Source organism: Candidatus Solincola tengchongensis, from assembly GCF_015711935.1.
Classification (GTDB): Bacteria; Actinomycetota; Geothermincolia; order Geothermincolales; family RBG-13-55-18; genus Solincola_A; species Solincola_A tengchongensis.
The window spans coordinates 100484-158154 of record NZ_MU158678.1; the positions used below are offsets into that span (position 1 = coordinate 100484).

General features: G+C 63.1%; 49 protein-coding genes and 1 pseudogene. 29 read left to right on the top strand and 21 right to left on the bottom strand.

Going from position 1 to position 57671, the window contains the following annotated elements:
- The coding region (locus H7007_RS12640) for a hypothetical protein (RefSeq protein WP_287155677.1) at positions 1–928 on the top strand (928 nt) is incomplete at its 5' end.
- A 109-nt stretch (positions 929–1037) separates the two neighbouring features.
- Here the strand turns inward: H7007_RS12640 and H7007_RS12645 are convergent.
- From H7007_RS12645 to H7007_RS12660, 4 genes are all read right to left on the bottom strand, one after another.
- Positions 1038–3140, bottom strand: a complete 2103-nt coding sequence (locus H7007_RS12645; RefSeq protein WP_287155678.1) for a hypothetical protein — start codon at positions 3138–3140, stop codon at positions 1038–1040.
- A gap of 12 nt (positions 3141–3152) precedes the next feature.
- Positions 3153–3707: a DUF1097 family protein gene (locus H7007_RS12650; RefSeq protein WP_287155679.1), complete on the bottom strand. Its 555-nt coding sequence runs from the start codon at positions 3705–3707 to the stop codon at positions 3153–3155.
- Positions 3708–4029: 322 nt separating this feature from the next.
- Positions 4030–4680 (bottom strand): class II aldolase/adducin family protein, encoded by a 651-nt coding sequence (locus H7007_RS12655; protein ID WP_287155681.1) that lies wholly within the window; start codon positions 4678–4680, stop codon positions 4030–4032.
- A 245-nt stretch (positions 4681–4925) separates the two neighbouring features.
- Complete coding sequence (locus H7007_RS12660; RefSeq protein ID WP_287155682.1) at positions 4926–5402, bottom strand: hypothetical protein; 477 nt, start codon at positions 5400–5402, stop codon at positions 4926–4928.
- A gap of 123 nt (positions 5403–5525) precedes the next feature.
- Here H7007_RS12660 and uppS point away from each other — a divergent pair, with 123 nt between their 5' ends.
- The 4 genes from uppS (at position 5526) to H7007_RS12680 (ending at position 8192) form a co-directional block, all read left to right on the top strand.
- Positions 5526–6257: a polyprenyl diphosphate synthase gene (gene uppS, locus H7007_RS12665; RefSeq protein WP_287155683.1), complete on the top strand. Its 732-nt coding sequence runs from the start codon at positions 5526–5528 to the stop codon at positions 6255–6257.
- A gap of 595 nt (positions 6258–6852) precedes the next feature.
- A complete protein-coding gene (locus H7007_RS12670) occupies positions 6853–7074 on the top strand; it encodes a hypothetical protein (RefSeq protein WP_287155684.1) in 222 nt (73 codons plus the stop codon).
- Positions 7075–7164: 90 nt separating this feature from the next.
- The gene (locus tag H7007_RS12675; RefSeq protein WP_287155685.1) at positions 7165–7569 is read left to right on the top strand and encodes a response regulator; all 405 of its coding nucleotides are present in this window, start codon (positions 7165–7167) and stop codon (positions 7567–7569) included.
- 23 nt (positions 7570–7592) lie between these two features.
- On the top strand, positions 7593–8192 hold the full coding sequence (locus tag H7007_RS12680; protein WP_287155686.1) for a nitroreductase family protein: 600 nt from the start codon (positions 7593–7595) through the stop codon (positions 8190–8192).
- A gap of 155 nt (positions 8193–8347) precedes the next feature.
- Here H7007_RS12680 and H7007_RS12685 read toward each other — a convergent pair whose 3' ends face one another.
- The 4 genes from H7007_RS12685 to H7007_RS12700 form a co-directional block, all read right to left on the bottom strand.
- Positions 8348–9310: a PP-loop family protein gene (locus H7007_RS12685; RefSeq protein ID WP_287155687.1), complete on the bottom strand. Its 963-nt coding sequence runs from the start codon at positions 9308–9310 to the stop codon at positions 8348–8350.
- 293 nt (positions 9311–9603) lie between these two features.
- Positions 9604–10878 (bottom strand): sensor histidine kinase, encoded by a 1275-nt coding sequence (locus H7007_RS12690; protein WP_287155688.1) that lies wholly within the window; start codon positions 10876–10878, stop codon positions 9604–9606.
- 119 nt (positions 10879–10997) lie between these two features.
- The gene (locus H7007_RS12695) at positions 10998–12254 is read right to left on the bottom strand and encodes a sensor histidine kinase (RefSeq protein WP_287155690.1); all 1257 of its coding nucleotides are present in this window, start codon (positions 12252–12254) and stop codon (positions 10998–11000) included.
- A gap of 220 nt (positions 12255–12474) precedes the next feature.
- Positions 12475–13194: a hypothetical protein gene (locus H7007_RS12700; RefSeq protein ID WP_287155691.1), complete on the bottom strand. Its 720-nt coding sequence runs from the start codon at positions 13192–13194 to the stop codon at positions 12475–12477.
- 739 nt (positions 13195–13933) lie between these two features.
- On the opposite strand from H7007_RS12700, the gene H7007_RS12705 reads away from it, so the two are divergent.
- The 6 genes from H7007_RS12705 (at position 13934) to H7007_RS12730 (ending at position 18998) form a co-directional block, all read left to right on the top strand.
- On the top strand, positions 13934–14347 hold the full coding sequence (locus tag H7007_RS12705) for an STAS domain-containing protein (protein WP_350340659.1): 414 nt from the start codon (positions 13934–13936) through the stop codon (positions 14345–14347).
- 16 nt (positions 14348–14363) lie between these two features.
- A complete protein-coding gene (locus tag H7007_RS12710) occupies positions 14364–14732 on the top strand; it encodes an STAS domain-containing protein (RefSeq protein ID WP_287155693.1) in 369 nt (122 codons plus the stop codon).
- Positions 14733–14912: 180 nt separating this feature from the next.
- On the top strand, positions 14913–15305 hold the full coding sequence (locus H7007_RS12715) for an ATP-binding protein (protein WP_287155694.1): 393 nt from the start codon (positions 14913–14915) through the stop codon (positions 15303–15305).
- The gene (locus H7007_RS12720; protein WP_287155695.1) at positions 15295–16905 is read left to right on the top strand and encodes a sensor histidine kinase; all 1611 of its coding nucleotides are present in this window, start codon (positions 15295–15297) and stop codon (positions 16903–16905) included. The genes H7007_RS12715 and H7007_RS12720 overlap by 11 nt, the downstream gene beginning before the upstream one ends.
- A gap of 3 nt (positions 16906–16908) precedes the next feature.
- A complete protein-coding gene (locus H7007_RS12725; RefSeq protein ID WP_287155696.1) occupies positions 16909–17274 on the top strand; it encodes a response regulator in 366 nt (121 codons plus the stop codon).
- A 68-nt stretch (positions 17275–17342) separates the two neighbouring features.
- Complete coding sequence (locus H7007_RS12730) at positions 17343–18998, top strand: ATP-binding protein (protein ID WP_287155698.1); 1656 nt, start codon at positions 17343–17345, stop codon at positions 18996–18998.
- Positions 18999–19207: 209 nt separating this feature from the next.
- Here H7007_RS12730 and H7007_RS12735 read toward each other — a convergent pair whose 3' ends face one another.
- Complete coding sequence (locus tag H7007_RS12735; RefSeq protein ID WP_287155700.1) at positions 19208–21922, bottom strand: DEAD/DEAH box helicase; 2715 nt, start codon at positions 21920–21922, stop codon at positions 19208–19210.
- Between the two features lie 395 nt (positions 21923–22317).
- Between H7007_RS12735 and H7007_RS12740 the strand changes: the two genes are divergently transcribed.
- From H7007_RS12740 to H7007_RS12750, 3 genes are all read left to right on the top strand, one after another.
- Complete coding sequence (locus H7007_RS12740) at positions 22318–23184, top strand: GNAT family N-acetyltransferase (RefSeq protein ID WP_287155701.1); 867 nt, start codon at positions 22318–22320, stop codon at positions 23182–23184.
- 113 nt (positions 23185–23297) lie between these two features.
- Positions 23298–23576, top strand: a complete 279-nt coding sequence (locus H7007_RS12745) for an ATP-binding protein (RefSeq protein WP_287155702.1) — start codon at positions 23298–23300, stop codon at positions 23574–23576.
- 31 nt (positions 23577–23607) lie between these two features.
- Complete coding sequence (locus tag H7007_RS12750; RefSeq protein WP_287155703.1) at positions 23608–24942, top strand: NAD(P)/FAD-dependent oxidoreductase; 1335 nt, start codon at positions 23608–23610, stop codon at positions 24940–24942.
- A gap of 209 nt (positions 24943–25151) precedes the next feature.
- On the opposite strand, the gene H7007_RS12755 is transcribed toward H7007_RS12750, so the two are convergent.
- Positions 25152–26081: a 4Fe-4S binding protein gene (locus tag H7007_RS12755; RefSeq protein WP_287155704.1), complete on the bottom strand. Its 930-nt coding sequence runs from the start codon at positions 26079–26081 to the stop codon at positions 25152–25154.
- Between the two features lie 483 nt (positions 26082–26564).
- Here H7007_RS12755 and H7007_RS12760 point away from each other — a divergent pair, with 483 nt between their 5' ends.
- Both H7007_RS12760 and H7007_RS12765 read left to right on the top strand, forming a co-directional pair.
- Entirely contained in the window at positions 26565–27887 is a 1323-nt protein-coding gene (locus H7007_RS12760; RefSeq protein ID WP_287155705.1) for a phenylacetate--CoA ligase family protein, read from the top strand.
- Positions 27884–28318 (top strand): ACT domain-containing protein, encoded by a 435-nt coding sequence (locus H7007_RS12765; protein WP_287155706.1) that lies wholly within the window; start codon positions 27884–27886, stop codon positions 28316–28318. Before H7007_RS12760 ends, H7007_RS12765 begins: the two co-directional genes overlap by 4 nt.
- 15 nt (positions 28319–28333) lie before the next feature.
- On the opposite strand, the gene H7007_RS12770 is transcribed toward H7007_RS12765, so the two are convergent.
- The 3 genes from H7007_RS12770 to H7007_RS12780 all read right to left on the bottom strand — a co-directional run bounded on the left by H7007_RS12770 (position 28334) and on the right by H7007_RS12780 (position 30690).
- The gene (locus H7007_RS12770; RefSeq protein ID WP_287155707.1) at positions 28334–29389 is read right to left on the bottom strand and encodes an HD-GYP domain-containing protein; all 1056 of its coding nucleotides are present in this window, start codon (positions 29387–29389) and stop codon (positions 28334–28336) included.
- Positions 29390–29656: 267 nt separating this feature from the next.
- Positions 29657–30160 carry a DUF488 domain-containing protein gene (locus tag H7007_RS12775; RefSeq protein WP_287155708.1) on the bottom strand — a complete coding sequence of 168 codons (504 nt, stop codon included), beginning with the start codon at positions 30158–30160 and terminating at the stop codon, positions 29657–29659.
- A 53-nt stretch (positions 30161–30213) separates the two neighbouring features.
- On the bottom strand, positions 30214–30690 hold the full coding sequence (locus tag H7007_RS12780; RefSeq protein WP_287155709.1) for an NUDIX hydrolase: 477 nt from the start codon (positions 30688–30690) through the stop codon (positions 30214–30216).
- 374 nt (positions 30691–31064) lie between these two features.
- Here H7007_RS12780 and H7007_RS12785 point away from each other — a divergent pair, with 374 nt between their 5' ends.
- From H7007_RS12785 to rpoD, 9 genes are all read left to right on the top strand, one after another.
- Complete coding sequence (locus H7007_RS12785) at positions 31065–31931, top strand: hypothetical protein (protein WP_287155710.1); 867 nt, start codon at positions 31065–31067, stop codon at positions 31929–31931.
- A gap of 18 nt (positions 31932–31949) precedes the next feature.
- Positions 31950–32771, top strand: coding sequence for a hypothetical protein (locus tag H7007_RS12790; RefSeq protein WP_287155711.1), 822 nt, complete (start codon positions 31950–31952; stop codon positions 32769–32771).
- Positions 32772–33001: 230 nt separating this feature from the next.
- Positions 33002–33877, top strand: a complete 876-nt coding sequence (gene glyQ, locus H7007_RS12795) for a glycine--tRNA ligase subunit alpha (RefSeq protein ID WP_287155712.1) — start codon at positions 33002–33004, stop codon at positions 33875–33877.
- Positions 33878–35965 (top strand): glycine--tRNA ligase subunit beta, encoded by a 2088-nt coding sequence (gene glyS, locus H7007_RS12800; RefSeq protein ID WP_287155713.1) that lies wholly within the window; start codon positions 33878–33880, stop codon positions 35963–35965.
- A gap of 192 nt (positions 35966–36157) precedes the next feature.
- Positions 36158–38809, top strand: coding sequence for a pyruvate, phosphate dikinase (gene ppdK / locus H7007_RS12805; RefSeq protein ID WP_350340661.1), 2652 nt, complete (start codon positions 36158–36160; stop codon positions 38807–38809).
- Positions 38810–39140: 331 nt separating this feature from the next.
- On the top strand, positions 39141–39731 hold the full coding sequence (locus H7007_RS12810; protein WP_287155717.1) for a flavodoxin family protein: 591 nt from the start codon (positions 39141–39143) through the stop codon (positions 39729–39731).
- 265 nt (positions 39732–39996) lie between these two features.
- Entirely contained in the window at positions 39997–41001 is a 1005-nt protein-coding gene (locus H7007_RS12815) for a deoxyguanosinetriphosphate triphosphohydrolase (protein ID WP_287155718.1), read from the top strand.
- Between the two features lie 10 nt (positions 41002–41011).
- Positions 41012–42844, top strand: a complete 1833-nt coding sequence (gene dnaG / locus H7007_RS12820; protein ID WP_287155719.1) for a DNA primase — start codon at positions 41012–41014, stop codon at positions 42842–42844.
- A 57-nt stretch (positions 42845–42901) separates the two neighbouring features.
- Positions 42902–44095: an RNA polymerase sigma factor RpoD gene (rpoD, locus tag H7007_RS12825; protein WP_287155721.1), complete on the top strand. Its 1194-nt coding sequence runs from the start codon at positions 42902–42904 to the stop codon at positions 44093–44095.
- A 27-nt stretch (positions 44096–44122) separates the two neighbouring features.
- On the opposite strand, the gene H7007_RS12830 is transcribed toward rpoD, so the two are convergent.
- The gene (locus H7007_RS12830; protein WP_287155723.1) at positions 44123–45076 is read right to left on the bottom strand and encodes a YncE family protein; all 954 of its coding nucleotides are present in this window, start codon (positions 45074–45076) and stop codon (positions 44123–44125) included.
- 914 nt (positions 45077–45990) lie between these two features.
- Entirely contained in the window at positions 45991–47079 is a 1089-nt protein-coding gene (locus H7007_RS12835; protein WP_287155725.1) for an NAD(P)/FAD-dependent oxidoreductase, read from the bottom strand.
- A gap of 647 nt (positions 47080–47726) precedes the next feature.
- Here H7007_RS12835 and H7007_RS12840 point away from each other — a divergent pair.
- Positions 47727–48272: a hypothetical protein gene (locus H7007_RS12840; RefSeq protein WP_287155727.1), complete on the top strand. Its 546-nt coding sequence runs from the start codon at positions 47727–47729 to the stop codon at positions 48270–48272.
- A 484-nt stretch (positions 48273–48756) separates the two neighbouring features.
- Positions 48757–49332 carry an RDD family protein gene (locus H7007_RS12845; protein WP_287155729.1) on the top strand — a complete coding sequence of 192 codons (576 nt, stop codon included), beginning with the start codon at positions 48757–48759 and terminating at the stop codon, positions 49330–49332.
- A gap of 127 nt (positions 49333–49459) precedes the next feature.
- On the opposite strand, the gene H7007_RS12850 is transcribed toward H7007_RS12845, so the two are convergent.
- The 4 genes from H7007_RS12850 to H7007_RS12865 form a co-directional block, all read right to left on the bottom strand.
- On the bottom strand, positions 49460–50392 hold the full coding sequence (locus H7007_RS12850) for an NAD(P)/FAD-dependent oxidoreductase (protein WP_287155730.1): 933 nt from the start codon (positions 50390–50392) through the stop codon (positions 49460–49462).
- A 194-nt stretch (positions 50393–50586) separates the two neighbouring features.
- The gene (ftsH, locus tag H7007_RS12855; RefSeq protein WP_287155731.1) at positions 50587–52476 is read right to left on the bottom strand and encodes an ATP-dependent zinc metalloprotease FtsH; all 1890 of its coding nucleotides are present in this window, start codon (positions 52474–52476) and stop codon (positions 50587–50589) included.
- A gap of 364 nt (positions 52477–52840) precedes the next feature.
- Positions 52841–53698: an ATP-binding protein gene (locus H7007_RS12860; protein WP_287155732.1), complete on the bottom strand. Its 858-nt coding sequence runs from the start codon at positions 53696–53698 to the stop codon at positions 52841–52843.
- A 6-nt stretch (positions 53699–53704) separates the two neighbouring features.
- On the bottom strand, positions 53705–54295 hold the full coding sequence (locus H7007_RS12865) for an RrF2 family transcriptional regulator (protein WP_287155733.1): 591 nt from the start codon (positions 54293–54295) through the stop codon (positions 53705–53707).
- 683 nt (positions 54296–54978) lie between these two features.
- Here H7007_RS12865 and H7007_RS12870 point away from each other — a divergent pair.
- Entirely contained in the window at positions 54979–55260 is a 282-nt protein-coding gene (locus H7007_RS12870; protein ID WP_287155734.1) for a ferritin family protein, read from the top strand.
- A 305-nt stretch (positions 55261–55565) separates the two neighbouring features.
- Positions 55566–56156 (top strand): annotated as a pseudogene (gene prxU / locus H7007_RS12875) (thioredoxin-dependent peroxiredoxin); the annotation flags it as partial.
- Between the two features lie 302 nt (positions 56157–56458).
- On the opposite strand, the gene H7007_RS12880 reads toward prxU, so the two are convergent.
- The gene (locus tag H7007_RS12880; RefSeq protein ID WP_287155735.1) at positions 56459–56836 is read right to left on the bottom strand and encodes a desulfoferrodoxin; all 378 of its coding nucleotides are present in this window, start codon (positions 56834–56836) and stop codon (positions 56459–56461) included.
- A 215-nt stretch (positions 56837–57051) separates the two neighbouring features.
- The gene (locus H7007_RS12885; protein WP_287155737.1) at positions 57052–57555 is read right to left on the bottom strand and encodes a rubrerythrin family protein; all 504 of its coding nucleotides are present in this window, start codon (positions 57553–57555) and stop codon (positions 57052–57054) included.
- Positions 57556–57671 lie beyond the last annotated feature (116 nt).

Genomic DNA, 57671 nt, shown 5'->3' on the forward strand with positions numbered 1-57671 from the left:
CTGGGAGAGGACCTTCGGCGGTGAGGGATGGGATAGGGGGTATTCGTTGGCGATCACCGCCGACGGCGGGTATCTCCTTGCCGGAGACACCGACTCCTCCGGGGCCGGCCTGTGCGATGTTTATCTGGTGAAGGTGGATGCGGACGGAAACCGGTTGTGGTCGGAGACTTACGGGGGGAGCGGGTACGACTGGGCCTATTCCGTGCAGGAGACCACGGACGGCAGCTTTCTCCTGGCGGGCCAGACGGAATCCCTCGGGTCGCCCTCCGGAATCTATCTGCTGAAAACCGATGCCCAGGGGACATTGCTCTGGCAGAAGAAGGTAGACCTTGGGGGGACCTCACTGGCCAACGGCGTGGAAGCAGCTCCGGATGGGGGCTATGTCCTTTGCGGCTGGGTCGTGAGGCAAGGAAAGAAGGATATGGACGCCTGCCTGGTAAAAGTTGACAGAGACGGGAATGTCCTCTGGCAGAGGTTTTTCGGGGGAGGCGGGGACGACTGGTGGTCCTCCGTCAAGGCGGTCCCCGGAGCGGGATATGTGCTCGCGGGAGGAACCACCTCCAGGGGGTCGGGAAAGTACGATGCCTATCTGGTCATGACGGATGAGCAGGGGGAGCTCTTGTGGGAAAGGACTTTTGGCGGTGAGGGGGACGACTACGCCCATGGAGTCTGCGTGTTGGAGGGCGGAGGTTTCGCGCTCGCCGGGAGCGTCTGGTCGGCGGCCTCCGGCGATGATGCGTACCTGGCGATAACCGACGAAGAAGGGAATGCTCTGCTGGAGAGGACGTACGGAGGCGGGGGCGGAGACTGGGCTTATTCCGTCATCCCCGTGCCTGATGGAGGCCTGGTCCTCGTCGGGGGATGTGCCTTGACACCCGACAGGGGGGAGGACGTGTTCCTGGTCAAAGTATCCGCTGGTGAGGTCTGATCTCTTCTAAAGATTGTGCAAGGGTTCCGGGGCAAAACAGGGGGAAGAGTGCAACGAGGTCAGGGAAAGGGCGCCCGCGAGGGGCGCCCTTCTTTACGATTGCAGCCCGTCATGCGGCGGCGCGGCGGGAGAGCATTATACCTCCGGCCACCAGGATGAGGGCGAAGACGATGGAGAGCACGATGGCCACGACCCAGCTGGCCTTGGAACCGGCCTTGTAGTTGTATGTGGGCTTGGCCTGATAGACGAAGCGCACCTGGTTGGTGGCGTCCTCGGCGCGGCCCAGCAGGTGGTCGAACTCCTCGGCGCGTTTGGCGATGGCCTTCAGCTCCGCCTCCGTGGTGTTGAGCATCACCAGGTTCTTGTACAGCCCGTCCACCATCTGCTGCGTGCCGCCCCCCACCTGGGTGAGGCCCTCCTTGATGGCGTTGGTGCCGTAGAGCAGGGTGTCCGGCGTCCCGGCGCTGCCCAGTCCGGCTATGGCGTCGGCAAGCCCCGCGGAAAGCAACTCCAGGCCCTCCAGGAGGCCGGGGTTGTTCGGGTCGCCCGTGGACATCCCCGCCTTGAGCTGATGCAGGCCCCCTTGGATGGCGGCCATGGCGTAGAGCAAGGTTTTATCCGTGGTCTCCGTGCCGATTCCCGCTTTCATGGCGTTCAATCCGCCGATCACTTTGTCCACCGCGTACATTAAGGTCTTCGCCTGCGGGTCGCTGCTCTTGATCCCGTTCTGGATGGCCATGAGCCCGGCCATTACAAGGTGCACCCCATAGATCAGGGTCTTCTCGGTGTATTGGTTGCCCACCCCGTTTATGATCCCCTGTGCGTAGCCCTGGATGGTGGCCTTTAGGACGGGGTCGGTTATCCCCTCCGCCGCGGCGAATATGAGCTGCGCTACCTGTTTGATACCCGGTTTGGGCACGCCGGAGGGGTTGTCCAACCCGAGCTCCAGTGAGCGCATGCCGAAAAGGAGCGTCTCGTCGGTAGCCGTGTCGCCTATCCCTTCGTATATCCCCTCAAGACCTTCCTTCATGGCGTTCATGGCGTAGAGCAGGGTCTCGTCTTCGGTCTCCGAACCTATCCCCGCCAGCATTCCGTACAGCCCGCCGATCACCGCGTTCGCGGCATAGAGGAGGGTTTGGGGGGTTCTCTCCGAGCCGATGCCCGCCGCCGCCTCTTCCACACCCGGGATCATCGCGGAGTCTATGTTGGACTTGGCGTACGGCAGGCCCTCCTGGGCGTCGGCCATCTGCTTCAGGCCGTTATCTACGGCGGTGATACCGTAGAGAAGGGTATCCTCCTTGGAGGGGTCCCCTACACCCTCGTTGATCTGCTTGACGCCCCCGTAGAGCTGTTCCAGTCCGGCCTTGAAGAGGGCCGTGGGATCCACCTGGTTGGTCTCCGGGAAGACGAAGGCCACGGCCAGGGTCAGGGGCGGGAGCTGGAAGTCTTTCACGTCGGCCTTGATCCAGATGGTATGGCTTTCCTCAGTGGCCGGCGGGAAGAGGGGGATGCTCCACCCCACGTTGTAGAAATCGGGCATGGGCACAACGAGCCCCGTGGGGTCGGCCTCCAGGTTGTAGAATATGCGGTTGTCGAAGTACCAGTCGTAGGGCTGGATGACCAGGGGGAGGTAGGTCTCCACCTCGGTCTCCTTCAATTCTCCTGTGTCCGGGTCCTTGTACTCCACGCGGGTCTTCTCCTTGCTGGTGTTCTTGAAGGTCACCTCCATCTCGAAGCGCCCGCTCTTTCCGGTGATCTCGTCAAGGTCGGTGACCGGCACCCCGTCGAACTTGTACTTGAAGCGCACGTCGAGGGGGATGCGGGTCCTGGCTTCCTCCACCATGGCCTCGGAGAGCTTGGTGGCGGCGATGTAGCTGGCGTTGTCCTTGGACTTCAGCCCCTCCCAGACAAGGTAATCGCCCTCCACCTTGGGCTTCTTGAAGCCCTTCACCCCCTGCCACCCGGTATTCTCACCGAAGGCTTTCTTCTCCCGGACGTCGAAGGTCCCGTCGCCTTTGAGGGAGAGGATCTCGAAGACCTGCACCTCCTCGATCTCCCCGGACCAGTCCATGGTGCAGAAGACGAACTCCGAGTCCACCACGTCCTTTTTATCCGTTTTCTCCGTGGTCGCCCCCGCAGGTATCGCCGTTGTCAGGGTGATCACCATGCCAAGGGCGAGGAGCGGCACCAGGATCTTCTTTATGCGTCTCATCGCCGCCACCTCCTACTCGCCACCGGATCCCGACGTCTCCACCGCCTCCTTGCGGCGCGGGGAGATGATCAGGGCGTCCAGAACCGCGGCCAGGAGCATCCCGAAGAGGAGGGAGAGTACGGTGCCGAAGAGGGTGGTCAAGGCCCTGGGGAGGGCCTCCACGGGTTTTTCCATGAGAAGGTAATCGAACCTAGAGACGGCTCCCAGAAAGACCCCCCAGCCCACCAGGTACATGGGGAGCATCTCCCGCATCTTGGGGATGGAGACCAGTCCGGCTATGAGGACGAAGATGGCACCGGCGATGGCCACCGAGAGCCCGTAGTAGAGCGGGAAGACCAGCATGTAGAGGACGAAGCTGAGCAGTCCCGCCAGCACCCCAAGTACCGAACCCAGGGTCATCCAGGGAAGGGAGCGCATGAGGGTAGGTCCGTATGCCATGCACACCCCGAAGGCCACCAGCGCCGCCCAGTAAGCCTTGGCTCCCAGCCAGTCGAAGAGCCAGATCCAGAAGAAAGCCGCCACGGCCAGCACCAGAGCCAGGATGGCGTTGCGTTTGAGGTTTTCCATACCTATCCCCCCTCTTATACGCGAAAGACCGCCGACTGTTCTAAACGGAGGTGTGCTCACCATCTGCGATGGAGAGGAAGATCCGCTGACGGCAATGGGGCATCACCTCCTCCATCCGAGCCGCTCCCCGCTTAAATCGATTATCGGCCAGACCTGGCTGGTCAAGCAACACAAAACATCCCAAAATGTATCCTTTCAGGCCCTCTTCGGGTCCTTCACGTAAATTTTTTCCACTTTCACATCGGTTATACCTTTTATGCGTTCGTTACCCGCCGTTCTACACGGTGAGAGCTGTCTTTTCTCCGTCTTAGACCCGCAGCCTTCATCCTCCCTTTCCCTTCATCATCCTCCGCAGGGCAAGAAGGTTGGCCTTGGGTTCGGGCGGGAGTTCCCTGGCCCCGCCCAGTATCTGAGAGTAAAGGGTGACGGCGGCGCAGAACTCGAGGGTCTCCAGGCGGTGGTAGGCCTGTTCCACGTCGCTTCCCCAGCAGAGCGCTCCGTGGTTCTCGAGGAGCACCGCGTCGTAGTCCTCCAGGTAGGGAACGACCGCTTCGGCCAGCTCCGGGCTACCCGGCGGGCGGAAGGGCACCAGGGGCACCTCGCCCAGAAAGATCACAGCTTCCGGTATGAGGTGCAGGTCCAGAGGCTTCCCGGCAACGGCGAAGGCCGTGGCCATTGGAGGATGGGCGTGCACCACCCCTCCTATATCCGCCCTTTCCCGGTATACCCGCAGGTGCATGGGGGTCTCCGTGGTGGGGTGGCCCTCGCCGCGCAGGACCTTTCCGTCCAGGTCCACCGCGAGTACCTGCTCAGGGCGCATGAAGCCCTTGCTCACCAGGGTAGGAGTGATTAGGATTGTTTCCTCGTCCAGGCGGGCGGAGATGTTGCCGGAGTTGGCCGAGGCCATGCCCCTCTGCCAGACGCGGCGCCCTATCTCGCATATCAGTTCCCGGAGATGCGTCTCGTCGCTCAATTCCCCTCCCCTTCCCGCCCGATGCCTTTAAAGGCGGTTCGGCTTTGCCGACCCTCATGGGGGCGCATCACGGCGTCCCCTCCGGATCCCTCATCCGTTCCCGCCGGCGCCCAGCCTTCACGGGTCCTGGCTATCAGGCTGGCCCTGCGGCTCTTCGCCGCCTTCACGCACGTCGCCTGCGGTTGGCGCCCAACGCCCTTAGCCCCCATGCGTGTCTGCCGGCGGCAACGGATGCCTTTTCGCCGTCAAAAGATCCTCTTCTCCCACCAGCGCTCCTTGCCACCCTCCCCTTTGCGGTAGGTGCGCACGTTTATCTTCTGCTTGGCCGCGGGAGTCTCAAGCGGTTGTTCCACCTCCAGAGGGTCTTCCATCTCCATCACTTTCTCCTCGTGGTGCAGCACGAGGGCACCCACCACCTTGATGGGAGAATCCTTCAATCGTCCCAGCATCTCTTCCCATCCCTGCCGGGGGTTGCCCATGGCCTGATACACCTCCAAGAGATAGTCGGCGAAGACGAAGGCCAGGGGCTTCAGTTCCGCCTCGTAGAGTTCCCGGTCCTCGGGGGTGAACTCCTCGGAGGGCACGTCCATGAGGTTCAAGAGGTGTTGAGGCGCCTGCAGGCCCTTCTCTTCGAACTTACGCTCCAGCTTCCGGGTGAAGAAGCTTCGGTTCACCTTCCGCGGGCTTGACGTCTTGGGGGACTGTTCCGAGATCCCTTCCACTACTCTCACCTCGACCTTAACTTTTCCTCCCGTGCAGTTCACTTTCATTATATCGGAAGGATGCGCCTTACCTTGAACTGATTTATAATACCTTTGCGCCGGACCTGATCGGGGAGGGGCGATTTGAAGGACATCCTGCCGGCTCACATCGGCATCATCATGGACGGCAACGGCCGCTGGGCCAAGATGCGGGGCCTTCCGCGCATCGAGGGGCACAGACAGGGCGAGGAATCCATCATGGAGGCGGTGAGGTTCTGTGCCGCCAAAGGCATAAGAGCCCTCTCCCTCTTCGCCTTCTCCACAGAGAACTGGGAACGCCCCCCGGAGGAAGTACGTTTTCTGGTCAACATGAGCCGGGACGTCCTCCGCAAGAGGCTGGAGGAGTTCATGGAACTGGGAGTGCGCCTGAGGCACTTGGGAAGGAGGGACCGCATACCGGAGAAGATACTGGCATGGTTCGACCTGGCGGCTGCGGCGACCGCCGGGAACCGGGGTTTGAACCTGAACATCAATTTCAATTACGGGGGGAGGCGGGAGATACTCGATGCCTCCCTGCGTGTCGCCGAAGCGGTCAGGAGGGGAGAGCTGTCTCCCGACGGAATAGACGAGAACAGTTTGAGAGAGTTTTTCTACGCGCCAGACCTCCCAGATATTGACCTCCTCATTCGGACGGCGGGAGAGATGCGCATAAGCAACTTCATGCTCTGGCACCTGGCAAAGGCCGAGATACTGGTCACCCCAGTGCTGTGGCCGGATTTCGGATGGAAGGAACTGGAAGACGCCCTTGAGGAGTACAGGCGCCGGAAACTCGACGAAAAGAGCGATTACCATGCGCCGGAGAGGGACTGGTCCTGAGATTCCCCCTTGACTCTTACGCCTCTTTCCGGAAAGGTCGGGAGAGGACACCGCAGTCCTTCCCCTCCCGCTCTAATCCCGCCAGGGCATCCGGGTACCGGACGAAACCGCATCTGGAGAAGGCATCATCGTCTTTTCCATCCCCTTCCAATCCGTCCGCGGAAAGCCGGCGACGAAAAATCCTCCGTCGACTCTTGAGAGGCATACGATCCTTCAGGAAAGCGATTCTTCCTTCACGATCTCGGGAATGTCCGAACGCCCATAAGAAGACCCGTTTGTGGCGGAGGTCTTTTCTTTGCCTATAGGGCCGATGCGGCGGAATTCCCTCATCCTGAAAACCGGCTTTTCATCTATCCGCTATGCATCAAGGTCCTTGCCATCCGTTGTGGTGTTTTTCATCTCGTGAGGTTGAAAAGATACCGTAAAGCTTGATGTAAAGCCCAGTTTTTTGGCTTATGGATTCTCGAATTGCGACGTCCAGGAAAGTTCAGGGAAATGCTTTCGGCTGCCGAAAAATAGGTTAACCGAGGAGAAGGAAAATTTATCCCGGAGAAGAAAATTGGGTAGAGATCAATTCGTGGAAAGGAGTGAGGAGATGGCTACCAAACCAGCGAAGAAGACCGCGGCGAAGAAGACGGCGGCCAAGAAGACCGCAGCCAAGAAGCCGGCCGCCAAGAAGACCGCAGCCAAGAAGCCGGCCGCCAAGAAGACCGCAGCCAAGAAGCCGGCCGCCAAGAAGACCGCGGCCAAGAAGACGGCGGCCAAGAAGACCGCAGCCAAGAAGCCGGCCGCCAAGAAGACCGCGGCGAAGAAGTAGCCACATTCTTATCACCGGGCAGCTCCCCGGCCAATCCTTTGCCCGAGGTCCACGGAGGGGACCGGGAAAAGAAGCGGGGAGCTTGTCTTTTTGACCGTTCTTTCACCGACATCTATACTCATAGGCATGGGGAGCAAGACGGTTCTGGTGATCGAGGACGATCACTCCATCGCCAGGCTTATCGAGATAGTGCTCAGCGGCAAAGGGTTTCACACCCATATCTGTCTCGACGCCTCGAGTGCGCTGGAGATCTTCAGCCGCGTGCGTCCCGACCTGGTAATCCTTGACATCCACATGCCGCGCCGAAGCGGCTTCAGTGTCTTGAAGCGCCTACGGCAGGAAGACGCGACTCAGAACACGCCCATAGTGGTCTTCTCCGTCCTCACCCGCGGAAAGAGCGTGGATCAGCTGGTGAGGATGGGGGCCAGCGATTTCGTGTCCAAGAGCGAGGGCGTGGATGCGCTGGTGGAGAAGGTCATGTCCATCCTGTCCTGAGGCCGTCGAAGAGGGCGGTGAAGATGGAGGTACTGGAGGCCATAAAGAGGAGGAGGAGCATACGCAGGTTTGAGGACCGGCCGGTTCCCGAGGAATGCATCCGAGAGATCCTGGAGGCCGCAAGGCTGGCCCCTTCGGCCAGCAACCTTCAGACCTGGAAATTCAAGGTGGTGACCGATCCCGAGATCCGTAAATCATTGCGCGAGGCGGCGTTCGACCAGAAGTTCGTGGAGCGGGCCCCCGTGGTCATCGTGGCCTGTATCGATTTCACCGCTTTCGGGGAGCGCTCCAGGAGGACGTTGGAGCTTCTGCGCTCGGGAGCCATCAGGCCGAGCCTGGAGATGCTCCTGCGCTATTTACGGGGGGAGAAGGGCGCGGAACAGGAGGAGAGGAACCTGATCAGCGCCTGCATCAACGTGAGCATCGCCGTCCAGAACATGGTGCTTGCGGCGACCTCCCTCGGCCTGGGCACCTGCTGGGTGCGGGCCTTCGACCCTCAGAGGGTGGCGGAGATACTCGAACTTCCTCCCGAATGCCCGCCCCTCATCCTCCTCCCCTTGGGTTACCCGCGGGAGGATCCCGAGCCACGGAGCCGCAAGTCCCTCTCGGATATCCTCCTGTGAGGCGCGAGCGAGGGACGGCTTTTAAGGATCCTAAGGCCGGTTCTTCCTTTGACCATCTCACATCCATGCATTGGGTAGGGACTCACGCCCTCGCCGCCTCTCGAGGTGGTTTTCCTCCGTGGAGGTCCCGCCCGGGCCGTGGGCTGGGGGAGCGCTCAATCCTCCGGCGCCGGTATGGTGATCTCGGCGTTTGAGGTCCGGCCGGCGAACCAGTCTGCCAGGCGGCATATGGTGCACGGGTCTTGGGCGGCGAGCTCACCGCATCGGGAGCAGGGCTCGATGGGGTTGAGGGAATCCGGTTCCCGGGACGGCAGTATCTCTCGCAGGGAGAGGGCGAGCTGCAGCTTGCTGGAAGGGATCACCTTCTCCATTTGCTCGAAGACGTCCTTGAGGGCATGACCGCGCGGACTCCAGGTGGGACACTTTTCCTCGAAGACGGGAAGTCCGCGCAGGCGGCAGTAGAGCAGGTTAAGCCTCTCCGGCATGTAATAGAGTGGCTTTATCTTACGCACCAGACCATTCTCCGGGGGGAGCACGGGGGGCGGGAGCTGGTACTTCCGGGAGAGCAGGTTCTTGAAGGCGAAGAGGAGGATGTCCTCCAGGGTGTGCGCGGTGGCCACCGCGTTCGCTCCCAGCCTGGCCGCCTCGCGGTTGAAGAGGGCCCGTTTGATGGCTCCGCAAACGGCACAGGGGTGCCATCCCTTGATGCGCTGCACCCGCAGGCCCATGTCGCCGATACGGAGCACCCGAAGTTCGACCTGTGCCAGCGCGCACTGTTCCTCGACCAGGCGCAGGTTGCGGTCGGAGAAGTCCCCCATGGCGAGGTGGAAATGGAGGGCCGTGAGGTCGAAACCCATGACCACTCCCAGGCGCTTCAAGGCGTAGAGGAGGGCGACCGAGTCCTTGCCGCCCGAAAGGGCCAGCACCACCCTCTCGCCTTCCCGTATCATGTCGTGCTTTTCCAGGGCCCGCCTGATGCGCCTCTCGAAAAAGCGCAGGTAGCAGGGCGAGCACAACTTGAGGTTGAACTCCGTCAGGCGCAGCACTCGAGTCCGCGCCCCGCATATGCGGCAGCGACCGTCCACCTCCGGTACGGGAAGACCTTTCGCCTCTTCCATGGGAACAATTTAACAAAAGCGAATGGTTATTTTGAACCGTGGCGGTAGTTTCGGGAGATGATGCGGGCCGCACGGCGCGAGACATTGGGCCACACCTTTCGCATCGGGTGACGAGCGAGGACTCGATGGGCGGCGGCGGTGCCGCGGCGGACCCCTGGTGGGAGGGGGAGGGCCTCAGCCCGGTTTGAGGGCCGAAGTGACATCGCGCCCCCTGTTCCGGCCCGGCAGGGACCCAAAGTGGAAGGTGGCCCGCGGCATGACCGGGAGGTTCTGGCTGCATGCCGCCGCGTCGGTCAGCCCCCTTCGCCGGCTGTGGGTGGGGTGGCGGATCGGGCTTCCTGCCCTTCCGAGCCGGGGGCCAGTGGGAGGCGTGTGACCATGGTCAGCCAGCCGCCCGAAGCCCTGATGACGCTGAAGAGGCCACCGTGCGCGGCGATGATGCGGCGGGCGATGGCCAGGTCCAGGTCGCCCTCGCTGGCGTCCCAGTGGGCCATGGGATGGAGCTTGGGGTTCTCTCCCAGAAAGGTCGCCTGCCGGTTCCTCACGTTTACCGTGTACACCAGCTCCTCTCCCTCCGCCTTCATGGAGACGCGCACTTCCGACCCGCTGCCGAAGCGGCGGGAGATGAAGTCGAACATGCCGTTGATAGCCCGGCTCATCCTCTTCACGTCCACCGTCACCCGAGGGAGGCCGGGCGGAAAGGCGCAAACCACCTCCCGTTGGTCGCATGCGTGCTCCAGGGCCGGCAACGCGGCCCGTACCAGCTCCTCCAGCGGGTAGGCCTCGCGCTGCAGGGGAACCTTGCCCGATTCCAGCCGCGATACGTCCAGCAGGTCCTCCACCAGCCTGCCGAGGTTCTCCGCCTCACGGCGAATGATGGAAAGATATTCCATCTCCGTCTTGTGATCCAGAGGCTTGGAGACCAGCATCTCGCTGAAACCCTGGAGGGAGGTCAAGGGAGTGCGCATCTCGAAACTAACCGCCGATACGAATCCCGATGCGGCGCGGTTCATATCGGCGAGCTTGCGCAGTTCCTCCATGGAGCGCGACCTCTCCCGATGCTGACGTCGTGCCTCCGCGCTCAGGCGTTCGAAGAGGAGGGAGACGAATATCAGGAAGAAGGCCTGCGAACATATGAGCTGGGTCTCTCCGGCCGACGCGCGGTGGAAGAGCGTGGAGGCCGAAAGGTGTGCGGCCAGGGACAGGGTCACAAGGACGGCGGACAAGCCCGGTGAGGAGAGCAGGCCGCACCCGAAGGCGGTCACGAGGAGCAACAGGGGGAAGAGTGGACTTCGGGCCCCACCGCTCAGGGAAATGGAGGCCGCCAACAGGGAGAGGTCCGCCAGCAGAAGGAGGAAGACCAGAGGGGCCAGGGAACGTCTGAGGGCGCTCTCCCGGTAGGGAAGTACGAGGGTCACGGTGTTGACCACCAGCACGCCCAGCAGGGGGAGAAGCACCGCGAAGAGGTTCATATCCACCTCGTGAGGGAGCAGGAGCAGCGCGGCGACCAGAGGGACGGACACCCAGACGAAATTGCCGAAGGTGCGGGCCATGTTCCCTCTGAACATTACGCCGTCACTCCCCTATTCTCGGTCTTCCGCGAGCCGGCGAACCGTGTCCGGAACCCCCTCGTCCCCTTCCCGTGGGGGCGAAGCGGGATGCATTTCCCGATGAACGGCATCTTCCCTCATCGGTTCTCCCCTCCCCTGATGGGCAGGTACACGGTGAAGGTGCTTCCCTTTCCCGGCTCGCTCCTGGCGGTTATCTTCCCGCCGTGCAGGTCCACGAGGTGCTTGACGATGGTCAGGCCCAAGCCGGTACCGCTGATGCCCGTGACCTCCTCCCTCTCGAGCCTGCTGAACCTCTCGAAGATGCGGGGCAGGTCCTCGGGAGGGATGCCTATCCCCTCGTCGCGCACGGATATGGTCACGTACTTTCCCTCCAGTCCCGTCGTCACCTCCACCTTCCCCCCCGCGGGGGAGTATTTGATGGCGTTGCTCAGCAGGTTCTGGATCACCTGCCGTAGGCGCTCCGGATCGGCATAGACGGTGGGGATGGCGCGGGAGCCCGAGTATTCCAGGCTGTGGATATCCGTCTGGGAACGGAAGAAATCCAGCTCACCGTTTATAAGCTCCGGGATGTTCACCGGCACGCGGTTCAACTCCAGCCCGGCCTCAATCCTCGAGAGGTTGAGCAGGTTGGTGACCAGCCGGGACAGGCGCTCCGATTCGGAGAGGATGATGCGGTAGTATTCCATCCGTTTCTCGGGCGGGGTGTCAGCGGAGGACGCCATCTCGCTGAAGCCCTGGATGGAGGTGAGCGGGGTGCGGATCTCGTGGGCCACCATGGAGACGTACTCCGATTTGGCTTTCTCCAGTCTGCGTATGAAATCGCCGAGGCTGGACACCTCCCGGCGGGATTCTTCGAGGCGCCGCAGTTCCATGGCGATCTGGGTGGAGAGGAAGCAGGCCAGGTAGAGGTAGAGGATGTTGAGGAAAAGGGTTTGTGAACCCTGGGCCGTGAAGGGCCGGGAGGTGAGGGCGGCGAGGAGGTACATGGCGGCCAAGACGGAAGTGCTCGCCACCGCGAGCCCCGCGTCGAAGAAGGCACCGGCGATGACCGGTCCCGGGAGGAGGGCGTAATAGAGGGGGCTTTTAGGCCCGTCACTGAAGAAGACGGCGGCGCAGGCCGTGGCGTAATAGAGGGTCAGCCCCAGAAAGAAGGGCGGTATACGGGGCAAGATCTTGCCTTGCCTGCTCGGGTAGAGGAGGACGAGGTGATGGGCGAGCACCAAGACCGCCAGGGCGGCGAGGAACACGTAGAGCATGGAGTGGTCCATCTTCTGTTCGTGAGGAAGGTGTATGATGAACGCCGTGGCCGTGATGCCCACGACCGCAAACAGGGTCAGTTGCTCGGCGAGTCTCCTGCGGAAGTCCGTCTCCATGGCTCGTCCCGATCACCCGTTCGGTCTCCGGCTATCCCTTCATCTCGGCGCTCGCACGGATCGGTGCCCCTCCCCTCCGTTCGAGTCCGGGGCTCCGCTCTCCGGGATGCCATCCGCGATCCCGTAATCTCATTCTATCCCTTCCCCGCCGTCCCTCTCACTCCTCCCATAGACGACGAAAGGGCGGGCTTGCGCCCGCCCTGAGAACGCATATCAGCGATCAATATTCCAGGATCTGGGAGAGGGGTATGTCCGCCAGGTGGGTGGTGGTGAAATAGGAGCTGCCGTCCCGGGCCCAACCCAGATCCTGCGCGTACCCGTAACGGTTCACATGGTAGGTGTACAGCTTGCTCGGCAGGCCCCAGTCCCAGGTCTCGAGCAGCCCGTTGACCTCGATGTAGGCGGTGTTGGGGTCTATGGCCGCGCCGTTGGTGTCGAAGGTGAAGAAGAGGCGCACGCTGCCGCCCAGGTGGTCGGGATAGCGGGCTCCGAGGTCGTTGTGGGTGTGGTTCCCCCTCCTCCAGAGGTAGGAACTGGCGCTGGAACCTTTGCCGTATAGGATGTAGGAACGGCCCCCGCTGTGCAGGATGAGCTGCAGTGGCATGTAGTCCAGGGAGCGGTCGTTGGTCAGCCACTCCACGGTGATGTACAGGTGCACGTAGTTGGCGCCGCTCCAGGCGGCGTTGTGCGCTCCCGGAGAGTGGACGTTGATGATGCCGCTCTGGGGGTCCACGTCCTCGGAGGGTACGGCGTTGCGGAAGATATAGCGGTAATCCCCCCAGGTCACATGGGGCTTGGTGGGTTCCTGGGGCGCCTGTTCCTCCTTCGCCGTGCCGGCCTGGGTTTCTCCTCCCGCCTTCTCCTCCTGCGCCCATGACCAGCCCATGAGCATGAGCAGGAGGAGGGAACAGAGCAGAACTATGAATATCATCCTCTTCATTCCCGGACCCCCTTCACATCCCACACCTTTCCGGAAAAAGGAAATAGTTTTCCAAGCTCCTCAATTTTATCATATCGGCATGCTCCTCAGCCGTCTTGACACGCAGTTTGAACACCATTTCCTGCGCTCGGGAACTTTAACGCCTGTTGTCCGCTTTTCGGTCGTATGCCTTAAGTAATGCATTGCGCTTTGCGAGAGCGAGAAACGAGTTTACCGAATACCGCGTACCGATATACACGGCTCTCTTGAGCACGTCCATGTAATACAGATGAAGAACTACCGAGCCTACTCGCAGGCGGGGGTCGAGCCATCGGTATTGATGCGACGGCTTTGATTTAGGAACGCGGCTTCACAATACGGAAAACTTCATCAGGTATAAGGGATTACTTGTTCCGCTGGAATATACGGCGGCGCAGTTGGCGGCGGCGTTTTCGCCGGGCTTTCTTATACCGGAAGACGTCCGTGCCCTTCACCGCCGCAACACAGGAGGATATGGGACGAACAGGGAGGATCCGGCTGTGCTCAAGCGGAAGGTCGGTGGTTATGCGGGTCTCCGAGAAGGATGAGAATTTTTAACTTCAGGCCTATAATAAAATCGTTGAAACGGGGAATAAGGGTGACGCGGCCGTTATTGCACCATCGATCAGGAACCTTTCGCAGCCACTACTTTACCGCTCTGACCATAGATTATCTTTGTGCGAACACCGCCATTCACCGGTATGGACGAGAGGAGGGGGAGATGGTGGAGAGAAAGATCCTCGACGAGGAGCTATTGCGCACACCCGTAAATCTGGTGTGGGATCACGTGCTCATGCTTCCCATCGTCGGCTTGTTGGATTCCATGCGTACCCAGAATATCATGGAGATCGCTCTGGCCAAGATCCAGGAAACCCGCGCCCGGGTCCTGATCATCGACATCATGGGAGTGGCGGTGATGGACGAAGCCGTGGCGGAGCACATCATCAAGATAACCCGTGCGGCGAAACTGATGGGTTGCGAGTGCATCCTCACCGGGGTTTCCCCGGATATCGCACGGAACATCGTGAGCCGGGGCCTGGATCTGGGCGACCTTCGTACCCATGCCACCATACGCGACGGATTGGAGATGGCCTTTCGCGTGCTTGGCTTGGAGGTGAGGAAGTCCGAGGGTTGACCATGGAGCGGGAAACATGGACGGCTACCTGTTGGAAGGAGACAGGATTTACGTCCTGCTGCGGGAAGAGCCGGACGACGAGTACCTCGCTTCCCTTCAAGTGACCATCCCGGAAGTTGTCTACCGTATGGGAGTCCGCGGAATGATCGTGGACCTCGCGGCTCTTCCTTTTCTGGACGGGTCCACCGTCCGTGCCCTCTGTGAACTGGCCCGCACGGTCGAACTCATGGGGGCACCCACCGTCGTTTGCGGGATTGGGCCGGGTACCGCCGCTTCCCTCGCTAACCTGGGGCTTGACCTGGACGGGTTACCTGTGGCGGCGGACAAGGAAAGGGCGGAGAAACTTCTCGAGGTGATGCGGGAAGGGGTTTGGAGAGGAGGATGAGTGCCCCCTTCCGGGGGGTGTGGGGAGGAAGGGGCAAAAGGGCATCGGGGGGAGGATCTGCAAGCGCAGGCCCGGCATAGGCCGGAGACGGAATAAAGGCTCGGGAATGTCTTAGGTGGCGGAATAGAGGGTGCATGTGTGACCCCGAGGATGGAAACTCAGGGTTTGGAGAGATGCTCGATGCGTGAGCTGTCGCTGAGGGAATGGGAAGACGCGTGGGCGGTCCCCGGAGTTGTTGGAGAGGCTGCTGAAGAGGCGGGGTTGGGAAGGTTGGAGGCCATGTCCTTGGCCACGGCGGCTGTGGAGCTGGCCAACAACGTGCTGGTGCACGCGGGGTCCGGCTTCCTGCGCGTGCGCGTCGTGAGGAATGAATCTGGTACGGGTGTGGAGGTGACCGTAACGGACTCCGGCCCGGGCATAGCCGATCAAGATGCGGCGCTGTCGGAGGGCGCCAGCACCGCCGGAGGTCTGGGAGTGGGCCTTCCAGGGGTGCGCAGGCTGGTGGACGAGTTTTACCTGTTCTCCGAGAAGGGGGTGGGCACCACTGTAGTGGTGCGGAAATATGTCCGCTGAACGTGAGGTTTCCGAGGTCTCTTGCGGTGCGGGAAGCGTGGAGCTCGGCGTGATAGAGCTGGATCCCGAAACCGCTCCCTTCCGTATAGGAAACAAGATCAGGATGCTGGCCGAGGAGCTGCGCCTGGGCAAGACGGTCTCCGCTTGCCTGGGGGCGGCGACCGCCGAGGCCGTCCGCTCCATCCTGGCCGGAGGAGGGGAGAGGCGGCTGGAGGTGGGCATGGAGCTCGGCGACCCGACGCCGTGCCTGGTGATGTGCGTCGAACTGCCCGAGGGCGAGAGTGATGATGTGGTTTCCCTGGCGAGCCCGTCCTTCGACCTTGTGGAGGTAACGGATGGGACGGAGGGAAGGCGGAGGCTGAGAATGTGCAAGGAGCTTCCTCCGGCTGCCGGGTCGATGGACGGGGAATCTCGGGGACGGATGAAGGCCTTACTGGAACGCCATTCCGAAAAGGAGCTTCTCAGGTTACTGGGAAGGGAGAGGAATTTCCTGGAGAACACCCTTCAAGCCCTGCTCGACGTATTTCTGGTATTCGAGCCGGGAGGCCGCCTGCTGAAGTGGAACAGGAGGCTCAACGAACTCAGCGGATTGGAGGATGCCGATATCGCGGAAATCGGTGTCTACGGGTTGCTAGAGGGGAGAGGCTTCTCCTTGAAGGAGGAGGTAGGGGGGCTTTTATCCCGTGGGGCAGAGGGATCGCGTTCCCTTAAGGTATGGCTGATGGGATGTGGTGGGAAACGGATACCCTGCGAGATGGCGATCTCGTCCTTCATGGAACCCTCGGGGGGACGGGGAGGCTTTTGCGCCGTGGTGAGGGACATGACCTCGCACGAGCTCTTGGAGGAGGAGCTCAGGAGAACGGCCCGGGAGATGGAGGAGGCCAGAGACAGGGCAGAGTCCGCTGACCGGCTCAAGTCGGCCTTCCTGGCCACCATGTCCCACGAGCTGCGCACCCCCCTGAACTCCATCATCGGGTTCACCGGCATACTCCTGCAGGGACTGGCCGGGCCCCTCAACGATGAGCAGGCCAAGCAACTGAGCATGGTGAAGCAAAGCGCCTCTCATCTCCTGGACCTCATCAACGACATCCTGGACCTCTCCAAGATCGAGGCGGGCCAGCTGGAGATTCACCCCGAACTTCTGGACCTGGGGGAGCTGCTGGCGGAGGTGGAGAACACCATCCGCCCCATGGCTGAGGCTAAGGGATTGCTTTTCTCGATGGTATGCCCTGAGGAGACCGAGTTCGTGGAGGCGGACCGCAAACGCCTGAAGCAGGTGCTCCTGAACCTTCTCAGCAACGCCGTCAAGTTCACCGATGAGGGCAGCGTAACCCTGGAATGCGCGAGGGAAGGGGAAAAATGGCTCTTTTCGGTCCTTGATACGGGTCCGGGGATAAAAAGAGAGGATCTGGGCAAGCTCTTCAAGCCGTTCCAGCAGCTGGACATGTCCGCCGCACGCGTCAAGGAGGGGACTGGACTGGGGCTCTCCATCTGCCGCCGACTCGTGGAGATGATGGGAGGGGAGATAGGAGTGGAGAGCGAGTACGGGAAGGGAAGCCGTTTCTACTTCTATATACCGGCTTTGGGCAGGGGGTCTTGACCTATGGCGAGGATCCTGTACATCGAGGACAACGAACAGAACCTGTATTTGGTCACCTTCATCTTGGAGAAAGCCGGGCACCAGGTCATCCAAGCCCGCGACGGATGGGCGGGATTGGACCTGGCGGAATCCGCGGCTCCGGACATGGTGCTCCTCGATTTTCAGCTTCCGGGGATGGACGGCATGGAAGTCTTGAGGCGCCTCAAAGCCTCTCCGTTCACGCGGGAAATACCGGTCCTGGCGGTTACCTCTTACGCCATGGTAGGGGACAGGGAGAGGCTCCTGCAGGCGGGGTGCAGCGGATACATCGAGAAGCCGATCAATCCGGAGACCTTCCTTCAACAGGTGGAGAGGTTCCTTTCCGCCTGAGGACGGGGAGATGCTTCACCGGGACGCGAGGTCCGCAAAGGAATCGGGTGAAAGGAGCGCGGTACGGGATGAAGGGCACGGTGCTCATCGTGGACGATAACGAGGAAAACCTCTATATGTTGCGCGCCCTGCTGCAGGGTCACGGATATCACGTCGAGGAGGCGCGCAACGGAGAGGAGGCCCTTGCCAAGGCCAGGTCATCTCCCCCCGACCTGTTGATCACCGACATCCTCATGCCGGTCATGGACGGGTTCACCCTCTGCCGGGAATGGAAGAAAGACGAAAAACTCAAATCTAAGCCTTTCATCTTCTACACCGCGACCTATACCGACCCCAAGGACGAGGAGTTCGCACTCAGCTTGGGTGCCGAGCGCTTCATCGTCAAGCCGGCCGACCCGGTGGATTTCATGCTTTTGATCGAGGAGGTGCTCAAGGCCGCGGAGGCGGGAAGGATCACGCCGCGGGAGCTCCCTCCTCAGGACGAAGCCTGCGTTCTCAAGCGATACAATCAGCGCCTTATCCAGAAACTGGAAAAGAAGATGTTGGACCTGGAAAGGGAGAGCGCTCTGCGCCGAAAGAGCGAACAGAGGCTGGCCATGCTGGTCGACCTTTTCCTCCGGTTGAGCACCAACTACCGTTCCAACATGGTCCGCATAATCCGCATGGGCAAGCAGGTGTTGGAGGTGCCCATGGCCGTCTATCTGCGCCGTGGTGATGAATCCACTGAACTGATAACCTGCGGAATGGAGGAGGGTTCCCGCCGCCGGGAGGGCGTCGAGGGTAGGTTCCTTGAGCGGTTGATGGAGGAAGCGGAGGGCTCCATCGTGATCGAGCCCCTGAGCGGCGAGCCGGATGCCGGGGATGACCTTCTGGTCATGGGTTATGGCTTCGATTCCCTTCTGGGGTGTCCGGTAAGGCTTGGCGATACAAAGATCGGGTTCCTGGCATTCTTGCGCCCGTCCACCGGGCTCTGGTCGCCCGAGGAACGGGATATCGCCGGCATGCTGGCGCGCGCCGTGGAGATCGAGGAGGAAAGGCTGGACCACGAGGAGAGGATAAAGAATTTCATCGACGTGGCCTCGCATGAGATCCGGCACCCGGTAACTATCATAGCGGGATACGCCCAGACCCTGAGGGAACAATGGGAGAGATTGGGCGATGAGGAGAGGCGGCAGATGCTCGGCTATATTCAGGGGGGTACGGAGAGGCTGGAAAAGTTATCGCAGCGTTTGCTTGACGTTTCCTCCATCCAGAGGGACGTTTTCCGGATGAGCATGGAAACCGTCGAATTGGAGAATGTCATTCGTGATTGGTTTGAGCTCGAGGTCGGAGGAGGCTTGGGAGAAAGACTTCGTCTCAAACTGGTCAACGATCTTGACGTAGGACATCTCGACCCCGTGAGATTGGGAGAATTGCTCTCCATCCTCGTGGACAACGCCGTTAAGTTTTCCCCTCCCGCATCCCCCGTAGAGGTGGAAGTAGAGAGAAGCGGGGGCCGGCTTGATGTAGCGGTGAAGGATAGAGGACACGGCGTCCCTTCGGGGATGGAGGGGCGCATCTTCGAGCCTTTCGTGCAAGCCGAGGACGCCCTGCACCACTCATCGGAGGGCATGGGCGTAGGGCTGTACGTCGCCAGCGAGATCGTCCGAAGGCACGGCGGCGCTTTGTGGCATGAGCCCCGGGAGGGAGGTGGGTCGGTATTCCGTTTCTCGATAAAGGTGTGAGGGGATCAGGGCGAATAACCACTGTTTTTTCAAGGGGGAAGGCGTCTTTGCCGATGAGGCGATTGGCCATGCTTGCCGAGAATAGAGATCTTGCTTGATAAGGCTTGAAATTTTTCCTTTAACATGGCAATCAACGGTACGTCGACGGTATCTTATCAATTCCTATCAAACTCGGGTTCACTTCCAGGAGTTTTCCTCTTTGTCGCGCTCTAGCGGCCGGGGATGCCGCTTTCCAGCTCCTCCTCCATCACGTCCACCACACTGGTGTAGGCCACTATGCTGCGGTGGATGCGGTCCATGGCCCCGGAGAACTTCTCCGAAAGGAGCGGGTCCTCGGTCACCTCCTTCATCTGGCGCAGGATGTCCAGGACCTGTTTCATGGAGCGGACAAAATCCCCCGCCGAGTACTGGGGGTAAGTCGACGATATGTAGGCGAGGTCCTCGCCCGTCGCCCAGTCGTAGACGACGGGCACGAAACCCGGGTCCAGAGGCCGCACGAGGTCCAGCCCTTCCCGCCTCTCCAGGGCCTTGATCCTCCCCTCCAGACTGCGGGCCTCGAGTATGGCCTCCTGCAGCGCGGGAGTGGGGACCGTGGGGCCCTGCGCCGGTTCCCGGTAAGGCCTTCCCCCTCTGCGGCGGGGGGTAGGACCCTCCCGTGTCTCGAAGACGAAGACCGAGGCCAGGGCCGCAGTCTCCGCCTCGTCCAGGGGGAGGAACAACCCCTCTTCGAGGCACTCCACCAGGATGAGGTCGCACTCGTTGTAGATGCGGGAGAGGACGATGCCCTTGGGGGTGGGTTTCTCCCCTTCCAGGTAGCCCAGGCGTTCCAGCACCCGCATGACGTTGGCCAGTTTCCGGGAGGAGACGTCGCTGCGCGCTTCCATCTGCCGCTGCACGCGTTCCATCTCCGTCTGCAGGTTCCTGATGCTCCGGCAGGTCTCGAGGCAGGCCTCACGTCTCTCGCAGGTGTGGCACGGGCTGCCCTCCAGCTCTTCCCGGAGGCCTATCAGTTCCTCGCGGTGGGGGAGGTGGAATTCCTCTTCCCATTCCTGGGGCGGCGGGACTCGGAAACCGGCCAGGGCCTGCCGCAACTTCTTTTCCTCCGCCCTGCTCCTGGCGGGAATGAAGGGTTTACCCAGGTGACCTATGACCTGAGGGGGATATGGAAAGTTCTGGTAGGAAACTTTGAGGAGCCGCCCCCGGTCGTCCAGGGCCGTCAGGCGCGGGTCGCCGTGTTTGTCCTCGGAGATGGAGAGTACCACCGCCGCCCGACGGGAGCCCCTGCGGTGCAGAACCAGCACGTCGCCGGGGACCAGTTCCTCGAGCTCCCGGTTGATCAGCTCGCGCCTGCGCCGCCGGCGCTCGGCGGCCATCTCCTTCTCCAGGCGCGAGATCTCGCTCCGGGCGGCGAGATAGGCCATGGGATCGCCGCGTTGGCATTCTATCTTCCGGCGATGGGCCTGGATGCGCATGGCCAGGCGGGAACGGGAACGTTCCAGGCGCACCACCTCGCGGTCGGCGTGGAACTGGGCGAAGCTGGAGTTGAGCATGTGCACCGTGGTCTCCACATCGTAATAGTGCAGCAGGTTCACCACCATGTTGTAGGAAAGGGAAAAACTGGAAGTAATAGGGAGGCTTTCCATCTCCGCCAGCCTGCGTACCTGGGAGAAGGGTACCATGGGGTTGTAGAGCGTTATGGCGTTGCCCACCTTGTCTATGCCCCGGCGGCCGGCGCGTCCGGTGAACTGGGTATACTCCGTGGGGGTGAGGAATTCGTGGGATTCCCCGGTGAACTTGAACAGGGACTCGATGACCACCGTCTTGGCGGGCATGTTTATCCCCAGGGAGAGGGTCTCCGTGGCAAAGACCACCTTCACCAGGCCCTGGGCGAAGAGGTCCTCCACTATCTCCTTGAATATGGGCAGGTGTCCGGCGTGGTGGGAGGCCAACCCCCTCTTGAGGGCCTCCAGCCAGAGGTCGAAACCGAAGACCTTCAGATCCTCCTCCGGAAGCCAGGCCACCCGGGCCAGGGCCTGCTCCTCGATGACCCGCTTCTCCTCCGGGGTGGTCAGGTCCGCGCCCTCCTCCAGGCAGTGAGCCACGCCGGCGTCGCAGCCGGCGCGGCTGAAGATGAAGTAAATGGCCGGGAGCATGCCCGATTTGCGCAACCGCTCCACCACGTCCGCCCGGCGGGGGATGAGGTGGCGGGTGCGGGGCCTCCTGCCGTCCCGGCCCCTGCCCTTCATGGAGCGCTCGTATTCCTCCACCACCCCCGGGGCCCGGTCGGAGAGAAGGTTGACCATGATGCCGCCTATGAAATAGTAGTGGCGCAGCGGGACCGGCCGCCGGTCGTGGTAGACGACGTCCACGTCGCCGCGCAGGTCGTTGAGCCACTCCCCGAACTCGCCGTAGTTGGACACCGTGGCCGAGAGGGCCACTATCTTGATGTCCGTGGGCAGGTGGATGATTATCTCCTCCCATACCGGACCCCGGAAGGGGTCCATGAGGTAATGGCATTCGTCGAGGACCACGTAGCGCAGGTCGTAGAGGTCCGGGGAGCGTTCGTAGATCATGTTGCGCAGCACCTCAGTGGTCATGATCACCACCGGCGCCTGGGGGTTGATGCTGTTGTCCCCGGTGAGGAGGCCCACGGCGTCCGGCCCGTAGATGTCGCCGAAGTCGCGGAATTTCTGGTTGCTGAGCGCCTTCAGGGGCGTGGTGTAAAAGGTCCGTCCCCCCTGCCTCTCCGCCAGCCACACGGCGAACTCCGCCACCACCGTCTTCCCCGACCCGGTGGGGGCGACCACGAGTACGGAGCGGTCACGGGCAAGACTCTCTATGGCTTGGAGCTGGAAATCGTCCAGGGGGAAGGGATAGCGCGCGGTGAACTCCGCGATCAGGTCCTTTTCCCGTTTTCTCTCCACGCCTCAATTGTAGCAGAATGCCGGCTGGGATGGGTGCCGGGCGGTGAGGCGGGCGCGGGCCCGTGGGAAGCCGATGCCCTTGAAGGATCGCCTGGCGTTTCGCGCCTCTCCCGGGAGGAACTCCGGATCTGGAGGTCAACGCGGAATGGCTCGAAGGAAAAAGAACGGTGGGCTCTGGGTAGGGCCGCAGTTTCGAGGATGGGCCACGATTTCGGTGATGAACCATAAGGGTGTGCCCCCTTTCGCCGCGTGAGGGATGGGTATTCGGGTCCAGGCCGCGGCTCTGCCCTCCGAGGGTTTTTCAAACGGGCGGACACCGCGCGGCGGTGTCGGGTAATATAAGGCGGGTGAGGCGTGGAGCGGCCCGATTTTTCCTGGGTTGAGGTACGGTCCCCGTGAGAGGCAGCCGGGATGTGGGTATGGAGGGCGCCCTTTCCTGCCGGCCTGTGGAGCCGGGAGGGGAGAGGGAGCTCCTGTCCTTTCTGGAGAGGGATCCCGTGGCCAACCTGCGCCTGGTATGGAGCGTGAGGCGCTGGGGCCTCCTCAACCTGGGCCTTGCGGAGCAGGGAGAATTTCTCGCCCTGAGGGCGGGCGGCCGGATAAGGGGCGTCCTCTTCCGCGACAATCTGGGTCTGTGGAGGACCGCCGCGCGCGCGGAAGAGGCCCGCGCCCTGGTCCGGGCCGGCCTCGAGATGTGGGGACCGCCGTCGGCCATGGCCGGGCGCCGCGAGGATATAGAGGCGATGCTGGAATGGTTCCCGGAGCTATCCAGCAGGGTGCAGCGGGTGGAGCGTGAGGTCTCGCTCGTGCTCCGGCCGGGAGATTTCGCTCCACGCCACCCGGAGCTGGCCGAGGTGGCCGGGGAGGAGGACCTGGAAACCCTGGTGGGCCTGGAGAGGTCCTTCCAGTGGGAGTATCTGGGAAACGTTTCCAGAGACTGGGAGATAAGGCTGCGCATGCTGCGCCTGGTCGAGGCGGGCACCACGGCCCTCGCCCGCTGCGATGGACGGGCGGTGGCCAAGGCGGAGATGGAAGCGGTCACCCCGGGGGCGGACGAACTCGGCGGGGTCTACTGCCTCCCGGAGTTCCGCCGCCGGGGGTTCGCGGGGGCGGTCTGCAGCCTGCTCTGCGAGCGCTCCCTCTCCGGAGGCAAGCCCGTGCGCCTGGAGGCCAGGGAGGACAACCATGCCGCCATCTCCCTCTACCGCCGCTTGGGATTCCGGGAACTCTGGCCCCATCTGGTCGTCTCCTTCAAGGGATGACGGGACGGGCCGGTTTCACGCACGCCGGGGCCCGCACGGGGCTGCAAAGCTGTCAGTAGCACCGGTTTTGATGTGCTATATATCTTCGATTTTTCGTATAGAGGAAAGGGGGCATGATGGAGGAAACGCTCAGATTCGAGGATATCCCGGGTGTGGAGTGGGTCCCGTCGCCGCGGCCCTTCATCACCATCGATGCCTCTAAGTGCACGGGTTGCGGGAATTGCCTGCGCGTGTGCCTGGCGGGAGTGTTCCGGCTGCGCGAGAAGAAAGCCGAGGTCGCGAGCCTCGAACGGTGCATGGAATGCGCCTCCTGCCTTTTCGTCTGCGAGTCGGGCGCCGTCGATTTCGGATGGCCGGTGGGGGGTACGGGTTACCGCAGCGAGTGGGGTTGATGAGCGCGCGGATGAAACGGGGGGTAGCGATATGAGTGCCGTGGATTACGACGTCATAGTGGTAGGGGCGGGCTTCGGTGGGCCCGTGGCGGCCAAGAGGTGCGCCGAGGCGGGGCTTTCCACCCTTATATTGGAAAGAGCTTCCACGCCGGGACAAAAGGTCATATCCAGCTGCACCATCCCCTTCTACGGTTTTCTCTTCGGTCCGCAGTGGATACGCGACGGCGACCCTCCCATCGAGAGGCCCATCACCGGGATTCGCAACTTTTTCGTCCGCGACGGGAAGGTCTACGCTACGGACAATTCTTTCCGCGTCCCCGGGCCGCTGGCGAACCGCTTGGCCATCGGCTACACGGTATACTGCCGTCCTTTCTGCACCTGGTTGGCGGAGCGTGCGGTGGAGGCGGGCGCCGAGCTGCGGACCTCCGTCGCCGCGGTGGACGTGATCATGGAAAGCGGGGCGGTGAAGGGGGTGGTGACGGACGGGGGCGAGGAACTTCGCTGCAGGCTCCTCATCGACGCCGAGGGAGTGCAGAACATCCTGGCCAGGAAGGCGGGGATACGCAAGACCTACCGTCCGGAAGCCGTGGAGTTGTGCCTCCTCTACGACTTCAAGATGGCCAAGGAGGACATCGACCGCATCTGCGGGTACCAGATCGAATACTACTGGGCCATGCCGGAGGAGAAGATCATCGCCCCCCTCGGCGAGGGGTCGGCGGTTTACATCTTCCCCTACCGGGAGAGTATCCATATGACCATCGGGAGGTTCCTCAAGGGCGAGGAGGGGGTTCCTGTGCTCGCCAAGGAGCTCGACGCTTATTACCGGAGGTTCTTCCAGGTGGACCGCTGGCGTGAGATGTACGCCCCCCGCACCGAGCTGCGCGCGCGTATATGGGATACCTGTCCCATCTACGCCGGACTTTACCGGGACATGCGCAGCATGCCCACCTTCGGGGACGGCGTACTCCTCATAGGCGACGCCGCGGGCCTGGAGGCCGCGGCCATAGCTGACGGGGTCCCCTCCGCCTGGTTCTCCGCCGAGATGGCGGCGGAGACGGCCATCGAGGCCCTACGGGCCGGCGACACCGGCGCGTCTTTCCTCTCCCGCTACCAGCGCAGGCTGGAGGAGCATCCCCTCATCCCGGCCCTCATCAGCGACACTCACCGCAGGGACCTGGCGTGGGCGCGGCGGAGCGGCGACGAGGCGGAGATGAGGAGGCGGGTCAACCAGGGGTGGGGGATACGCCTCATGGGGCACCTCGCGTTGCCCGTGCTGCGCGCGGTGTACCGGGAGATGCGCCGCGATCCCCGTGTCCTCAAGAACTGGCTCGATATGTTCAACCGCTATCACCGCCTGTATGCCTGAGAGGTGCGTGAATCGGTAACCGCTTCTCGGGTCATGGCCGGACCGATAAGGAATCGGCATGCCGAGGAGGCCCGCGCCCTGGCCTGGGCCGGCCTCGAGATGTGGGGACCAGCGGCGGCCTTGGCCGGGCGAGGCGGGGATGTGTGAGAGATGCCGGAAGGGTTCCCCTAAGCTATCGCGGCTGCGGTCCGCTAGCTTTTTTTGGAACCTCAGGCTCCGGCCTCTCCTCCCGCCTCCGCTAGGAGGGCCTTGATGTCCATGGGAGCCGGCTTTTCCGGGTCCCGCTCCAGGGTGATGGCCTCCAGCTCGCATCGGGAAGCGCATACCCCGCACCCGAAGCAGCGGGCGGGGTCCACCTCCGCCACCAGGTCGTCCCCCAGGCTCAATGCCTTGAATGGGCAGGCCTCCACGCAGCTCCCGCAGCCGCTGCACTCCTCGGCATCGACGCGAGCGACGTACCCTGAAGAGCATATATTGGGGGAACCGAAGGCCAGGTAGGCCTTCATGCCTATGCAGCAGCAGGAACAGCAGTTGCAGATGGCGAAGAAGCGCCCGCCGGCGGCGTCCTTGAAATAGGCGCAGTGCACGTGCCCCCGCTCGTGTTCCTCCTTGAGGATGCGCGTCGCCTCCTCGGGAAGTAGGCGCCTGAAGTTGTTGGGTTTGTGCTCCTCCAGGAAACCCAGGAAGGGTTCTCCCACCACGAGGCAGACGTCGAGGGGCAGGCAGGGCTTGCTCTGCGTGTGCCTGCAAGGGCATTCTATGACCCCGATGTGATCGGGGTCCTCGAGGATGATATCGTTGGCGATGGGGTAGGGGATGACCCTCTCCTGGCGGGGAAGGTAGACGTTCTCCTTCACGTTCACCAGGTCTACGGCGTGCTCCGTGCGCACCACCTTGGCATGATAGGTGCTGGTGGCCGGGTCGAGGGTCTCCCTGGCCACCTTGCCCACCACCACGTCCAGGATATCCTCCATCTCCGGCGGAAGGTCGTGAGGAGGCTCCTTCTCCGCCACGTTGATGAGCTTGCCCAGGCGGTAGACGTAGGCGTTGGGGAACCGTCCGTAGAGGTAGCCGTGGATGAACCCCTCGAGGTTGCGGTTGCCGAACATCTTGAAGAAACGCTTGACGGAATCGCGCATGCGCCTCCCTCCCTCCGAAGACGTACCCTCCCGGACGGTGGTTATTATACATGAGGCGCCCCGCCGAAGGCCCGGCGCCATTCGGCGGCCGGTCTCCCGTATGGCTTCGGCCGGGGATGATGACGAAAAGAGGCGAAAGCGGTCGGCCTCCGGCATCCCACCGCGATGGGCGCGGAGATTTGGCTTCCGTGGGATGGAGACAAGGATTCGCGGCGTGCGGCGTTCTCCGTGAAGGGATGGAGCGATAATGCGCATGCGAAGACGACAGGGCGCGCCGGCGGCACCGTCGGCGTTTCCCGCGGATGAATGACTGAACTTTGCGAATGGGGTTTAATATTGGTGATCGTCACCGGGATCTTGAGGAGCCGCCATGCCTTTGAAGACGTGAGAGTACTGCATCGTTGGCCCGCGCCGGGCCGGGGAGGGACGGCTGAGAGGGCCCTCGACCGGAGGCGCGAGGGGAGCGAAAAAGGGGAGGAAGACATGCCCGAGGGAGAGTTCTGGAACCCGGAGGTGGAACTCCTTTCTGGGGAGGAGATACGCTCCTTGCAGCTGCGCCGGCTGCGTGCGGTGCTGGAGCGTTGCGGAAACAGCCCTTTCTACCGGGAATGGTTTCGCGAGGCGGGGTTCGATCCCGCCAGGGTGAGCTCCCTCGACGACCTCCGGGCCCTGCCCTTCATGGACAAGGAGACCCTGCGCGGAGGAGACCCGCGGCGCTTCCTCACCGTGCCCCTGGAGGAAGTGGTGCGCCTGCATTCCTCCTCCGGGACCACCGGGCAGGCCACGGTCGTCTTCCACACCGCACGGGACATCGATGCCTGGACGGAGCTGGTGGCCCGGTGCATGTACATGACCGGGGTGCGCCGCTCGGACGTCTTCCAGAACATGATGGGCTACGGGCTCTTCACCGGGGGCCTCGGATTTCACTACGCCGCGGAGAGGATAGGGGCCCTGGTCATCCCGGCGGGCTCGGGGAACAGCAAGCGCCAGATCCAGCTGATGCGGGATTTCGGCACCACGGTCATCCACGTCATCCCCAGTTACGCCCTCTACCTCCTGGACGTCTTCCGCGAACTGGGCCTCGACCCCAGGCGGGACACCAGCCTGCGCATCGCCTTCATCGGCGCCGAACCCCACACGGAGAGCCTCCGCCGCCGCCTGGAGGAGGCCTACGGCATCAAGGCCTACAATTCCTACGGGCTCTCGGAGATGAGCGGGCCCGGGGTGGCCTTCGAGTGCCCCTTCCAGGAAGGGATGCACGTATGGGAGGACAGCTTCATCCTGGAGGTCATCGACCCCGAGACCCTGGAGCCCGTGCCCGAGGGGGAGGAGGGCGAACTGGTCTTTACCACCCTGCACCGCGAGGGCATGCCCCTCCTACGCTACCGCACCCACGACCTGGCCCGGGTCTTCCCGGAGCCCTGCCGCTGCGGCCGGGCACACCGGCGCATCTCCCGCATCAAGGGGCGCACGGACGATATGTTCATCGTCAAGGGGGTCAACGTCTTTCCCATGCAGGTGGAGAGGGTGCTCCTGGGAATCCTCGGGGTGGGCTCGAACTACCGCATCGTGCTGGAGACGGTGGACAACCGGGACGAGATGCGCGTCCAGGTGGAAGTGTCCGGCGACCTCTGGCACGGTGAGGTGAAAGAGTTGAGCCAGTTGCGCCGCCGCATAGCACAGGAACTGCGCAACGAGATCTTGGTCACCCCGGTGGTGGAGCTCGTGGAGCCGGGCTCTCTTCCCGCCGGGGAGGGAAAAGCGGTGCGTGTGGTGGACATGCGGGATCACGCAAGGGGGGAATGATCGTGGCACACCAGGTGAACGTCTTCGCGCGCAACCAGCCGGGGCGGCTGGAGAGGCTCACCCAGGTGCTCATGGAGGAGAACGTCAACATCAGGGCCATCACCATCGCCGGCGCCGACGACTTCGGGGTGGTGAAGCTATTGGTGGACGACCCGGAGCGGGCGTACCAGGCCCTGCGGAGGGAGGGTTTTTCCGCTTACCTGAAGGAGGTCATAGCGGTGATCATGGACGACCGCCCGGGCGGCCTGCACCGCGTCTGCCGGGCCCTGGGGGAGAGGGGGGTGAACATCGAGGACGCCTACGGTTTCGTGGTCAAGGACCGCAGCACCGCGGTGCTGGTGGTGGAGGTGGAGAAGATCCCCGAGGCCGAGGAGGTCCTCAGGGAGGGCGGTTTCGCGCTCATGAGCGACGAGGAGCTCTATTCCCTGTAGTTTGCCGCGGCCGCTTTAGAGGGGGTGCGCGGCCTTCCGCGAAGCTGAGGAGTCGGCGTTTATCTCCCGCAGGAGCTTTATCTCCTCCTCCTTTTCGCCCCTGCCCTCCATGCCGTAGATGCGGGGCGTTATCACGGCCAGGAAGGCGTTCACCACCCGGGGGTCGAACTGCACGCCGCTGTAGGCGGATATCTCCTTCACCGCTTCCTTGACCTCCATGACGTCCCGGTAAGCCCTCCAGGAGGTCATGGCCACGAAGGCGTCGGCCACGCTCAGTATGCGCGCTCCCAGGGGAATGGATTCCCCCTTCAACCCGTCGGGATAACCCATCCCGTTCCACCACTCGTGGTGCCCGCGGACGATGGGGATGATCTCCCAGTTGGGCCTGATCGCCGAGAGCATCTCCGCACCCAGCCTGGGATGCTGTTTGATCATCTCCTTGTCCGCGGGCACCAGTTCCCCGGCCCGGAAAGCGGCGTCCGAGAGCTGCCCCGCCACCTGGAGCATGCCGATGTCCATCAGGTTGGCCGCCCGCTCCACCAGGCGTACGTAATCCTCGTCCAGCTCCATGCGGCGGGCGATCTCCACGGCATAGAAGGCCACCCTCTTCCAATGACCCTTCATATGGGGCATCTTCTTCTCCAGCCTCTCATGCAGGTCGTCGGCTATGGCCACCAACTTGGATACTTCCAACATGGCGGTGAGATCTTCCATCTGGACGCGCAGGTCGTCGATGGTCCGGCGCAGCTCCTCGAAGACCTTGACGGACTGCCTGCTGTAGTCCTTCTCCCGCCTCATGAGATAGGCGGTGAAGGCCACGATGAGGAGGGCGAGGCTTATGCGGGTGAAGTTGTTGAAGTAGTCGGACCTGAAGAGTCCGCTGAGCGTCTCCAGGTTAAAAGCATAGACCACCACGGCGATGCCCAGGATGAGGGTTATGAGCACGGCCAAGTAGAGGACGTCCCTGCGCCGCCTGTCGAACTGCTGAATCTGTTCCTCGTATACCGTCGAGGAAGCCCTGTCCTCTTTGCCGGTCTCTCCCGGCCGGGCCTTCTCCCTTCTCCTGAACATCATCGACTCCCTGAAACTCCAGGCCTCCAGGCGGGACCCCTCCTTCTTCATGCGCTCACAAGGTGGAAATCGGCGCCGCTGATTCACACCGCATCGCCCGGAAGGGTTATTGGAGGGCGATAAAAGGTGGAGAAATCCGGGGTCCGGCGGTCCGCTGTTCTTCTAAGGGCCCCTTTGGTCCTGAGCGGGTGGGGGAGCGAAAGGCCCTTTCAGGATTCACGAGCGCCGCGGATGGGAGACGCGGTCCTCCCGTGCAGGGCCGGAACCTCACGCCGGGCGGGCGCCGTTTTCCGGTCCGTCCGGGAGGAGGCTGGTTTGGAGGCCGGATGCCCTTGGGAGCCAGGAGCGACGGGCATCGAGGACGTGCACCACCTCCCACCCGCGGCTCTCCAGCGCTTCGGCGATGAAGCGCCGGTGGCATCTCCAGGGCAGGAGCTCGGCGCAGACCACAGCCGTGGCCGTCTCCTCCGCCGCTTTCTCCAATTCCTCGATACCCTTTCTGAATTCCGGGGTCTCCATGTGCACCCGGTAACCGCCCTTGCGGTACCCTCCGAGGAGTTCGCCCATCCAGCGGTAGTCGAGTCCATGTTCCTCCAGATGCGAGGAGAGCGCCTCACGGGAGAAATGTGGGTATCTCCGGCTGGTCGGAAAGGACCTCACGTCGCATACACGGCGTATCCCCCAGGCGTCGAGCACCTCCAGGAACTCCCTGAAGGAACGTGTGCTGGTCCCCAGGGTGAAGATCCTCTTGCCCGCGTGGACGTCCTGCATCCCGTCAACCTCCCGATTCAGGCCCTCTCTCGCCCGACCACCGCCGAGGAGGGTCATTCCCCGCCTCCCATCTTCGGCGCGCCTCCCTCCTCCGATCCCTCCCCGGTTCCCTCGATGATGGCGGCGGCCTTTTTCAGTATCTCTCGCTCCCCTTTATAGGACAGGGCCTGAAGGGCCCGCTCGATGGGCATCCATTCGACCCCCTCAACCTCCCAGTCGTGGCCCTCCTCGCTTCCCCCGCGGTAGCGGAGAAGGTAGAAATGTACCAGCTTGAAGTAACGGGTGTCCTCCTCGGGGGAATAGTAATAGTAACGGATATAGCCCAGTGGAGCCACCGGTTCACCCTCCATGCCGGTCTCCTCCCGGACCTCACGGACGGCAGTCTCCTGCGGGTCCTCCCCCTCCTCCACCAGTCCTTTGGGCAAGGCATGGACCTTCCCGTCCTTCAGCCTGATGAGGGCCACCTGGTACCCTTCGCCGGAAGGGCGGAAGAGGACTCCCCCAGAGGATATCTGCCTGCCGTACCGCATGGCCTTTCATCCCTTCCCTCGGATACGGCCGGGCTTTGTCCGGAATGGCCGGATATGGTGTGCCGGTCCTCCCAAGCCCCCTTACTCATTAAACATCATGGTGGGCGGCATGGGAACGGTGCGCATCGTGGGAACGGCCTTCCGCCGACCTCGCGGTAGCCCACTACACGGGAGAAAATCCCCAAGAGGGAAGGTTTCCCGCACGGCCACCCTCCACCGCATCACACTCCTCCGGGGGCGGGAACGGACTTCGGGCGGTGGCGTTGAACATAGGCTCGAGACGGGGCGTCTTAACCGTTGCAGCTTGGATATGGTATTTTTAAGGCGGCTTTCCCGGGACCGGTTCTGCCCGGGCATGAGGCGAGGGGAGGAATATGCGGCACTGGAGACTTATAAGTGCGGCTGGCCTGCTTTTTCTGGGTCTTTGCCTGGTGCTGGGGGCCGCAGCATGCGGGAACAGGAATCCCGAGGGCCTTCTCAAGAGGGAGGTCCCGGAGAACGCCACCCCGGAGAAGATAATGCTGGAGGGGTTGAACGCCACGGACGAGGTGAACTCCCTCCACTACGTCTTCGATTACGCCTTCATCGTACCCCCGACGGGAAAGCAGCCCTACACGGCGGAGGTCAGGCTGACCGGCGAGGGGGACTACGACGCGGCCACGGAGAACGCCAAGGCCCGCCTGGTCTGGTCCACCTTCAACAAGGAATTCGAATACGTCCTCTTCGATGGGGTACAGTACTTCCGCGCCGTGGACGGCGACAGGTGGTACGAGCTTCCGGGAGAATCCACACTGCGTATCCCCAGCGTATCGGAGATCGCCAGGAACACTGCGGAGTATCTAGACAATTTCCAGAAGATAACCCGCCTCCAGGACGAGATGGTGGAGGGTAGGGACTGCTATCACATAGCCATGGTCCCCAATTTCGACGCCATCATGGAGGACGAGGAGTTCCTGAACATGATCCGGGGGGAGGGCGAGCTGGGCGAGTCCAAGCTCGCCGAGCTGGAGAGGATAAAGGAACAGCTCAAGGAGGCCAGCGTCAATTACGAGTACTGGTTCGACAAGGAGTACCTGGTCCTCAGGCGTACCCTGTACAACATAGAGATGGTTCAGAAGGGTGAGGGCGACACCCCTCCCTATACGGTCAAGGTGATCATGGAGATCGCCTTTCCCCTCTACAACCAGAAGGTGGAGATATCCAAACCGGAGAACACGCTTCTCTACAAGGAATCCTGGTAAGGCATAAGGAGCGGAGCTTTGCGAAAACCCGTTTCCGAGTTCGTGACCGCTGCGGCCTGTGCCCTTTTCCTGCTTGCCTCTCTGGCCCTGGGCTCTTCGGGCTGCGGGAAGGAAGAGCGTGATTATTCGAAGGACCTGCTTGCAGCCGCGACCGCGCTGTCGGAGGAGGAAAGCGCACACGCCCTGGTCAACGCCGCGGTATCTCCCCTGGAGGGAGAGAGCGGGATGGCCGTGAGCGTCCAAGGTGACGCCTGGATCGACCTGCGCGAGCCGGCCCTGGAGGCCCGCTTCACCGTCCTGGGCATGGAGATCTCTCTGCGGTACACGCAAGGGCATGCCTACCTCAAGGTGGGGGGCAACTGGTACTCCCTCTCCGCGGAGGGCATGGGGGTGAGCGAGAAATTGCCCTCCTCCCTGATGGGCGTGGTGAAGGCCCTGCCGGAATTGCTCTCCGCCTCCGTGAGCGTGGATTACCTTGGAGAGAGGAAAGTGGGCTCCTTTGACTGCGCGGAGCTCGAGGTGTACCCGGATTTCAAGAGCCTTTCGGAGGTGGAGCAGGTGGGAAGGCTGGCCGAGGACCTCGGCCTCACTCCCGAGGAGCTGCAGGAGATCCTCTCCGGCTCGAACCTGGAGATGAGGGTCTGCATCCAGAAGGGCAAACCGGTCATCAGGCAGGTATATGTTGCCGCCGACGTGAGCCTCTCTTCCTTCAACGAAGAGCTGGGCCTGGGCCTCCTCCCGGAGAAAGGGCGCCTGGAGCTCACCGCCGAGTTTCCGGAATACGGCGTGGAGGTCGCCGTGGAGGCTCCCCCCGAGGCTCGACCTTTCAAGGGCCTCTGAGCCGGAGGCCATACGCTGTGCTCGGAAATCGGAAGGCTCCGGATCCGGAACTGTGACTCCTGAGCACCACCGCCTCTCGAAGCTTCGCCCGTTCCCACCTAACCGGGCTACAGGAGAAGCCGTGGGCCGGCGAGGAAGGCCACACCTCTCGTTTAACGCCATGGCGAGGCCATGACTACGCGCCCCGCGGATGGTAATATAGCCGTGATCGAAGCCCGGAGGTGGAGTCCATGCATTTTCAGGACATGATCATGGCCCTCCAGTCCTACTGGACGGAGAGGGGTTGCGTCCTCGTGCAGCCCTACGACGTGGAGGTGGGGGCGGGGACCTTCAACCCGGCCACTTTCCTTCGCGCCCTAGGGCCGGAACCGTGGAAGGTGGCCTACGTGGAGCCGTCAAGGCGCCCCACAGACGGGCGTTACGCCGAGAACCCCAACCGCCTCCACCAGCACACCCAGTTCCAGGTCATCCTCAAGCCCTCGCCCCACGACGTGCAGGACGTATACCTGGACTCCCTGTGCGCCCTGGGAATCGACCCCACGGAGCACGACGTGCGTTTCGTGGAGGACGACTGGGAGAGCCCCACCCTGGGAGCCTGGGGGCTGGGGTGGGAGGTCTGGTTGGACGGGATGGAGATCACCCAGTTCACCTATTTCCAGCAGGTCGGCTCCCTCGACTGCCGGCCGGTCTCCGTGGAGCTCACCTATGGCATGGAGAGGCTGGCCATGTATGTGCAGGGAGTGGACAACGTCTTCGACCTGAGCTGGAACGGGGAGCTCACCTACGGGGACCTGCAGAGGCAGGCGGAGGTGGAGTGGAGCGTATACTGCTTCGACGAGGCGGACACGGAGATGGCCTTCCAGCTCTTCGAGCGCTACGAGGCCGAGGCCCGAAGGCTCCTGGAGAGGAACCTGGTCCTTCCGGCCTACGACTGCGTGCTCAAGTGCTCCCATCTCTTCAATATCCTAGACGCTCGGGGGGTGATCAGCGTCACCGAGCGCACCGGTTACATCGCCAGGGTCAGGGAGCTGGCCCGGGGGACGGCCTCCGCCTACCTGGCGCAGAGGGAGGCCCTGGGTTTCCCCTTGCTCCGGGAGGGATGCTGAATGGCCGAGACGGGGGCCAGGGACCTTCTCCTGGAGATAGGCACCGAGGAGCTCCCCTGGGGGGCGGTCCAGGAGGGGAGGAAGCAGCTCCACGACAACCTGCTTCAGATCCTGAAGAGGGAACGCCTGGAACACGGGGAGATCCATGTCTTCTCCACGCCGCGACGCCTGGCGGCGCTGGTGGAGGACCTGGCGGAAAGGCAGGAAGAATACCAGGAATTGGTAAAAGGGCCGCGGCGTGACGCGGCCTTCGACGAGAGGGGCAACCCCACGGCCGCCGCGGAGGGATTCGCCCGCGCCCGGGGTGTGCGGGTCGAGGATCTGGTGGTCAGGGAGACGGAGAAGGGGGAGTTCGTCTTCGCCGAGGTCCGGAAGGAGGGCCGAAGGACCCTGGATATCCTGCCCGGGCTGGTCGATGAGGTGCTCCGGTCCTTCTCCTTCCGAAAATCCATGCGCTGGGGGGAGGGGGAGTTCCGTTTCGCCCGTCCCGTGCGCTGGCTGGTGGTGCTCTACGGGGAGGAGGTGGTCCCCGTGGATTTCGAGGGGCTGCGTGCGGGGAGGTCGAGCCGGGGACACCGTTTCCTGTCCTCGGGCGAGGTGGAGATATCGACGCCACGCGGCTATCCGGAGGCCCTGCGTCGGGCCCGGGTGCTGGCGGACGAGGAGGAACGCCGGAAGGCCATACTGGACGGGGTGGAGGAAGCTCTCTCCTCGCGGGGGCTGCGCGCCGTGCCCTCCGGGGAGACCCTGGACGAGGTGGTGGACCTGGTGGAATATCCCCACGTTCTCCTGGGACGCTTCGAGGAGCGTTTCCTCGAGCTCCCGCGCGAGGTCCTGGAAACGGCCATGCAGGAGCACCAGCGGTACTTCCCGGTCGAGGACGCGGAGGGCCAGCTGGCACCCGCCTTCCTGGTGGTGCACAACGGCGACCCCGCCAAGGAGGAGGTCATCCGCCGGGGGCATGAGAGGGTGCTGCGGGCACGCCTGGAGGATGCTTCCTTTTTCTACCAGGAGGACCTGAAGCGGACCCTGGAGGACCGGCTGCCGGACCTGAGATCGGTGGTCTGGCAGGCCAGGTTGGGGAACCTATACGAGAAGTCCCTGCGCCTGGTCGGACTGTGCGATGAGATCTGCCGCTCCGCCCACCTTCCCGAGGAGACGGCGGAGAAGGCCCGGAGGGCGGCCCTGCTCTGCAAAGCCGACCTGGTGACTTCCATGGTCGTCGAGTTCACCTCCCTGCAGGGCATAATGGGGCGCATCTACGCCCTGGCGGCGGGGGAGGACGCGGAGACGGCTGCGGCCATCGAGGAACATTACCTCCCGCGCTTCGCCGGTGACCGCCTCCCGGAGACCCTTCCGGGCGCGGTGCTCTGCCTGGCGGAGAAGGTGGACAACCTCACCGGATGCTTCGGTGTGGGGCTTATCCCCAGCGGGTCGGAGGATCCCTATGCCCTGCGGCGCCAGGCGGTGGCCGTGCTCTCCGTGGCGGTGGGAAAGGGCTTGCACCTGGATTTCTCCTCCCTCCTCGCCGCGGCGGCGGAGAGGTTCGGTTTCGCCCGTCCCGATGCTGTGGCCGCGGAGGTGGGCGAGTTCTGCCGGCAGCGGTGGCGACAGGCGCTCCTCGGTGAGGGATTCGACTACGACCTGGTGGCCGCGGTCCTGGACCTGGCCCTCAGGGACCCCTACGAGGCCCGCCTGCGGCTGGAAGCCCTTCAGGAGGCGCGAGCCGACGGCCGGCTGCAGAGGGCTTACACCGGCTTCGAGCGCTGCCACAACCTCTCCAGCCGGGCGGATGTCGCGGAGCTGGACGCGGACCTGCTCCAGGAGGAGGCGGAGCGCAACCTCTACTCCAGGCTCACCTGGGCCCAGGAGCCCCTGCGCGGGTATCTGGACGCGGGAGAGTATCACGCCGCCCTGGGGGTGCTCCTGGAACTGGCGCCGGACATCGACCGCTTCTTCGACGAGATATTCGTCATGGGAGAGGACCGGCGGTTGCGCGAAAACCGGCTGGCGCTCCTCAAGATGACCGCTTCCCTCTTCCTCGAGTTCGCCGATTTCACGCAGGTGGTCACCGAGGGTGAACGCTGACTGCGCGGGCCATGATTGTTTCTCCGCAGGCCATGATTGTTTATAATTTTTCCATTATTCCGTCCCGTCCGGAGGGCCTCCCGCCCGGGGAGGCGGAGGCCGCCCGGACGGCGGGCGGCAGGGACGGGACGGTGGGTATGCCGGAAGCCGCTGAGAGGTAAAGAGTTGAAGGAAGGCGAGGGGGAATCGGAGATGACCAAGTACGTGTACGACTTCGACGAGGGCGATGCGGGGATGAAGAAACTCCTCGGCGGGAAGGGCTCCAACCTGGCGGAGATGACCAGGCTGGGGCTTCCCGTGCCCCCCGGGTTCACCATAACCACGGAGGCCTGCAATCATTACACGGCGCATGGCGAGTATCCCCCGGGCCTGCAGGAGGAGATAGACGAGCACCTCCGACGCCTGGAAGAGAGGATGGGCAAGAAGCTCGGCGACAAGAGGGACCCCCTCCTGGTCTCCGTACGCTCCGGGGCGGCCATCTCCATGCCCGGCATGATGGACACCGTCCTCAACCTGGGCCTCAACGACGAGTCGGTGAAGGGCCTTGCGGAACAGACCGGGGACGAGCGCTTCGCCTACGACGCCTACCGCCGCTTCATCCAGATGTTCGCGGACATCGTCATGGGCGTGGAGAGGAGCCTCTTCGAGGAGAGGATCAGCAAGAGGAAGGAGCAACGCGGCGTCACCCAGGACGTGGAGCTGACGGCGGATGACTGGAAAGAACTGGTAGAGGAGTTCAAGGCCATCGTGCGCGAAAAGGCGGGTCGGGATTTCCCCTCCGATCCCCGCGAGCAACTCGACCTGGCCATCCGGGCCGTCTTCCGTTCCTGGAACAACCCCCGCGCCATCACCTACCGCAAGCAGTACGACATCCCAGACGACCTGGGAACGGCGGTCAACGTGCAGACCATGGTCTTCGGGAACAAGGGTGAGGACTCGGCCACCGGGGTCTGCTTCACCCGTGACCCCTCCACGGGGGAGAAACGCCGCTTCGGCGAGTACCTGGTCAATGCCCAGGGCGAGGACGTGGTGGCCGGCATACGGACCCCCAACAGCCTGGACCGCCTGGCGGAGGAGATGCCCGAGCTCTACGAGCAGCTGACCCAGGTGATGGACAAGCTGGAGAAACATTACCGGGACATGCAGGACATAGAGTTCACCATCGAGCAGAAGAAGCTCTACATGCTGCAGACGCGGACGGGCAAGCGCACCGCCGCCGCCGCCCTGAAGATCGCCGTGGACATGGTGGAGGAGGGGCTCATCACCAAGGAAGAGGCGGTAGCCCGGGTGCAGCCCGACCAGCTCGACCAGCTCCTGCATCCCCGGCTGGACCCCGACGCCCAGTATGACGTGATCGCCAGGGGCCTGCCCGCCTCCCCGGGCGCGGCGGTGGGCGAGGTGGTCTTCGACGCCGACACCGCGGAGGTGCGCGGCTCGCGCGGCGAGAAGGTCATCCTGGTGCGCTGGGAGACCACGCCCGACGACATCCACGGCATCATCGCCGCGCAGGGCGTGCTCACCAGCCATGGTGGGATGACCAGCCATGCCGCCGTGGTGGCGCGGGGGATGGGCAAGCCCTGCATCTGCGGGGCGGAGGCCATCAAGATAAACCAAGCGGAGAGGATCTTCGAGGTGAACGGCCTGGTGGTCCGGGAGGGGGACACCATCACCATCGACGGCACCTCGGGCAAGGTCATCCTGGGCGAGGTCAAGCTCATCGAGCCCAAGGTGGACGTCAACCTGGAGAAAATTCTCTCCTGGGCCAGCGAGATACGCCGCCTCGGCGTGCGTACCAACGCCGACACCCCCGAGGACGCCAAGCGCGCCCGCGACTTCGGCGCCGAGGGCATCGGTCTGTGCCGCATCGAGCACATGCTCATCGGGGAGGACCGCCTGCCCATAGTGCGGCGCATGATCCTGGCCGAGACCGAGGAAGCCCGGGAGGAGGCCCTCATGGAGCTGGAGCCCCTCCTGCGGCGCGATTTCGAGAGGATCCTGGAGATCATGGACGGGCTGCCGGTGACCATCCGCCTCCTGGATCCCCCCCTGCACGAGTTCCTTCCCAACCTGGTCGATTTGCGGGTGGAGCTGGAGCGGCTCAAGCACGTACCCGGGGAGCGGGAGGAGTACGAGGCCAAGGAGAGGCTCCTGGCGCGCGTGCGCGCCGAGTCGGAGGCCAACCCCATGCTCGGCTTGCGCGGGTGTCGCGTGGGTTGCACCATGGGCGGGGTGACCGAGGCCCAGGTGCGGGCCATCATCAAGGCCGCCTGCGACCTGAAGAAGCAGGGGAAGGACCCGAGGGTGGAGATAATGGTCCCCCTGGTGGCCTTCCGCAAGGAGCTGGAGATCGAGCGGGAGAAGATAATCCGAGTGGCCGAGGGGGTCAAGGAGGCCATGGAGGTGGACCTCGACTACCTTGTGGGCACCATGATAGAGTTGCCCCGCGCCGCCCTCACCGCGGATCAGATAGGGGAGATCGCCGACTTCTTCTCCTTCGGGACCAACGACCTCACCCAGACCACCCTGGGCTTCAGCCGCGACGACGCCGAGGCCAAGTTCCTGCCCGTGTACCTCGAGGAGGGCATCCTCACCGACAACCCCTTCCAGACCCTGGACCTGGAGGGCGTGGGGAAACTGGTGCGCATGGCCTGCGAGCTCTCCCGCGAGGTGAACCCGAAGATAAAGCTGGGTATATGCGGCGAGCACGGCGGCGATCCCCGCAGCATAAGGTTCTGCCATGAGGTGGGCCTGGACTACGTGAGCTGCTCCCCCTTCCGCGTGCCGGTGGCCATCCTGGCCGCTGCTCATGCCGCCCTCGGGGACGTGCAGGACGCCACCAAGTGAGGCGGAAGGGCCGGGGGAAGCCGAGAGGCGGCTTGCGAACGATGAGGAAGTCCGCCTTCCCGCTCCGCGACCCATCGCACCCGGAGATCCGGGGAGGCCGTGCCGGATAGGGCTTGAAGGAGGTCCTCCCCCGTCCAGACCCGTCGCCCTCCGGGAGGCTGGGGGCCCCAAGAAGAGGCGCGACTCCTCTTTTCCGCCTGCGGTGAGCCACCGGGAAGAGGTGCTGACACTGCGGCGAGATACAATCTTCGTGGGGCGTGTGTTCCGGTGCGCGAGAGCTGACGGAGCAGCCGCGCCTTCTGGATGATTTGTCGGAAAGGAGGTTGCCGCCATGTACATCCTGGCCATAAACGGAAGTCCGAACCGCAAGGGAAATACGGCATTGCTTTTGGAGAAGGTCCTTGAAGCGGCCCGAGCGGAGGGAGTAGATGGTAAAATATTCCATGTAATGGATGCCCTCAAGGATCAGGAGAACCCCTTCTGTATGGCCTGTTCCAGCCCCTGCAAGGAGGTATGCCATTCCAGATCCGCAGGGCTCAAGGAGGCCTGCGATCTCCTGGAGGGAGCGGCGGCGGTGGTCCTGGGGAGTCCGGTGTATTTCGGTACCGTGTCCGCGCAGCTCAAGGCACTGTGGGACAAGACACGGGCCGTGAGGTCGCGCAGGTCCCTGGTGGGGAAACCGGCGGCGGCAGTGAGCGTGGGCGCGGCGCGCTTCGGTGGGCAGGAGACGACCCTCAAGGCCCTGCACGACATGCTCCTCATCCAGGGTATGAGTATCGTGGGGGAGGGGACGGAGGACGACGACGCCGGGCACCAGGGATTGTGCGCCCAGAAGCCGGCCCAGGAGGACTCCTTCGCCCTGGAGAGGGCCCGCATCCTGGGCAGGCGCCTGGCCCGGGAGGTGAAGAGGGCGTCGAAATAAGAGGAAACAGCCTGATGCGCCGGAATGGAGGGCTGCCGATTTGAGCCGCTTTGTGATGGCTTGGAATCGTGTCAGCCTGGCTCTGGACCGTGAAAAGAACGCGAGCGGGGAAGTTCTTCCCCGGTCCGGAAAGGACAAGGGAAAGGATATCGGAGTAAGCCGCACCCTTGCCGTCTGGTCCTCGCATGGACCGATGACGTCAATTGGAAGCGGTAAAGGCGGCGGCACTCGGAAGTGGTAAGGAGAAGACGGAGAAGGTATTGGGATGAACATCCGGGAGGAAATAGAGCGCTGGGAGGAGGAATGGCTCTCTCCACATGCCGTGCGCAGCCGGGAGAGCCGGGGCCGGCTCAGGGAGGAAAAGCCTGATTCCCTGCGCACCTGCTTCATGCGCGACCGGGACCGCATCATACATAGCAAGGCTTTCCGGCGCCTGAAGCACAAGACCCAGGTCTTCCTGGCTCCCGAGGGGGACCACTACCGCACCCGCCTGACCCACACCCTGGAGGTAAGCCAGATATCCCGCACCATAGCCAGGGCCCTGCGGCTCAACGAGGACCTCACGGAGGCCATCGCCCTGGGTCACGACCTCGGGCACACCCCCTTCGGACACATGGGGGAGGAGGCCTTCCGCGACCTAACCCCCACCCCTTTCCGGCACAACGAGCAGAGCCTCCGGGTGGTGGACAGGCTGGAATATAACGGGAAGGGGCTCAACCTCACCTGGGAGGTCAGGGACGGCATACTGAACCACACCGGCCAGAGCCCTCTTCCGGCCACCCTGGAGGGCCGCATAGTACGCATCGCCGACCGTATCGCCTACGTGAACCACGACATCGACGACGCCATCCGGGCGGGCATACTCACCGAGGATGAGCTTCCGGAGGGTCCTCTAGGAGTGCTGGGAAAGCGCCACAACCAGCGCATCGACACCCTGGTGCGGGACCTGGTGGAGGCCAGCAGGGACAGGGGGGACATCCTGATGAGCGAGGAGGTGGCCGCGGCCCTGGACGAATTGCGCGACTTCCTCTTCGCGCGGGTGTACGTGGGTTCGGTGGCCAAACAGGAGGAGGACAAGGCCATCATGGTCCTCCGTCATCTGTTCCATTATTACTTGGAGCACCCCGAGGAGATGCCCCGGGAGTTCCGGGAGGGGGAGGAGGACCTGCGGGTGAGGGTCTGCGATTACGTGGCCGGCATGACCGACCGCTATGCCATGCGCAAGTACCAGGAACACTTCTTGCCCCGCGTATGGGTGGGCGAGCTCTGAGGTGCGTGCCTTGGCCGGTGGCAGGATCAGGGACGAGGACATCGAGCGCCTCCGCGAACAGGTGGACATCGTGGAGGTCATCTCCGAGTACGTGCAACTGAAGAAGGCCGGCAGGCTGTTCAAGGGGCTGTGCCCTTTTCATGACGAGAAGACCCCTTCCTTCATGGTGGATCCCGCCAAGCAGCTCTACCACTGCTTCGGCTGCGGTGAGGGAGGCGACGTGTTCACCTTCCTGCGCAAGAGGGAGGGATTGGAGTTCCGGGAGGCGGTGGAGAGGCTGGCCTCCCGGGTTGGGTTCACCCTTCATTACCAGGGGGGAGCCCGGGAGTCCGGGGGACCGGAGGGCAGGCGGGCCAGGCTATACCGCATGAACCAGTGGGCGGCGGAGGTCTACCACCGCGTCCTGGTGGAGGGGGAGGAGGGAGAGGCGGCGCGCAGGTATCTCAAATCCCGGGGTATCGATGAGGAATCCGTGCGCTTCTTCGGCCTGGGATACGCTCCCCCCAAATGGGACTTCCTCTACCGCCAGGCCATGCGCCGCGGTTTCGAGGCCCAGGATTTCCTGGCCTCCGGCCTGGGACTACGGGGGGAGAGGGGTGTTTACGACCGCTTCCGAGGCCGGGTCATCTTTCCCATCCGGGACCTTCAGGACCGGGTGGTGGCCTTCGGGGGGAGGACGCTGGGCGAGGAGCAGCCCAAATACCTCAATTCCCCGGAGACCCCTCTCTACGTGAAGAGCCGCCACCTCTACGCCCTCAACCACTCGCGCCGGGAGATGGTGAAGGAGGGCTTTGCCCTCCTGGTGGAGGGATATACCGACGTCATCCTCCTCTGGCAGCACGGTATCCGCAACGTGGCTGCCACTCTGGGGACCGCCCTGGGCCAGGAGCATTTCCGCCTCCTCTCCCGCCTCACCGAGAGGGTGGTGCTGGCCTTCGACGCGGACCGGGCCGGGGTCAGCGCCAGCCTGAGGGGGCTCGACCTCCAGAAGGATTTTAACCTCGACTTGAGGGTTATAATCCTTGATGAGGGCGCCGACCCGGCGGATTTCGTGACCTCCCACGGGGCGGAAGAGTTCAAGAGAAGGGTGGAGGAGAGCGTCCCCCTGGTCGATTTCTGTCTCCGAAAGGTCCTCGAGGAACACGACCCCAAGGACACCAACGCGCGGCTGCGAGGAGTGCGCAGGGCGGTGAGCCTGGTGGCCGAGCTGGGAGGGGATATAGACCAGGAGAGGCACATCCGGGCCATCGCCGACTGGGCGGGATCGAGCTACCAGGCGGTGCAGGAGCTCTACCGGCGTGCCAGGGGGAGGAGCTCCGGACCGGCTCCCGCCGCCGAATCCTCCATCCTCCTGCCCCCGCAGAAACGGGCGGAGAGGGAACTTCTTCGCCTCCTGCTGCATCAACCTTTTTTGGTGGAAAGGGCATTGGAGGAGGTTGACCCCTCCCTCTTCGAGGATGGCGATTGTTCCCGGCTCTTCTCCGCCATCCTGGAGGCGGATCGGGAGGAAGGGGGAGAACGGGGGATCGAGGAACGCCGAATGGGGCGCCTGGTGGAGAGCCTGGATTCCGGCAGCGCCCGGAATCTGGCCACGGCGTTAATTCTGGACGGGAGTGGGAATGTTGATAATATGGATACGGAAAACGCCGTCATGGTATATAATGACCTGCTGGCGACGCTGAAGGGATTCTATCTCGAACGTCAAATAAGGAGATTGAGGCAGGAGCTTGAAGGCCTCTCCTCCGCGCCCCATCGGGATCATGAGCGTGAACGAGAGCTCTCGGAGGAGATTTATTCCCTCGAGCGCCTGAAGAGGGAGCTCAGAAAGGGCCGTGCCGGCTAAAGGACGGCATGAGAGCGCTCGATTAATCTTAAGTAACCCTCCTTTCAGGTGATTTATATGGACGACTGGAAAGACCTCGATTACGACGAGATAAAGGAACTGCTCTCCAGGGGCCAGGGCAGGGGCATCCTGACCCATGACGAGATAAGCGAGTCCCTGCAAGGCCTCAACCTCACGGCGGAGCAGATGGACCACCTCTACATGCTCCTCGACGAACTGAACGTGGAGGTGGTGGACGGGCCCACGGACGAGAGCCTGCAGGACCTCGAGGACGAGGAAGAAAAGGACATCTCCCGCCTGGACAGCCTGGAGAGGGAGCTGGAGCTCGCCGGGAAGACCCCCACCAACGACCCTGTGCGCATGTACCTCAAGGAGATCGGCAAGGTCCCCCTCCTCACCGCCCAGGAGGAAGTGGAGCTGGCCAAGAAGATCGAGGAGGGCGAAAAGGCCTCCGCCAGACTGCGGGAGATGGGGGACAAGCTGAGCCGCGAGGAGAAACGGGCCCTGCAGCGCAAGGAGAGGGAGGGTCAGGAGGCCAAGCGCAAGCTCGTGGAGGCCAACCTCAGGCTGGTGGTCTCCATCGCCAAGCGCTACGTGGGCAGGGGGATGCTCTTCCTCGACCTCATCCAGGAGGGCAACCTGGGCCTCATCCGGGCCGTGGAGAAGTTCGACTTCCGGAAGGGTTACAAATTCTCCACCTACGCCACCTGGTGGATCCGCCAGGCCATCACCCGGGCCATCGCCGACCAGGCCCGTACCATCCGCATACCCGTGCACATGGTGGAGACCATCAACAAGCTTATCCGGGTGCAGAGGCAGCTCCTCCAGGAACTGGGCCGGGAGCCTACCCCGGAGGAGATAGCCGAGCGCATGGAGCTCACTCCCGAGAAGGTAAGGGAGATCATCAAGGTCTCCCAGGAGCCGGTGTCCCTGGAGACCCCCATAGGCGAGGAGGAGGACTCCCACCTGGGCGACTTCATCGAGGACTCCGACGCCGTGGTCCCCGCGGACGCCGCTTCCTTCATCCTCCTCCAGGAGCAGCTGGAGGACGTCCTCAACTCCCTAAGCGAGAGGGAGAGGGAGGTCATCAAGCTGCGCTTCGGCCTAGTGGACGGGCACCCGCGCACCCTGGAGGAGGTGGGTCGCGAGTTCGGGGTCACCAGGGAGCGCATCCGCCAGATCGAGTCCAAGACGCTGGCCAAGCTCCGCCACCCCACCCGCTCCGCGAAGCTGCGCGACTTCCTCGAATAGCGCAGACGTGCCGCCTTCACAACCGCTTTATTCCCTGACTATCTCCAGGACCGTGATCTGGGGTGGGGAATAGTTGGAGACGAAAAGGCGCTCACCCCTGGCGTCCACGCAGAGGCCGATGGGTTTGGGCGTGGGATAGGTGAATATCTCCCGACGTGCCTCCAGGTCCACGCACCCCACCGTCCCGTCCTCGTAGTTACAGACGAACAGGTATCTGCCGTCGGGGGTGATGTCCATGGTGCGCGCCGCCCTGCCAACCTTTATGGTGGCGGAGATGGTGCCGGCCTCGCGGTTGACCACGGTGACCGTCCCCGGCAGGTTGTTGCTCACGTAGAGCGTCCGGCCGTCCGGCGAGAGGACCACGTGGCGGGGATTCTGGCCGCAGGGTATTTGCCGCGCTACGGTGTGGCCGCCGGAGACATCCACCTCGGCCAGGGTGTCGCCGCCCATTATGCACACGTAAGCGCGGTCGCCCTGTGGGGTGAAGCACATGCCCCGCGGCGTGGCGTATACCGGGATGTCCTTCACCCTCTTCCTGGCGGAGGCGTCGATTACCGTCACCGTGTTGGAGTCCCAGTTGGCCACGTAGACCCATGCGCCGTCGGGGCTCACCGCCACCTCCTTGGGGATGCTTCCCGTGCCTACCTCTCCCGCCAGGGTGCCGGAATCGGTGTCCACGATGACCACCCGTGCCGAGTTGTAGAGGGACACCCAGGCCCACCTACCGTCGGGAGAGAAGGCCGCCTCCACCGGTTCGTCGGGAAGGACCACGCTGAGGAGCTTGGCGTAACTTTGGGCATCGAAGACGAAGTTCTTGTGCGCGTAGAGGTCGTTCACGAATATACGGTCCCCGCCGGGCATGAGCTCCACGGATTTCGGGCCCGCCTCCACCCGCAGGACGGTGAGAGGGCGCAGCCCGGCGACCTCCCCGGTGGCATAGGGGAGCACCTCGGCGTTTGCGCCCTCCCCCTCCCGCTCCATAGGGGGTTCCATGGCGCCATCTTTCGAGGACCCTGTGGATTCGCATCCCGGCAGCACGAGAAGAAGGGAGAAGAGCGCGGCTATAATTACCATATATTTCCATATAGATTTCAAGCCGGCCACGGCTACCACCTTCCGCGATCCCGACGCTTCAATACAACCCGTCCGGATGACCTGAATCACCCGCTCCTGGTGCCGACTACCTTACATATAAGAATTCGGGCCTCTCGATGATCTTTCTGGTACTCTATGGCTGCCTCCTTTCCGCGTTTCCCGCGCACGACCCGATTGGCTGACCGGCATGCACGCTGCTGCCGCGGAGCATCGTATCTGCAACATTCCGTTCCGAATGGCGAACACGCCTGGATCCTCCAGCACACTTCCTTTCCACGAGCCCGCATTTCCCCTCGCCTCGACCTTGCGTTCCCCGAAACGGCACGGTATGTCGCGGTCCGGGGTGCTCATGCCCTCGGCTCCCTGAAGGTTGGGCGCTTCAGTGCGCATTCTCGCGAGTCAAGCCACCGTATATGCTCCTCGGGCCTACCCTTTCCGGCCGCGGCGACCCCACTCGTATGCCCTCCGGAGAAGGATAGCGGTGCAGCCGGGCCGACAAGCCCAAGAGTCCGTCACCTGACGCTCACTTCCGCCGAACCGTGGACCGCCTTACCGGCCCGCCACGGAGTATCGCGCACATCTCTTTCTCGGTCATCGTTCCCCCGGCGGGTTCGCATGGCTCTTCATGTGCCGCCCTCCCATTCTTCGGCTGGAAGCCCGGAAAGCCCTTTGCCGCCCTTCCCGCTCGAGCCTTTTCTACCGCAGGGACCGGTATGATGGTGCCCTCCCGCCCACCGTTTGACCACTGCAGGAGATCCGGCGCTCTCCGGGCGCCGGCTGGCCGTTCGGAACGACAATCCTCATATCCTGAGCCAGCCGGGCACTATGAGGAACGCGTAGCGCAGGGCGAAAGGCGCGTACAGGGGGTAGAGGCCGAAACCGGCGCGGCTTATGACCTTTAACCCCAGCGGGAAGGTGGCCTCGATGAGGCGCCGGTTGAGGTAGCTCAACCTCCAGAAGCGGTTGACCTTTCGGAACTCACGGTAGCCGGCCTCCGGGTCATCAACGGCGGTGGCGGCTATCCTCCCCGTCACCAGGGCGCCGTGAACGCCGAAGAGGAGCACCGGGTCCTGAGCGCCGGCCAGCGTCCCCGCCAGTATGAACCGTTCGTGGAAGAGTCGCGGGTTGGAAAAAGATCCCATGGGCAGCACGCCTACGTCCAGTTCGTGCCACTCCGGCAATTCCAGGCCCTCGTCGCGGGCCAGCCTCTCCGGGAACCAGCGCTTGGCCTCGGCGGTTAGGGGCCTCTTGCGCTGAAAGAGGAGGGCCCCCGCCACCCCGTGGATGGTGGAGAAGAAGGCGTAGTCCCATGTGTATCGGTCCATGTAGAGGATAACCTTGGGGCCCCGGTACTCCTCGGGCAACATACCCTGGCCGAAGAAGCCGTAAACGGGGACGAAGGGTATCCCCAGGGCCTGGAAGGCGTCGCGGAAAAGGCCGGTGGCCAGGATGCTGCGCGGCGGGAGGGCCTCGAAATCCCGGCGCGTCCTCAGGGGATGGTTGAACTCGAAGCGCACTCCTTCCTCTACGGCGATGCGGTACAGGTGCATGTCCAGGGAGGCGCTGCGGGAGCCCCTCTCCACCAGGTAGGCGGGCACGTTGGGCGGAAAACGGGTGTCGAAACGCTTCCCGAAGCTGTAGATGCGGGTGCCCTCCAGGGGTTCGCAGGCCGGAGATATGTCTATGCCCGTATAATCTTCGATCCTCTTCAGGTCCAGCGGGGTCCCGTCGGCCATCACATAGGTCAGCTCCCCGGTGGGCATGTCTCGCGCCGGCCCCCCGATCCCGTCACGGCGTTCCAGGACCCTGACCTCGTAACCCAGCCGCCTCAGGTTGATGGCCGCCGTGAGTCCGGCAAGCCCCGCTCCGACGACGATCTTCTCGCCCATGGGACCACCTCCCCCTTGAACCCCTCCCCGGGCGCGCCGGCGGGCTCACTCGACGGCGCCTCGAGCCCCTCCCATTCTATGCCATCCTCCTCATGTCCTTCCACACCGCCGACGTGGGATGGGCGACATGCCCCGGGGATTTTGGAGGGATGACGACGACCTCCCGCTGCCTGCACGACCGCGGTGATAAGCGGTTCCGCAAAGTCATGAGAGTTTGAGGAGGCAGAGAAGGACTCAACCGGGCATCCTTCTGACGTGACGCGAGGTAGCGGACGTACCTGGCGCTCCCTCTATCGCTGTTCTATGGTCAAGTCCAGGCGGAGCCCCGGCCAAAGGTGGCCAGTCCGACTGCCGATACGCTCAAAGCCACCGCTCCGAAAGGATACCCTTGCGTCCCTGTGCCGGGCGCTTTTATGTGCCCTCTCCAAGCCGCACTAGTCTGTGGCCCGGGTGAAGACCTCCGCACCGCCGTTTCGATAGTCATTTTGAAGTTTGAAATATGTCGAGATGCTCTCCCGCCATCCCGGCCGGAGAAGGGCGAAGAGGAGGGAGGAGGTCGTCTTTGGCAATCTCTCCCTTGTCGCGGAGAGTTGGAAGCGGTTATCATTTTACCGACATAGTGTCGGTTAATGGGGGAGGTGATCCGTATGCCGGGGAACGGAGAGCGAGCCGATCAGTCCTGCTCTGGAGAAGAACGGCCGAGCCCTCTGATCATGACCCTGCGCTTTTTGGCCTTCGCGCTGGCTGGCCTGGAGGCCGTGCGCGGCATGCTGAGCGAGAAAAAGTTTCGCCATCTGTCCGCCTGGCTCGGCGGGTGGGCCCTGTTTCTCACCTGGCCCCGCTACCTCATCTGTTCCCGGTGCGAGGGATACGGTGAGATGTGCCGGTCGTACTATCTGGGAAAGTATACCTCCTCCCTCTTCCCCCGCGTGGAGGGAAAGGAGGTGGGGAGGCTGGGGATCTTCCTCGAGGTCCTCAGCCTGTCCGCCGTTTTCTGGGTTCCGGTCCTGGCGCTGCGTAGAAATGGGAGGGCGCTCTCCAGGTACCTGGCCTTGATGCAGGCGGTGCTCCTGGGCCAGTTCTTCCACGCCTGCCGGTGGTGCGGCACCCATGCGAACCAGGGATGGAAGGCGGTCTGTCCCGCGCATCGCTTCTGGAAAGCAAGGGCTTCCCGACGCGCTTCCTCCGCGTGAGCCGTTTGCTGCCGTTGCGGAGGATTATTCCACGCCTGAGCGAACGATCCGGTGGTCGAAGGGCATGAGAACCAACGTGGCGCCTTTGGCTTCCGGCCGGCCTTCACGGTGCGGGGAGAGTACGGGCGGGAAGCCGTGTCTTCGGGTGGGACAGGCGGATTGCGGCGAAACGAACCTGCGGGTATGAGGGATGGAACGGTAGGCCCTGATTGGCATTCCAGCGGAAGGCGTGCCGTTCCTTCAAGCAACCCCGGATGGGAACTTCTGGAAGCAATCCCGTAGAAGCTTGACTTACCGGACCTGTGGCACCGCCTTGTCTTGACCGAGGTTTGTTTGTCCGCCCGAGGGGTGTTATCTTACCTCTATCGAAGATCGCGTGGGATATGAGGCATTTCGGGAGGAACGGCGCTGCGCCGCATTATGGCCTTCCCGAGCCGTTCTACCGGTTGCCGGCACGTCCGGCTGTAGAAAGGATGTCGTGGCGATGAGAACTTGTCCCGCCTGCGGGCTCCTCAATGCGGAGGAAGCGAATTTCTGCTCCGGCTGCGGTTTTCGCCTCTCGGGGGTGATGCCCCCGGCAACCTCGTATCCGGTGCCTCCCGTAGCGGAGGCCGCTTACCCGCGCTACGCGGGTTTCTGGATCCGCTTCGTCGCCGCCTTCATCGACGGTCTGGTCCTCTCGGTCATCTACCTCCCGGTGAACTTCATCTTCTGGGCGGCCAACGAGAACATCTATTTCTGGGGCACCTGGGATTTCAGCCGGGGGGTGAGCTTTGGCCTGCTCTTCCTGTACAACCTGATACGCATGCTGATAGGCTGGGCGTATTATACCTACTTGACCGGCAGGTACGGGGCCACCCTGGGCAAGAGGTTGCTGGGGCTGAGGGTGGTGGGTGAGGACCTGCAGCCCGTGACCTTCGGGACGGCAGCGGTCAGGGAGATACCCGGCAAGCTCATCTCCGCGCTGTTCTGCATGTTCGGCTACATATGGGCGGGTTTCGACGGGCGGAAGCAGGCCTGGCACGACAAGATAGCCCGGACCCTGGTCATATACGGTTGAACGGGGAGGCCATCCCTTTCCCTTCTCCCGGTATCCCGGATGTCATCCACGGAAGAGCGCGTTTCCGAATCGAACGAGGAACGCGCTCCTTTACTTCCCCACCTCGAGGCCCGTCACCTGAAGGGCGTCAACGCCCCAACACGCCCCTCTCCAGCAACCAGGCGTAAGCGCTGAGGGCGGCTTTGGCTCCCTCGCCGGCGGCGATGATGATCTGCTTCTCCAGCACGTTGGTCACGTCCCCGGCGGCAAAGAGCCCCGGCAGGGTGGTGCGGTTGTTGGCATCGACGACTATCTCCCCCAAGGCGTTGAGTTCCACCCCGGGAGGCAGGTATGCGGTGCTCGGGACGCTCCCTATCTCTATGAAGACGCCCTGCACCTCGAGGGATTCCTCCCTGCCTTCGGTCGAGAAGTCGATCCCCTCCACGAAGGCGGAGCCACGGATGGCCAGGACCCGTGAGGAGGTGTGCACCGTTATGGAGGGCGATCCCTCCACCTGCCGCTTGCGTATCTCGTCCCCGTCGAGAGCCGGTTCGATGGTCAGGAGATGGACCACCTTGGCGATCTGGGCCAGCTGCAGCGCGGCGTCCAGGGCGGAGTTTCCCCCTCCCACCACGGCCACCCTTCGACCGCGGAAGAGGGGGGCGTCGCATGTGGCGCAGTAGGCCACCCCCCGGCCGCGGAACTCTTCCTCTCCCGGCACGCCGAGCTTGCGCGGGACCTTGCCCGAGGCGGCTATGACCGACCTGGAATAATATTCCTCTCCTTTGTCCGTGGCCACCCGGAAGCGGCCTTCCTCCGGAGAGAGGGAGACGACCGTCCTCCCCTCCAGGAGCCGCACCTTGAAGTTCTCCAGGTGGTCGCGGAAGCGCTCTACGAGCTCCACCCCGGTTATGAGCTGGTAGCCCAGGTAGTTCTCCACCTCCCAGGACCAGGCCGCCTGGCCTCCAACATTGCTGGAGATGACCAGGGTATCCAGCATCTTGCGCGCGCAGTAGACCCCCGCGGAGAGACCCGCAGGCCCGGCCCCGATGATGATCACCTCGTGAAGTTCCCTGTCCATTCTTATCAACCCGCGAAACAGCTTCCCACCCTCGCCGGAAAACCTGTGCCCACGGGTTTGCCAATGCCCTGTACTATTCAGCGGTATTCAACGAACTGCATCCGTAGCATCGGCTCTCGCGGCAGGTGGCATGACCTCATTTCATGAACGGGAAAAGTTCCTTCGTCATCAGCTGTTTCCGTTCATGGTCGGGATCACCGGTTTTCGGCTACCTCACTGACGGCGGAATCGACCTTTTCCTCTTCCTCGGGCCGTTCGCGTAGCTTCATCAAAAGTTCCCGGAAAGCGTCTCCCTCCAAGGTCTCCTTCTCCAGCAATATCTCCGCTATGCCCTCCAGGGCCTTGCGATTCGAGGCGAGCAGCCCCTTTACCCGTTCGTAGTTGGAGGTCACTATGTCCTTCACCTCGCGGTCAATGAGCTCCGCGGTGGCCTCGCTATAATTGGCCTCCTTGCCGTAGGAAAATTCCCCCAGGAGCAGGCGGGCTCCACGCTCCAGCCCCAGGGAGACGGGGCCGAGTTTTTCGCTCATCCCGTAGTCCTCCACCATCTTGCGGGCCAGGATGGTGGCTTTTTCCAGGTCGTTTTGGGCGCCGGTGGAAACCTGGCCGAAGACGATCTCCTCGGCGGCCCTGCCGGCGAGGAGAACCCCCAATCGGTCTTCCAGCTCCGGGCGGGTCATGATATAGCGGTCCTCCTCGGGGAGCTGCATGGTCATACCCAGGGAGCCTATCCCCCGGGGAATGACGGTTATGCGGTGCACGGGATCGGCATGCTCCAGGAGGGAAGCGGCCAGGGCGTGTCCCACCTCATGGAAGGCCACAACCCGCCGTTCCCGTTCGCTCATCACCCGGCTCTTCAGCTCCAGGCCCCCGATGACCCGGTCGATGGCCTCTTCGAACTCCTGTTGGTCGACGGCCTTTTTGTTCTTACGGGCGGCGAGCAGGGCGGCCTCGTTGACCACGTTGGCCAGCTCGGCCCCGGCGAAGCCGGGGGTGCGGGCGGCGATCTTCTTGAGGTCCACGTCGGAGCCCAGTTTCACCCGGCGGGCGTGAACCTTGAGTATCTCCTCCCGCCCCTTGATGTCCGGGCGGTCGATCATTATCTGCCGGTCGAAGCGGCCGGGCCTCAGGATGGCCGGGTCCAGGACCTCGGGGCGGTTGGTGGCCGCCAGGATAATCACCCCCGTCTGGGGATCGAAACCGTCCATCTCCGAGAGGAGCTGGTTCAGGGTCTGCTCCCGCTCCTCCGTGCCCCCGCTGGCCATTATTCCGCCCCGCACCTTCCCGATGGTGTCTATCTCGTCTATGAAGACGATGCAGGGCGCCTTGGCCTTGGCCTGTTCGAAGAGGTCCCTCACCCTCGCCGCACCGACACCCACGAACATCTCCATGAACTGGGAGCCGCTTATGGAGAAGAAGGGCACGTCGGCCTCACCGGCGACGGCGCGGGCCAGGAGGGTCTTCCCCGTCCCGGGCGGCCCCACCAGGAGGACCCCCTTGGGGATGCGGGCCCCGATATTGCGGTATTTCAGGGGGTGGCGGAGGAAGTCGATTATCTCCTGCAGCTCCTCCTTGGCCTCGTCCAGCCCGGCCACGTCGCCGAAGGTGACGCGGTCCACGCTGCGGTCGTAGAGCTTAACCTTGGACTGGCCGAAGGACATGGGGCTTACCCCACCCACCCGCCTCGCCAGACGGCGGAAGACGAAGAACCAGATGAAGGCGATGAGCCCCAGGGGTAACACCCAGGTGAGGAGGAAGTCCCTCCAAAAGGTGTTTTCCACCCGCCCCGAGAAGTCCACGCCTCTCTCCTCCAGGAGGGCCACTAGGTCCTTGATGTCCGTATCCGGGATGCGGGTGGCGACGAAGTTCTTCTCGCCCTCCTCCGTCTGCATGGTTCCCTCGATGCGGGTATCGGTGATGACCACCTTGCTCACCTCGCCCGCGTTCAGGCGGTTGAGGAACTCGCTGTAGCTTATCTCGGAGGGCTGGAAGGGTTTGGCAAACTGAATGCTGAGGATGATGCCCAGGGCCAGCAGTCCGTAAACAACATACAGCCAGAGCTTTTTCTTTCTGCTCTCGTCCATAAGAACATTATACCCGCTTGAGTCGAAGGGTGGCCGCGACCCGCCGCGGCGTCCGCCGGGCCTGAATGCCGTACCCTTCACCAGGGGGAGAAAGAGTTTCTCCACCGTCAGGGGTGCGGCCTCGCCGCTGCCGAGAGGCCCCTGCCGCGCGTCTCATGCGCGATGGATCCTCCGGGGAGAGTCAGCCCGGAGCCGTGTGCGGTGACCTCCCTCCCCGGGCTTGTTCCCTCTTGGCTTCCCACTCAAGGATCCGGGGGAGAGCAGGCGGAACCTTCGCGCGAGGACTCTCGCCTCAGCGATGGGAAAAGCGGGGTCAAGTCTTTCCCGCCGTGCACGGGGAGCCGAAAAACGGGAGGGGTGGTTCTCAGTGCCGTGAGCTCCGGCGTGGGTGTTCCGCCTCTTCCCGGGAGATCACCTCTCCCTGGACGCCCAGCTTTATCACCGTGAGCGCGGCGTCCGATCCTGCATCATCCAGAGCCTGCCGGGCGAGGTTGGCCAGCCCGAAGCAGCAGGGCACCTCCATGTGCACAACGGTGATCCCCTGGATCTTGTTCTCGGCGATGATGGCCGCCAGCTTCTCGCGGTAGAAGGAGGCGTCGTCCAACTTGGGGCAACCCACCAGGAGGACCTTTCCCTGCAGCAGCTCACGGTGGAATTCCGGGAAGGCGAAGCCGGTGCAGTCGGCGGCCAGCAGGAGATGGGCCCCCTTGAGGTAAGGAGCGGTGATGGGCAGAAGCTTGAGCTGCACGGGCCAGTTGCGCAACCTCGAGGCTATCCTGGGTTCGCCTGAAACCCCGTTTCCTTCGTCTTCCGGAACGGGCTCCAGCTCCCTGACCGCGGTACCGGCGCATCCGCAGGGAAGGCCCACTCCGGTCATCCCCTCCGCTGCGCGCTGGCCTTCATCCCCGCGAGCCGTCCACCCCCGCGTTTCCCGGGAACCGGCTTCGACCGGTCGTCCGGCCCTCGCCTCGGCCTTGGCTGTGAATTCATCATGGCGCCCGCGCGGCACCTCCCCGTCAAAGGGCTCCGCCTCCCGCTCCAGGATGGTGATTGCTCCCCGGGGGCATTCCCCCAGGCAGGCGCCCAAGCCGTCGCAGTAGGCCTCACTGACCAGCCGGGCCTTGCCGTCGATAATGGCGATGGCCCCTTCGGCGCAGGCCTCCACGCAGAGCCCGCAGCCGTCGCATTTCTCCTCATCTATATGGACTATCTTGCGCAACATGATTAATCACTCCTTGCTCATCCCGTCCCTGCCGCCTTTCCCGGCATCGGCATCGCCGGTCTTCGCGGCCCGGCCCCGGGACAGGCTCTCCGTGGTTCCCTCTATGCGGGGGGCTTTTCCGCCGTGCGCGCGGCCCCGGGTTGCCGGAGAGCTCCTCCTCCCGGACGGGGTGGTTTTCCCGTGTGGGCTCAGTAGGGCGCCCGCTTTGTCCAGGTCCGTCCCGCGGAGGTAGCTCTCGAAACGGCTGTCCACGGAGCCGATGAGCCCCTCCAGGACGCAGGACTTTCCCAGGCAGGACTCGCGGCCCAGGAAGCAGGTGGTGGGGGAAAAGGGGCCCTCAAGGCACTCGTAGATGTCCATGAGGCTTATCTCCCTGCCCTCGCGGCCCAGCCTGAATCCGCCACCCGGGCCCCGGTACGATCTCAACAGTCCGGAGCGGGCTAGCCGCTGCATGACCTTGGCCAGGTGGGCTTCCGATACCCCAAGATACAGCGCTATCTCACGGGTGGAGGCCTTGCCTCCGTCACGGCCTGCCAGATAGCATGCGGCATGCAGGCCCAGCATGAAGGCCTCCGAGAATCTCAACGTCCCGGTCATGGCATCACCTCTAATGGCTCCCGCAAAACGATGAAATATTTAAGTATTCTGGTACCAAAATACTTTAAAATTTATTCGCCGTCAACCACTTTTCAACTCCGTTCCTCCTTGGTTTGTGGTGGCCCACAAATGCGTCCTTCCCTGCTCTCGAACCCCTGCCCGAGAAATCCGCCTCTACCTCGCTCCGCCTCCTCGTCCCGGATTCCTGACCGGAACATGCCGTGTGCCGCTCCGTTTCCCCCGCTCCGTGAGGGGCACGCAAGCGGCCCTCCGGTGTCGCAGGAGCCGGTGCCCATGAGCCGCCTACTTTCCGGCAGATATTGCATGGGTCTCTGAACCGTCATTCGGCCGTGAGCCGCTCTTGCGCGCTCCATAAACGATCCCTTGCGGCCTTCACGGTACGCGAAACTGGCGGTTTTGAAACCGGCTTCTCGTATCAGGGATGCGGGTCTTCAGGTCTTCCGGCGGCGGCCTCGCGGGTTACCCTCGCCGAACCCCTCGGATGTGATGGAGCACGGTGGGGCGGAAGGCCCGGCCGGAGGGTTATCTCTACAAAAGCGGGGAAATAATTAAGTTGGCGAAAGAACGGGTGGCTCCGGAACCTCTACCCTGGAGGTCCGCCCACCGAGCTTTTTGCGCCAGCAGGTGAGGCAGCCGAAAGGCATGAAAAAAAGGAGGGTGAGATGCTTTCGGAGATTCCCAAGGACCTCGGGCGCATGAGCGGTAAAGAGCTGGACCGGGAGATCTGCCGCGTGGGCATGATCGCCGAGCTGGACGCCGTGAACCTCTACGAGCAGCTGGCGGCCATGACCGAGAACCAGCTCATCAAGAAGGTCCTTCTGGACATCGCCAGGGAGGAGAAGACCCACGTGGGCGAGTTCCAGGCCCTCCTGCTCATGGAGGACGAAGAGCAGGTGAAGGAGCTCGAGGAAGGTCGTGAGGAAGTGGAGGAGCTCAAGGGCTGAAGACAGGCACCACTTCTTGCTGCGCGGCTGCAGGATCACGACAAGGCGTAGTGTCAAAACTCCCTCCGTCTTTCCAAGCCGCCGGCAAGCCGCAACTCCTCTAGGGAGATGGACCGGCGGCTGGAGGAAAAAAATGGAAGGAGATTTCGAGGACGTGAAGAGGTGATCACATGAGTCCAAGGGGAAAACCCGAGGACAAGTGCGTGACCCCCGCCAAGGGGCCGATCCTTGCCCAAGAGGGAGCGAAGAAAGAAGAGAGGCCTGCGGGGGAGGGTGAGATGTCGGGAGGGATGGAGATGAAAGTCAGGGTAGGAAAGCCGCCCCGGATTTCGAAGCCAGCGGTTACTTCGGTGGAGGTCCGGAATTTCAGGCTGTCCGATTACAAGGGCAAGTAAGTGGTGCTCTGCTTCTATCCCGGCGACTTCACCTTCGTGTGACCCACCGAGCTGACGGCGGTCGCTGCCAAGTACAAGGAGCTCAAGAAGCTTGGCGTGGAGGTCCTGGCCATGAGCGTGGACAGCAGGTTCACGCATAAGATTTGGCAGGAACAGGAACTCTCCAAGATGGTGAAGGGAGGGGTGCCTTTTCCCATGCTCACCGATGCCGGAGGGCTCATAGGACGTGTTTACGGGGTCTATGACGAGGAATCCGGCGTGGACATCCGGGGGCGCTTCCTCATCGATCCGGAGGGGATCGTCCAGGCCATGGAAGTCATGACCCCTCCGGTTGGAAGGAATGTCGCCGAGCTGATACGCCAGGTGAAGGCCTTCCAGCACACGGCCAAGACCGGTGAGGTCATGCCCTCGGGGTGGCAGCCCGGAAAGCCGACCCTGAGACCCGGACCGGACCTAGTGGGTAAGGTCTGGGAGGTATGGAAACCCGAGCTGGCCTTCTGAGCGCCGATCTTGAAGGCACTCGACGGGCGCCTTTTATGTGAAGGGTACGTCCCCGCACATCCCGGTGGAGACGTGGGGGTGGGTTCTGCAGGGCCGTAAGACGGCTGTTCGGAGTGATTTGGAAGAACGGGCGAATGGCAAAGAAGACGAAGGGCGTTCATGTGACGCCCTTCGTCTATGACCGCTCTCGCTCTATTTCCGGAATCGCCGGGATTCGGCATTCGCGCCCCCGGGCTCCGGCGACCCCACTTTCGATCAGCGTGCCTCGTCTGGATGCCGATCCGGTCTTTCTCGTGGCTCCTTCAGGCTGATTTCCAGAGGCCGTGCAGGTTGCAGTACTCCCGCGCCGTGATCCCCTCACCGGGCACGGTGAACTTGCCCTCGGGGGCGATCCCCGGCTTGAGGAAGATGCGGTAGCTCATGTCGCCCGCCATGATCTGCACCCATTCTATGTAATGCTCATCGATCATGGGGTGAGCCACCTCACCGACCTTGACCAGAATCCCGTCCTCCAGCACCTCCACCACGGGGACGTGTTTCTCCACCGCGGCGTCCACGGTGTTCTCCACCTGCAGGACCATGGGCTGCCCGCAGCAGACCAGCTCGCCCTGGCCGGAGTGGAGGACCTCCACGATGTTCCCGCAGATATCGCACTTGTAGACCTGGAGCCTCTCCGTCATCGCCTTCCTCCTTCCCTCGGACCGTCTTTCCTTTCGGGAGTCCGTTTTATCTCGCCACGCATCCCGTTGCCGGTTGATGTAGCCTTCCGCGTTCCTCCCGTACCGCCTCCCGTTTCCCTGCCGCCTTCTGACCTGATGTCCTTTCCGCGGGGATTCATGCTCTCCGCCTTGCCCTGCACGGCGTTCCTCGATACCGGAGACCGGCTTTCTGCGGCTCAGAAGGCCACGAACTTGTCCCGGGAAGCCCCACAGATGGGGCATTTGTCCGGCGCGTCGCCCTCCCGGGTATGGCCGCAGACGCTGCAGATCTGGATGGTCCCGATCTTCACGTCCTCGCCCCGGTCCACGGCCTCTTTGGCCTTCTTGTACCACTCGGCGTGTATCTTCTCCGCCTCCAGCGCATAGTAGGTGCTCCGTACCGCCCCTTCCTCGTCCTGCAGCTTGGCCGTGGCGTTGAAGACCGGGTACATCTCGTTTATCTCGTAGGTCTCGCCGTTGATGCAGGTCTGGATGTTGTCCGAAGCGGCCGTGAGCCCGCCCAGGACCTCCAGGTGGTTGCCGGCGTGTACCTTCTCGGCAAAAGCGATGGCCCGGAACATCCTGGCCAGCTCGGTAAGGCCGTCGGCCTCAGCCCGGTCCGCAAAGAGCTGGTATCTCATATGGGCCATGCTCTCCCCGGCAAAGGCCTCGCTCAGGAACTTTTCGGTCATCTCCCGCATGTTCCCTACCTCCTTCGATCCTCAAGCCGAACGTTAATCCGAATCGGCTTCGCCCCTATCCGCATGCCGCACGTCAAGGACTCCGGCCTTTCAAGCAATAAAATATGATTCCCCGG

Bases quoted from the DNA above. Each gene is read 5' to 3' on its own strand.
- H7007_RS12645 (WP_287155678.1), bottom strand. From the start codon at position 3,140: ATGAGACGCATAAAGAAGATCCTGGTGCCGCTCCTCGCCCTTGGCATG.
- H7007_RS12650 (WP_287155679.1), bottom strand. From the start codon at position 3,707: ATGGAAAACCTCAAACGCAACGCCATCCTGGCTCTGGTGCTGGCCGTG.
- H7007_RS12670 (WP_287155684.1), top strand. From the start codon at position 6,853: ATGGCTACCAAACCAGCGAAGAAGACCGCGGCGAAGAAGACGGCGGCC.
- H7007_RS12680 (WP_287155686.1), top strand. From the start codon at position 7,593: ATGGAGGTACTGGAGGCCATAAAGAGGAGGAGGAGCATACGCAGGTTT.
- H7007_RS12685 (WP_287155687.1), bottom strand. From the start codon at position 9,310: ATGGAAGAGGCGAAAGGTCTTCCCGTACCGGAGGTGGACGGTCGCTGC.
- H7007_RS12690 (WP_287155688.1), bottom strand. From the start codon at position 10,878: ATGTTCAGAGGGAACATGGCCCGCACCTTCGGCAATTTCGTCTGGGTG.
- H7007_RS12695 (WP_287155690.1), bottom strand. From the start codon at position 12,254: ATGGAGACGGACTTCCGCAGGAGACTCGCCGAGCAACTGACCCTGTTT.
- H7007_RS12700 (WP_287155691.1), bottom strand. From the start codon at position 13,194: ATGAAGAGGATGATATTCATAGTTCTGCTCTGTTCCCTCCTCCTGCTC.
- H7007_RS12705 (WP_350340659.1), top strand. From the start codon at position 13,934: ATGGTGGAGAGAAAGATCCTCGACGAGGAGCTATTGCGCACACCCGTA.
- H7007_RS12710 (WP_287155693.1), top strand. From the start codon at position 14,364: ATGGACGGCTACCTGTTGGAAGGAGACAGGATTTACGTCCTGCTGCGG.
- H7007_RS12715 (WP_287155694.1), top strand. From the start codon at position 14,913: ATGCGTGAGCTGTCGCTGAGGGAATGGGAAGACGCGTGGGCGGTCCCC.
- H7007_RS12720 (WP_287155695.1), top strand. From the start codon at position 15,295: ATGTCCGCTGAACGTGAGGTTTCCGAGGTCTCTTGCGGTGCGGGAAGC.
- H7007_RS12725 (WP_287155696.1), top strand. From the start codon at position 16,909: ATGGCGAGGATCCTGTACATCGAGGACAACGAACAGAACCTGTATTTG.
- H7007_RS12730 (WP_287155698.1), top strand. From the start codon at position 17,343: ATGAAGGGCACGGTGCTCATCGTGGACGATAACGAGGAAAACCTCTAT.
- H7007_RS12745 (WP_287155702.1), top strand. From the start codon at position 23,298: ATGATGGAGGAAACGCTCAGATTCGAGGATATCCCGGGTGTGGAGTGG.
- H7007_RS12750 (WP_287155703.1), top strand. From the start codon at position 23,608: ATGAGTGCCGTGGATTACGACGTCATAGTGGTAGGGGCGGGCTTCGGT.
- H7007_RS12755 (WP_287155704.1), bottom strand. From the start codon at position 26,081: ATGCGCGATTCCGTCAAGCGTTTCTTCAAGATGTTCGGCAACCGCAAC.
- H7007_RS12760 (WP_287155705.1), top strand. From the start codon at position 26,565: ATGCCCGAGGGAGAGTTCTGGAACCCGGAGGTGGAACTCCTTTCTGGG.
- H7007_RS12765 (WP_287155706.1), top strand. From the start codon at position 27,884: ATGATCGTGGCACACCAGGTGAACGTCTTCGCGCGCAACCAGCCGGGG.
- H7007_RS12770 (WP_287155707.1), bottom strand. From the start codon at position 29,389: ATGTTCAGGAGAAGGGAGAAGGCCCGGCCGGGAGAGACCGGCAAAGAG.
- H7007_RS12775 (WP_287155708.1), bottom strand. From the start codon at position 30,160: ATGCAGGACGTCCACGCGGGCAAGAGGATCTTCACCCTGGGGACCAGC.
- H7007_RS12780 (WP_287155709.1), bottom strand. From the start codon at position 30,690: ATGCGGTACGGCAGGCAGATATCCTCTGGGGGAGTCCTCTTCCGCCCT.
- H7007_RS12785 (WP_287155710.1), top strand. From the start codon at position 31,065: ATGCGGCACTGGAGACTTATAAGTGCGGCTGGCCTGCTTTTTCTGGGT.
- glyQ (WP_287155712.1), top strand. From the start codon at position 33,002: ATGCATTTTCAGGACATGATCATGGCCCTCCAGTCCTACTGGACGGAG.
- glyS (WP_287155713.1), top strand. From the start codon at position 33,878: ATGGCCGAGACGGGGGCCAGGGACCTTCTCCTGGAGATAGGCACCGAG.
- ppdK (WP_350340661.1), top strand. From the start codon at position 36,158: ATGACCAAGTACGTGTACGACTTCGACGAGGGCGATGCGGGGATGAAG.
- H7007_RS12810 (WP_287155717.1), top strand. From the start codon at position 39,141: ATGTACATCCTGGCCATAAACGGAAGTCCGAACCGCAAGGGAAATACG.
- H7007_RS12815 (WP_287155718.1), top strand. From the start codon at position 39,997: ATGAACATCCGGGAGGAAATAGAGCGCTGGGAGGAGGAATGGCTCTCT.
- rpoD (WP_287155721.1), top strand. From the start codon at position 42,902: ATGGACGACTGGAAAGACCTCGATTACGACGAGATAAAGGAACTGCTC.
- H7007_RS12830 (WP_287155723.1), bottom strand. From the start codon at position 45,076: ATGGAGCGGGAGGGGGAGGGCGCAAACGCCGAGGTGCTCCCCTATGCC.
- H7007_RS12835 (WP_287155725.1), bottom strand. From the start codon at position 47,079: ATGGGCGAGAAGATCGTCGTCGGAGCGGGGCTTGCCGGACTCACGGCG.
- H7007_RS12840 (WP_287155727.1), top strand. From the start codon at position 47,727: ATGCCGGGGAACGGAGAGCGAGCCGATCAGTCCTGCTCTGGAGAAGAA.
- H7007_RS12845 (WP_287155729.1), top strand. From the start codon at position 48,757: ATGAGAACTTGTCCCGCCTGCGGGCTCCTCAATGCGGAGGAAGCGAAT.
- H7007_RS12850 (WP_287155730.1), bottom strand. From the start codon at position 50,392: ATGGACAGGGAACTTCACGAGGTGATCATCATCGGGGCCGGGCCTGCG.
- ftsH (WP_287155731.1), bottom strand. From the start codon at position 52,476: ATGGACGAGAGCAGAAAGAAAAAGCTCTGGCTGTATGTTGTTTACGGA.
- H7007_RS12860 (WP_287155732.1), bottom strand. From the start codon at position 53,698: ATGTTGCGCAAGATAGTCCATATAGATGAGGAGAAATGCGACGGCTGC.
- H7007_RS12865 (WP_287155733.1), bottom strand. From the start codon at position 54,295: ATGACCGGGACGTTGAGATTCTCGGAGGCCTTCATGCTGGGCCTGCAT.
- H7007_RS12870 (WP_287155734.1), top strand. From the start codon at position 54,979: ATGCTTTCGGAGATTCCCAAGGACCTCGGGCGCATGAGCGGTAAAGAG.
- H7007_RS12880 (WP_287155735.1), bottom strand. From the start codon at position 56,836: ATGACGGAGAGGCTCCAGGTCTACAAGTGCGATATCTGCGGGAACATC.
- H7007_RS12885 (WP_287155737.1), bottom strand. From the start codon at position 57,555: ATGCGGGAGATGACCGAAAAGTTCCTGAGCGAGGCCTTTGCCGGGGAG.